We start from the raw sequence: 51,466 nt of genomic DNA on the forward strand, positions 1-51,466 counted from the left end.
TGGAAGATGGTCGCCCACTCACGCTGCCATTCGCGCGGCAGCGGCGGCGTGCCGTCCATCGCGCCATCCAGTGCATCCAGCTTGTGCACCATCTCGTGCACCGCCACGCAGTAGCCCTCGTGCGGCGCCGCCCAGTTCGCTGGAACGGCCGACGGCCAGTTCGCCGCGGTAATCCTTGATCAGGTCCTGCACGATCGACAGGCCGATGCCGTGGCCCTGCACGCGCTCGTCGCCACGCACGCCACGCTGTAGCACCTTGCCGATGTCGTCCGGGGCAATGCCCGGGCCATCGTCGTCCACCGCCAGCAGCAGGCCAGCGCGGCGCGCGTTCGGTGCCGGCAGCGGCTGCGCGGTCAGCAACACGCGGCGGTTGGCCCACTTGAAGGCATTTTCCAGCAGGTTGCCGAGCAGTTCCTGCAGGTCGCCCGGTTCGCCGTGGAAGCGCGCGGCCGGGTCGATGTCGAATTCGCACAGCACGCCCTTGGAGGCATAGACCTTTTCCAGGCCGCGCACGATCTCCTCGGCGTTGGATTCAATCGGCAGCGGCGCGGAGAACAGCTTGTGGCCCGACGATGCAGCACGTGCCAGCTGGTAGGAGACCAGGTTGTTCATGCGCTGCAGCTGCACGTCCAGCTCCTCGCGCAGGGCGCCATCGCCGGCACCGCTGTCCATCTGCGTGCGCAGCACGGCGATGGGCGTCTTCAGGCTGTGCGCCAGGTCGGCGAGGGTATTGCGCTGGCGCTCGAGGTTCTCGCGCTCGCTTTCAATGAAGGCGTTGATGCTGTCGGTCAGCGGCTCCAGCTCGCGCGGGTGGCGCTCGCTCATGCGCTCGGTCTCGCCGCGCTGCACCTTGGTCAGCTCGGTGATCACGCGACGCAGCGGCCGCAGGCTCCACTGCAGGATGACGGTCTGCAGCAGCAGCAGGATCAGGCCGATGCCGCCCAGGTAGAACCAGACCCGGCCACGGAACACGCGCAGCTGCGCGCCCAGCGCGCGCGAGTCTTCCATCACGTAGATGGTGTAGGGGAATTCGGTCGCCGGGTCGGCGTCGGCGTCCCACACCAGGCCCAGGCCATAGCGGTACACCGAGCCCTGGCTGCCGTCGATCTGGATCATCGGCAGCGGGCCTTCGAACACTTCCTGGCGCGGTGCCAGCAGGCCGCCGCCGACGGTGGGCAGCATCGGGCCTTCGGCGGACATCGAATTGCCCTTGCCGTGCGGCATCACCACCTGCAGGTACAGGCCACTGCCCGGCACGTCGAAGCGCGAATCCGGCGGCTGCTCGCGGATGTACAGCGAGCGGTCGCGGGTGAAATCGATGCCGGCCGCGTAGGCGGTGGCGTAGTTCTTCAGGCGCTCGCGCAGGTTCGCCTTCGCCGTATCGGCGAAGGCGGCGTCGAGTGCGTAACCGGCCAGGGCCAGAAACGCGACCAGGCCCACGGACGCGGCAAGCATCTGGCGCGCCTGCAGCGAGCGCGGCCGCCAGCGTCGGAAGAACCACAGACGGCCGGACATCATGGTGTCGCCAGGCGGAGCCGGCTCAGCCCTCGTTGCGCGGGATCGCGAAACGGTAGCCGCGACCGCGCACGGTCTCGATCGGCTTCAGTTCGCCATCCGGGTCCAGCTTCTTGCGCAGGCGACCGATGAACACTTCCAGCACGTTCGAGTCGCGGTCGAAGTCCTGCTGGTAGATGTGCTCGGTGAGGTCGGCCTTGGAGACCAGTTCACCGGCATGCATCATCAGGTACTCCAGCACCTTGTACTCGTAGCTGGTGAGGTCGACATTGCTGCCGGCCACGCTGACCGTCTGCGCTGCCAGGTCCAGGGCGACCGGGCCGCATTCCAGGGTTGGCTTGCTCCAGCCGGCGGCGCGGCGCAGCAGCGCGTTGACGCGGGCCAGCAGCTCTTCAACGTGGAACGGCTTGACCAGGTAGTCGTCGGCGCCCTGCTTCAGGCCTTCGACCTTGTCCTGCCAGCTCGAACGCGCGGTCAGGATCAGCACCGGGAACTTCTTGCCTTCGTCACGCAGGGCCTTGATCAGCTCCATGCCCGACATCTTGGGCAGGCCGAGGTCGATGATGCCGACATCGAACGGAACTTCACGCCCCATGTAGAGGCCTTCCTCGCCGTCCTGCGCAGCATCGACGGCAAAGCCTTCGCGCTTGAGCCGGGCTGCCAGGGTCTCACGCAGCGGGGCTTCGTCTTCGACCAGAAGGATACGCATGAACTCTCCCTAGTGTCCTGGGTGTGGCCCGGAGGCCTGTGGGGTACGGGTTGATAGCGACAACTATCCCTGTTCAGGGGTTATCGCCGCGTAGTGATGACATATCCGACCGCGGCGTGCGCGGCTGTGAACGCGACGGTGCGGGGTCGTCCATGTAGCGGACCCGGCCCCGGTCGTCCATGTACTTCACCCGGTTGATGTCACGCCCATCGAACGGCACGCGCTCGGCGCCGAGGATGTGGCCGCCGGTGGTGCGCTGCACGCGGCGCACGGCATCGGACAGCGAGCGCTCGTCGCCACGGCCACCGCGCTCGCCCCGCTCCATCATCTCCGCGCGCCCCTGGTCGCCGCGCGGCGGCTGCTGCGCAAGCGCCGACGACAGCGGCACAGCCGACAGCGCCACGCAGGTGGCCAGGGCAATGCGGCGATGGAAGGGAGCGGAAGACATCGATGCGATCCTAGCCGAGCACGGCGATTCGTTCAAAAGTCGTAAATCCGGAAGCCGGGTGCGGGACCCGGCCTTTACAATTCCTTTGCAAATTCTTGGTTTAGGGCAGTGAATCCGATCTGAACTTTTCCGGGCGATGCCGCGAGTTGTTCATCTAGGTGAACATTCGGGACGAATCGCCGCCCCTTGTCAAGTCAGGACTGTGACCGACGTCACGCTGCGGCGCGATCAGCTTCGCGTTCGGTGACCGCCAAGGCCTGTTCGACCAGGCTCCAGTCGGCGCCCGGGCGGTGTGCGCCCTCGCTCAGCACCTGACGGAATGCGCGGCCGCCGGGCTGGCCGTGGAACAGGCCGAGCAGGTGGCGGGTGATGTGCTTCAGCGCCAGGCCTTCGCCCAGACGCGTCTCGATGTAGGGGCGCAGCGCACGCAACAGGTCACCACGGGCCTGCAGCGGGGCGCCGGTGTGCAGCGCCTCCAGCTGATGCAGCAGGTAGGGGTCGTGGTAGGCCGCGCGGCCCAGCATCACGCCATCGACGTGCGCGGCCTGCGCCTGCACCGCCTCGATGCTGGCCAGGCCGCCGTTGATCACCACCGGCAGTGCCGGGCGCTCCTGCTTGAGGCGGTAGGCCCAGTCGTACTTCAGCGGCGGAACCTCGCGGTTCTCCTTCGGCGACAGGCCCTTCAGCCACGCGTTGCGCGCATGCACCACCACCATTGCGGCACCGGCGGCGACCTGGCGGTCGACGAAGGCGGCGAACACGTCGTAATCGTTGTCCTCGTCCACGCCCAGGCGGCATTTCACCGTCACCGGGATGTCGACCGCATCGACCATCGCCGCCACGCACTCGGCCACCAGCACCGGCTCGCGCATCAGGCAGGCGCCGAAACGCCCGGCCTGCACGCGGTCGGACGGGCAGCCGCAGTTGAGGTTGACCTCGTCGTATCCCCACTCGGCGGCAATGCGCGCAGCCTGCGCCAGCAGGGCCGGATCGCTGCCACCCAGCTGCAGCGCCAGCGGCTGTTCGCTGCGGTCGAAGCCGAGCAGGCGCTCGCGGTCGCCGTGGATGACCGCGTTGGCGTGCACCATCTCCGTGTACAGGCGTGCACCCGGCGCCAGCACGCGATGGAACACGCGGCAGTGGCGGTCGGTCCAGTCCATCATCGGCGCAACGGACAGGCGCAGGGAATCAGCGTAACGGGCGGTGGCGGACGTCATCGGGGTGTTGATCATGGAGACTGGCATTGCCAGTGAGATCAATAGTTTACACCGCCCGGCTGAATGCGCCCGGTCAGTCGCGCGGCAAGCGCCGGTTGGGCCCGCTTCCGGCTGGCGGCCGGGGTGGGCTGGGCGGTGGCAGCGGACGCTTCCTGCCCTCGGGGAGCTTGGGGTTTGCGTTCTCCATGGATACGACCAGCTGGTCCAGTGGTGGGTTGGAACCCTTCCTCAACTTAGCCATTGTCTGTCTCCTGGAGAATCTCGACCCATTGCACATCCACCGCGTGAATCAGTATGCCATCGAGCTGCGGAAGCTCCACCACGGCGGGGTTTGCCAGCGGATCCGCACCTTCATCTGGCGGATCCGCATCCACGAGCCAGGCCGGCATCTGCATGTAGAACTGTCCCGCAGCCGGGCTGATCGGCCACTCCTTGGGGTAGCCAGTCAGTCGACGGCCATCCTTCAGTTGCAGCACCACGAAAGCAGGACGCGTACCGAGCACGCAGTACCACTCGCTGGGGTGGGACGTCCGCGTGGTGAAGCCTGCGCGGCGGAGACCCGCGTGGAGAAAGTCCTTGTTCGCAGCAAGGGCCAATCCTGTCCCCAGCAGTCCGGCGAGGACAAACCCCCAGAGCAGGCTGCTGGTCTCGGTCCAGATCCCCAGCACAAAGCAGCGACCAGCCAGCAGGAGCATCAGTTCGATGAACTTGACCAGCGCCTGGACTACGAAGGTAAATACCAGCGCTTCCACGGTCCTTTCGAACTGCGGTGGCTTGGGGTGTGAAGTCAGCCCGTAGAACACCCAGGCTGCCAGGAAGCCCGGCAGCAGATAGGTCAGCAGCGTGGTGGCGTTGTTGAACAGCGTATCCATTCCGGAAGAAGTACTCCGTCGTGAGGATCACAACGGAGCACGATCGCGGCGATTCTTCCACCCTGGGCAGGGTTCACAGGCCACAGATGCAGCAACCGCAACAGCAGCCATGAAGTCGCAGTGATGCAGTCGCAGCCTATAGCGTCAATGTGCGCTATCGAACGGCACCGTCCAATGCCCTGCACTACATCGCTCGGGGAAGCTCGACCAAGCTGGTGGTCTGCCATGTGAGGTACAGTCCAACGCGTTGCAGGTTGCAGACGCTTTCCTTGGATTCGCAATGAGCAGGCTGAAGACGATTCCCTTCGATCCCGCAGACTATCTGGATGATGACGTCGCAATCGCCATCTATCTGAGCGCCGCCTTGGCGGCTGGTAATGCAAGCCATTTTCAGGAGGCGCTTGGAACAGTGGTGCGAGCGCGCGGCACAGGCAGCAATGCCGAAGAATCGGGTCTTGGCCGCGAGAACATCTAGGTAGGCGCGTACCGGGCTCGCTGGGCATCGCCCGGCGCTACCCATGCAACGCAGCAGGTCGTGCAGGATCGGGGCCCACCGAGCTGGGCACAGCGATCACACAGCTATCGTCAAATGCGACATGTTCTGACGCCAGCCCCCATTGCACCTTCCTTTTCAGCCGATAGGCTTCAGTACAGCGCACCGGCATACCCGTTATGGCATGCCCCACCTGCAGTCGTCTTCCCGCCCATGTTCGCCTCGTGAGGCCCAATGAAAAGGCAAGCTTTGGACACCGCCTTCGCCTCAATGAAGGACGCAGGATTTGTGCGCAACGGGCCGACCTTCATGAGAGTGCGCGAGCATTTCGTAGATGTTCTTTCACTGCAGACCAGAAGCGACGGCAAAGCACTCGCATTCAATGTCGGTGTGCTCGCCCGCTTCATCCCGGGGCGTTGCAAGGATCAGACCACGAACCTCAACAACACCGACTGCGACGTGAGCTGCAGGGCCGCTCCCGCAGGGAAAAGCGACCATTGGATAAGCGTTGAACAGGACGCTGAACTGCTCAAGACCGAGGTGGATGCTCTTTTGACGGAGAATGCCCTTCCCTTCTTTTCGCAGTTCCAGGACATCGATTCCATCTGTGGAGCGTTGACGATCGCGGCCATTCAGGCCGACTCGACGCCGGCACACTTCAATTCGGTCACGCGCGTCCGCAGGGCCCTGCTATCTGCCCTTTCATGGCAGGCCAAGGATGACACCGAGTCTGCCAAGGCGCTGGCCACATATGGACTCTCCATCTGCAATGGCGCTACCGCACTGAAAAGCCGATTCAGGAAAATTCTGGAGGCTTAGCCGCCCCCAGAACCGACCCGGGCATTGAAGCACTACCACTTCAGTGCGCGCTGCGCGCGCCACCGACCTGCTCGATCAGCGTCTGGCTGGCCGCATTGAGCCCCACCACCGTCACCTCCGCACCGTGCGCGGCCAGCTTTTCCTGCGCCCGCTCCAGCGCGGCCACAGCAGTCAGATCCCACAGGTGGGCATCGCGCAGGTCAATCTGCACCTTCGGCGCCACGTGCTGGTAATCGAACGCCGCACCCAGCTGCCCCGCCGAGGCAAAGAACACCTGCCCACGCACGCGGTAGACCTGCGTGCCACCGGCATCGTCGCGCTGCACATCCAGCATGTGGCCCACCTTGCGCGCGAAGAGCAGGGCCGACAGCAGCACACCGCTGAGCACACCCTTGGCCAGATCGTGGGTAGCCACGGTGACCACCACGGTCAGCAGCATCACCGCAGACGAGCTGCGCGGATGCGTGCGCAGGTCGCGCAGCGAGCGCCAGCTGAAGGTGCCGATGCTGACCATGATCATCACCGCCACCAGCGCAGCCATCGGGATCTGCCGCACCAGGTCGCTGCCGTACACCACCATTACCAGCAGGAACACGCCGGCCACCAGGCAGGACAGGCGGCCGCGGCCACCAGAGGTCACGTTGATCACCGACTGGCCGATCATCGCGCAGCCAGCCATGCCGCCGAGGAAGCCGGTGACCGTGTTCGCCACGCCTTGGCCGACGCATTCGCGGTTGCGTTCGCTGGGCGTCTCGGTGATGTCCTCGACAATCTGCAGGGTCATCATCGATTCGAGCAGGCCGACCACGGCCAGCGTGGCCGACACCGGCAACAGGATGCGCAGCGTTTCCCATGTGAGCGGCACATCGGGAATGAGGAAGTGTGGAAGGCTGTCTGGCAGCTGGCCCATGTCGCCGACGCTGCGCACGTCGATGCCGAAGCCGATCACCACGGCGGTGAGCACCACGATCGCGACCAGCGGCGAGGGTACGGCGCGGGTGATACGCGGCAGCAGGTAGATGATCGCCAGCGCGGCGGCGCACAGCACGTAGACCGTAGGGCCGCGGCCAATCAGTTCCGGCATCTGCGCGAGGAAGATCAGGATCGCCAGCGCGTTGACGAAGCCGGTGATGACCGAGCGCGAGACGAAGCGCATCAGCGAGCCGAGCTTGAACACGCCCGCGAGCACCTGCAGCAGGCCGGCCAGGATGCTGGCGGCGAACAGGTACTGCAGGCCGTGGTCCTTGACCAGGTCGACCATCACCAGCGCCATCGCACCGGTGGCGGCGGAGATCATTCCGGGGCGGCCGCCGGCGATGGCGGTGATGACGGCAATGGAGAACGCCGCGTACAGCCCGACCTTGGGGTCGACGCCGGCGATGAGCGAGAAAGCGATGGCCTCGGGAATCAGGGCCAGGGCGACGACGATGCCGGACAGCAGGTCGCCACGGAGGTTGCCGAGCCATTGCTGGCGCAGGGGGTAGGACGTTTGCATGGAAAAACTCCGCGCGCACGCGGGCGTGGCCGCGCGGCGCTGCAGTGGAAAGACACGGGTTCCTGAGCCGGGCGGGCCGGCTGCCGATGTGCGGCAAGGGTCAGGGTGGCGTGATCACTGCAGGCGGGTGTCGGTACGTGGGAGGGGCGCAGTCTACGGGAAGCGGCCGCACGAAGGTAGCGCGACCGGCCGCGAAAGGCCGCGGGGCATGGCGCCGCTCTACAATCGGGGCATGGCTACTGATCGCCCGCAGTTCTTCGACCCCGCCACCGAACAAGGCGTGTTGCGCCTGTCGATCGCCGCCTCGCTGCTACTGGCCGCCGCCGCAGTGGTGTTCGGCCTGCTGGCCAATTCCTCGCTGATCATCTTCGACGGCATCTACGGCCTGATCGACGTGGTGATGACCTGGCTGTCACTGCTGGTGGCGCGGCTGATCGCGCTGTCCACCCAGACCGATGCGTTGCAGTCGAGGCTCAACCAGCGCTTCACCATGGGTTTCTGGCACCTGGAGCCGATCGTGCTGGGGGTGAGCGGCACGCTGATGATCGGCGCGGCGCTGTATGCGCTGGTCAATGCGGTAGATGCACTGATGTCCGGGGGCCGCCACATTGCGCTGGGCCCCGCCATCGCCTTCGCCGGGCTGTCCATCGTCGGCGAAGGCGCGCTGGCATGGTTCATCCTGCGCGCCAACCGCCGCATCGGCTCGGAGTTCATCGCACTGGATGCGAAGAACTGGGTGATCGCGGCCAGCATGTCGGCCTGCTACCTGCTGGCCTTCCTCGGCGGCGTGCTGGTGCAGGGCACGTCCTGGGCCTGGGTCGGGCCGTACATCGACCCGGCCATCCTTGCCTTCGTCTGCGTGCTGGTGATGATCGCCCCGCTCGGCACCGTGCGCCGGGCGCTGGCCGGCATCCTGCTGGTCACCCCGCCGGAGCTGCAGGCGCACGTGGATGCCGTGGCACGCGCGATCGTGGCCAAGCATGGCTTCGTCGAGCACCGCAGCTACGTGGCGCAGGTGGGGCGAGGCGAGCAGATCGAGCTGTTCTTCGTGGTGCCGGAAAACGACCCACCACGGCCGCTGGTGGAATGGGACCAGCTGCGCGACGAGATCGGCGACGCGCTGGGCGAGGCCTCGCCGGACCGCTGGCTGACCATCATGTTCACCACCGACCGCGAGTGGACGATCTAGGCCGACAGGACGATCGATCAAGTTTTTCGTACGCCCTGCAACCCAACGTACGCGGAAAGCGGGCAAAGTAGGCTCCAACGCAACACCCACCCACCGACCAGGAGCATCCCGATGTCCATCGAAAAGGTTCTGTACACCGCCCAGGCCACCTCCACCGGCGGCCGTGAAGGCCGTTCCGTCTCCTCCGACAACGTGCTGGACATCCAGCTGTCGACCCCGCGCGAGCTGGGCGGCGCCGGTGGCCCGGGCACCAACCCCGAACAGCTGTTCGCGGCTGGCTACTCGGCCTGCTTCCTGGGCGCGCTGAAGTTCGTGGCCGGCCAGGCCAAGGTCGCGCTGCCGGCCGACACCACCGTGACCGGCAAGGTCGGTATCGGCCAGATCCCGACCGGCTTCGGCATCGAAGCCGAGCTGACCATCAACGTGCCGGGCGTGCCGCGCGAGCAGGTGGAAGAGCTGGTGCAGAAGGCGCACATCGTGTGCCCGTACTCGAATGCCACCCGCGGCAACATCGACGTGACGCTGGTCGTGGCCTGATGCGGTGATGCCGGCCAGCGGCCGGCACTACCCGCGCGAGGGCAAAAAAAATGGGCGGACGCCGGTCGAAACCGAACATCCGCCCATCCCACCTCGGGTGGGCCCCGGCGCGCAGCCGGGGACGCATTCGCTTCTGTAGAGCCGAGCCCCTGCTCGGCTGATCCGTCCGGCGCGGGAACATCCGGCGGAAAAGCAGCCGAGCACGGGCTCGGCTCTACATATCCAAGCCTTACTTCTCGCTGGTGATCAGCTGCACGACGCTGGAGAAATCCAGCTTGCCGCGGCCGGCCTGGTGGTTCATCGAGTACAGGTTGCGGGCCACTTCGCCCAGCGGGATCGAGGCACCGACACTCATCGCCGCTTCCACTGCCAGGCCCATGTCCTTCAGCATCAGATCGCTGCCGAAGCCGCCGCTGTAACCGCGTGAGGCCGGTGCATTTTCCAGCACGCCCGGCCACGGATTGCACACTTCGGTAGCCCAGCTGCGGCCGGTGCTGACCGCCATCATCTGCGACAGCACCTTCGGGTCCAGCCCGTGTGCCACGCCCAGCGCAATGGCTTCACCGGTCACCGCCATGATCACGCCCAGCGCCATGTTGTTGCACAGCTTGGCGACCTGGCCGGCGCCGCTGGCGCCCACGTGGAAGATGTTTTTGCCCATCGCCTGCAGCACCGGACGGGCACGCTCCAGCGCGTCCTCTTCGCCACCGACGATGAAGGTCAGCGTGCCGGCCTGGGCGCCTGCGGTACCACCGGAGACCGGTGCATCGATCATCTGCAGGCCACGTGCGGCGGCGGCCTCTGACACCTTGCGCGCGCTGGCCGGTGCGATCGTGCTGCAGTCGATGACCAGTGCGCCCTCCGGGATCGCGGCCAGGATGCCGTCGTCGCCCAGGTACACGCCTTCGACGTGACGGCTGGCTGGCAGCATCGAGATCACCACTTCGGCGTCGGCCAGGGTGTCGCGTGCCGACGACGCAGCACTGGCACCGGCGTCAACGGCGGCCTGGACCGCGGCCGGAACCAGATCGAACACGCGCACGCTGTGGCCGTTCTTGACCAGATTGGCGGCCATCGGGCCACCCATGTTGCCCAACCCGATGAATGCAATGCGGCTCATGCAAGGCTCCTTTCAACAAGGGGAGTGCCCAGGTCGGCCAGCGGATGCGCGGCATCGGCCCAGGGGGAAGCAAAGAAGGTGTCGGCCCACGCGCCGGTGGCCCCGGCCAGGGTGGCCGGGTTCCACTGCGGATTGCGATCCTTGTCGATCAGCAGCGCGCGGATGCCTTCGGCGAAATCGCCGTGGGCGGCGCAATGCAGGGCGACGATGTACTCCAGGCGGTAGATCGCGGCCAGATCCTGGCCGGCGCTGCGACGCTGAAGCTCGAAGGCCAGCCGCGCCGAACCCGGCGCACCGGCAGCAAGGGTCTTCTGAGCCGCCTGCAACCAGGCGTCGTCGGTCTGCAGGCCGGTAATGCTCGCCACGATGGCCTGCAGGTCATCGCCTTCGCACAGCGCCTGGACCTGTGCCGCATTGGCCAGCAGTGGACCGGTCGCAGCATCACTGGCATGCGACTGCAGCAGGTGGGTCAGGCGTTCGTGGTTGTGTGCGGGGTCGCTGGACCAGGCCACCTGCAGCAGCGCATCGAACACTGCACTGCGGCGCTCTTCGGCCACGTGCACATCGGCCAGGCCGGCATAGATGGCATCGCCCGGGTTGAGCAGTGCACCGGTCAGGGCCAGGAACAGGCCGCCCTTGGCCGGCACCCGCGGCAGCAGCCAGCTGCCACCGACATCGGGGAACAGGCCGACGGTGATTTCCGGGAAGGCCAGCTTGGAACGTTCGCTGACCACGCGGTGGCTGGCACCGGACATCAGGCCGATGCCGCCGCCCATCACAATGCCATGGCCCCAGCACAGGATCGGCTTGGCGTAGGTGTGGATGAGGTAATCGACGCGGTATTCGACGTCGAAGAACTCGGCAGCATAGGCGTTCTGGCGGATGTCGCTGTGGCCGGCCTCGCGGAAGGCGACCATGCTCTTGTACAGGCTGTGCAGGTCGCCGCCGGCGCAGAACGCCTTTTCACCGGCGCCCTGCAGCACCACCATGGCGATGCCGTCGTCGTCGGCCCAGGCATTCAACTGCTTCAGCAGCAGGTGCGCCATCGGCAGCGAGAATCCGTTGAGCGTGCGCGGCGCGTTGAGCGTGGCGATGCCGATGCGCGTGCCATTGCCGGCCACGCGCTCTTCGAACAGCACCGGTGCGTCGTCGGCAGCGGTGTCGATGCTCATGCGTTCTTCCACTGCGCGGTGCGCTTTTCCAGGAAGGCGGTTACGCCCTCGACCTGGTCGGCGGTGTCGAACAGGTCGACGAAGGCTTCGCGCTCGGCCACCAGCGCCGAGGCGTGGGTGCCGGCGCGGGTGGCCTGTACCAGCGTCTTGCAGGCGGCTATGCTGGTCGGGCTCTGCTTGCCGGCCTTCTTCGCCCATTCCAGTGCCAGTGCCTTGGCTTCGCCCTTGCCGACCTTTTCTTCGGCCAGGCCAATGCGCAGTGCGGTCTCGGCATTGATGCGCTCGCCCAGCAGGATCATGCGCTTGGCCCAGCCCTCGCCCACCAGGCGCGGCAGGTTCTGGGTGCCACCGGCACACGGCAGCAGGCCGACGGTGGCCTCCGGCAGCGCCACTTGGGCGTGGTCTTCGATGATGCGCAGGTCGCAGGCCAGTGCGCATTCCAGGCCACCGCCCATGGCGTAGCCGTTGATGGCGGCGATCGACACGCCACGGAACCCGGACAGCGCTTCGAAGGCTTCACCGAAGCGACGCGCGGCCTCGCGCGCAGCGGCCTTGTCGCCGGAGGCGAACTGGTTGAGGTCGGCACCGGCGGAGAAGAACTTCTCGCCGTCACCGGTAATCACCAACGCGTAGATGTCGCGGTCTGCGTTGAGCGCGCCCACCAGGTCGCGCAGCGCCGACAGGCTGTGCACGGTCCAGGTGTGCGCCGGCGGGTTGTTCAGGGTGACCACGGCGGTGTGGCCATCGACCTCCACCTTCAGGCCCACGTGCTCCTGGGTACGCCAATCCTTCATCGCAGTTCCTCTTCGGTGTTGAGCAGGTGACGGGCAACGATCACCCGCATGATCTCGTTGGTGCCTTCCAGGATCTGGTGCACGCGGCAGTCACGCAGCAGGCGTTCGATCGGGTATTCACGGATGTAGCCGTAGCCACCGTGGATCTGCAGCGCTTCGTTGCAGACGTTGAAACCGGCATCGGTAGCGAAACGCTTGGCCATCGCGCACCACACGTTGGCGTCGCTGGCACCGGCATCGAGCTTGCGTGCGGCGGTGTGCACCATCTGCCGCGCGGCCACCAGCTGGGTGACCATGTCGGCCAGCTTGAACTGCAGCGCCTGGAATTCGGCCAGCGCCTTGCCGAACTGGCGGCGCTCGCCCATGTAGCGGCGTGCGGCATCCAGCGCACCTTGCGCGGCACCCAGCGAACAGGCGGCGATGTTGATGCGGCCGCCGTCGAGCCCCTTCATCGCCAGTTTGAAGCCGCCGCCTTCCTCTCCCAGAAGGTGGCTGACCGGCACGCGGACGTTTTCGAAGGTGATGCCGCGGGTGGGCTGGCTGTTCCAGCCCATCTTCTCTTCCTTGCGGCCGAAGCTGATGCCCTGCAGGTCCGACGGCACGGCAATGGCGCTGACACCACCGGCACCGGCACCGCCGGTGCGCGCCATCACCACCAGCAGCTCGGTGGCCCCGGCGCCGGAGATGAAGGCCTTCGAGCCGTTCAGCACATAGAAGTCGCCATCGCGCACGGCGGTGGTCTTCAGCGAGGCCGCATCGGAACCGGCGCCCGGCTCGGTCAGGCAGTACGAGGCCAGCTTGCTGCCTGAGGACAGGTCGCTGCCCCAGGCATCGCGCAGTGCCGGCTGGCCCCACGTGGACACCATCCACGAGGCCATGTTGTGGATGCTGATGTACGCCGCCGTCGACGGATCGACGTTGGCGAGCTCCTCGATGACGACGGCGGCGTCCAGCCGGCTCAAGCCGCTGCCGCCCACTTCCGGGTCCATGTACAGACCGCAGAAGCCCAACTCACCGGCCTTGGCGATCGCCTCGCGCGGAAAGATGCCCTCCGCATCCCATCGCGCGGCGTGTGGCGCCAGTTCGGCCTGTGCGAAGTCGCGCGCTGCCTCGCGGTACGCCTGCTGCGCTTCTTCCAGTTCCGTCGTCATCGAGTGGCTCATGGCTGCTCCTGCCGTTACTTCAGGCTGATCGTGGTGTTGACGCCGTGGCTCAGCGTTTCGTCATCGAACCAGCGCGCGGTGACCGTCTTGGTCTGGGTGTAGAACAGCACCACCTGCTTGCCGTACGGGCCCAGGTCGCCCAGCTTGGAGGCGCGCGAACCGGTGAACGAGAACAGCGGCACCGGCACCGGGATCGGCACGTTGATGCCGACCTGGCCGACGTCGATGTCTTCCTGGAACTTGCGCGCGGCAGCGCCAGACTGGGTGAACAGTGCGGTGCCGTTGCCGTTCGGGTTGCTGTTGACCATCGCGATGGCGTCTTCCAGCGTCTCTGCTTCGAGGATGACCAGCACCGGCCCGAAGATTTCTTCCTGGTAGATGCGCATGTCGGTGGTGACACCGGCAAAGATGGTCGGGCCGACGAAGTTGCCCTTCTCGAAGCCATCGACCTGCGGCTTGCGGCCATCCAGCACCAGCTTGGCACCCTGCTCCACGCCCGAGGCGATCAGGCCTTCCACGCGCTCGCGGGCGCTGCAGGAGATGACCGGGCCGACGTCGGTGCCGGCCACGGTGCCGGCACTGACCTTCAGGGTCTTGGCCTTTTCAACCAGATCCTGCACCCAGTTGCGCGCTTCACCGACCAGCACCAGGGTGGAGGCGGCCATGCAGCGCTGGCCGGCCGCACCGAAGGCGGCGCCGACCATCGCGTTGAGGGTCTGTTCCTTGTTGGCGTCCGGCAGCACCACGGCGTGGTTCTTGGCGCCCATCATGCACTGCACGCGCTTGCCGGCCAGCGAGGCACGGTTGTACACGTGGGTGCCGACGCGGGTGGAACCGACGAACGACACGGCCTTGATGTCCGGGTGGTCGCAGATCGCGTTGACCACTTCCTCGCCGCCGTGGACGACGTTCAGCACGCCCTTCGGAATGCCGGCTTCCAGGGCAAGCTCGACCAGGCGCATGGTGACCATCGGGTCCTGCTCGGACGGCTTGAGGATGAAGGTGTTGCCGGTGGCGATCGCCATCGGGAACATCCACAGCGGAATCATCGCCGGGAAGTTGAACGGGGTGATGCCAGCGCACACGCCCAGCGGCTGCATGATCGTGTAGGTATCCACGCCATTGGCCACGTTGTTGGCCAACTCACCCAGCTGCAGGTTGCCGATGGCGGCCGCATGCTCGACCACTTCCAGGCCGCGGAACACATCGCCTTCGGCGTCGGGCAGGGTCTTGCCCTGTTCGGCGGTGAGGATGTGGGCCAGCTCGCTCATGTTGTCGCGGATCAGCTGCTGGTACTTCAGGAAGATGCGCGCGCGGGTGCCGATCGGGGTCTTGCGCCAGGTCTTGAAGGCTTCCTTGGCGGCGGCGACGGCGGCGTCCACCTCCGCGGTGGTGGCGAACGGCACCTTGGCCAGCACGTCCTGGGTGGCCGGATTGATCACGTCCTGCCAGTGGGAGGTGGCCGATTCGATGAACTGGCCATCGATCAGCATGCGGATACGGGGCGCTTCAACAGTCATGACGACAATCCCACGGGCTCGAAAGATGCTTGGCATTATTCACAGCAGCCACCTCGATTTCCGGCCTGAATCCGCTTAATCTGGCCAACACGCCAGACGATTCATGTTAATTCTGTGAATTATTCATCCAGCCAGCGGCAGCTTGGCCTTCGCTTGCTGCGGCTGCGCGAGCAGCGCGGCTACAGCCAGGTGGACCTGGCCCGCGCCTTGGGCCTGTCGGCCAGTTACCTGAACCAGATCGAGCGCAACAAGCGCCCACTCACCCCGGCCGTGCAGAAGAAGCTGGGCGAAGTATTGGGCGACGTTTCCTCACTATTCGACGAAGATGAGCCTGCCGCGCTGCAGGAAGCGCTGGGCGAAACCCTGCGCGACCTGGGCCTGGCGGAGGTCAGCGCGACCGAGCTGCGCGCCTTGGCCGGCAACCTGCCGCAGGTCAGCCGCGCCCTGCTGGATCTGCACCGCCGCCACCTGGCGCTGCGTGAGCATGCCGCCGCCCTGGAGTTCCAGCTGGGCGAGCCCGGCGCCGGGAGCATCCTGCCCGCAGGCGACCAGGTGCGTGAGTTCTTCAACCGCATGCACAACCACATTCCCGAACTGGACGAGCTGGCCGAGCGTCTGTTCGCCGAGTGGGGGCTGTCGCCCGGGCACGTGGCACCACGCCTGCGCCAGCTGTTGGCCGACCGCCACGGCGTGCTGGTGGAAGTGGCCGCGCTGCAGGCCGGGCGCGAGAAGCGCCAGTACGATGCCGAAGCACGGCGGCTGTGGTTGCCGGACTACCTGGAGCCAGGCCAGCAGGCATTCCAGATGGCCGCCGAGCTGGCCCTGCACGGCTACCTGCCGCAGATCGATGCGGTGGTGGCACGTGCCGGCTTCACCGATGAGGCACGCATCGCTCAGGCCCGCATCGGTCTGTCGAACTATTTCGCTGGCGCCCTGGTGATGCCGTACATGCGCTTCCTGCGTGCGGCCGAGGCCAGCAGCTACGACATCGAACTGCTGGCACACCAGTTCGGCGTCGGCTTCGAAGCGGTCTGCCATCGGCTGAGCACGCTGGCACGGCGCAGCGCGCCCGGGCTGCCGTTCTTCTTCATCCGCGTGGACCGCGCGGGCAATGTGTCCAAGCGCCATTCGGCCACCGACTTCCACTTCTCGCAGGTGGGTGGTTCGTGCCCGCTGTGGATCGTCTACGAGGCGTTCAACCAGCCCGGGCGCATCCTTACGCAGACCGCGCGCATGCCCGATGGGCGACGGCATTTCTGGCTGGCACGGCAGGTCAGCAGTGGTCCGGTCGGCCATGGCCAGCCGCGCAAGACGTTTGCGGTAGCGCTGGGCTGCGACCTGCAGCATGCCGAGCGGTTGGTGTATTCACTGGGGCTGGATGTGCAGAGCCCGGGCAATTCGGTGTCAATCGGCCCGGGGTGCCGGGTGTGCCCGCGGGAGGACTGCATGCAGCGTGCGTTCGCGCAGTTGCCGGGGAGATAGGTTCTTCTGCAGGGCTGCGCCCTGCACCCTGTAGAGTCGAGCCATGCTCGACTGAAGCAACGGGTAGGTGCCCACCTTGGTGGGCACGCTCTGGCCGTGCGCGAAATGCATCCACGCGTGGCGTGGATCTACTAATCCCAATACACGGTCAGCACGCGGTGGCCTTGCGAGGGTACGGGGGCGTCGATGTGCTGGCCGTAGGGCCAGCCTTCACCCACACCGTCGCATTCCAGACCCTGCAGCCAGCCTTCCACGGTCTCGACGTCGGCGCGGGTGAGCACGTGCACGTTCTCTGCGGCAGGCCATTCGCTGTCGTCTTCCAATGCGCTGCTCCAGTCCTGGTGCAGGCCTACATACACGCCTTCCACCTCGGGCTTTTCGGCAATCGCGGCCAGGCGCGCGTACAGCTCGGCAATCGGCGGGCGGCCGAAACCCCATTGGTTGGGCGCGATGCATTCTTCGAAATCATTGCCTTCGAAGTACGCGGCCAGTGGCACCACCGGCAGGTGCTCCGGGTCGCGGGCATCAAGGCGTTCAAGCAGATCCAACAGTTCCTGGCGGGCAGACATCCACAGCTCCTTGCAGCATGAAGCACGATTGTATCGATCGCGCTCAGTAGATAGGCGTCACCTTCATCTGCGGCAGCGGACGCGGTGCGCCGTCGGTCAGGTCAGGGCCCAGGTCCTCCCAGGTTCGGCCCTGCTCGACCATCTGCGCCCACAGCTGCTGCGAGCCGCGACGCTTGTCTTCCGAGCCCAGCTTGTACGACGGCGGTGTCGGTTCGCCGCGAGCGACCATCGAGTACGCCGCGCGATAGGCCAGTACCTGCTGCGCCGGGTCGTCGGTACGGGCCACTTCCAGCGTGTACCGTTGGTAGGCCGAGGCCAGGTTGCGCCAGCGGATCCAGTAGTGGTTCTCGAACGAGAACGAACAGAACCGCGCACCGGCCAGGCTGCCCTTGTCGGCGATGCGGGTCAGCACCTCCTGCGGCATGTCCAGGTTCATGCCACCTTCGTCGCCCTGCAGGCTCACATGCACGATGCGGTCGCGATAACCCGGCGCGCGCGCCTGCAGCAGGTCGCGCCAGTTCTGCATGGTCGCCACCACCGCGAACAGGAAACGCCCCAGCTCGGCTGCGGCCAGCGGCGTGGCAATGGACTGGTAATGCCGTTGCCAGCCGTGGCGGTTCTCGGTGGGCAGGAACACGGCATGCTCCAGTGCCTGCCGGCTACCGCTGCCCTGGCTCACGTCTTCGGCGTGCTGCGGGTAGACCAGGTTGATGGCGAAGGTCGGCCAGCGCGGCAATGCGGCGTCAAACAGATGGATCGGGAAGTTGCTGCTGATGCCACCATCGGAGAACCAGCAGATGCGGAAGGCGGTGATCACCGGACCGCAAGCCTGCCCGGCGCTGGTCAGCCCTTCCATGCTGTCGGCCACGTTGTGCTCGGGGTCGGCCGCCGGCGCGGTGGGTTCGCAGCGGCGCTCGCGGCGCGAGGGTTCGTGCAGTGGCACCGCGCTGATCAGCAACGGGAAGCTAAGGCTCATGCGTGTGGCCACCAGCACCGGCAGCTTCGGGCCCTGCGGCAGGTGGTAGTACTGCCGCCCCTCCACGTCCAGCGGCGGGCCAGCCTGATCCACCAGCCACTGCACCACGCTGGCCGGGAACAACTGCTCGAACTCTTCGCGCAGGAACCAGAACTGCGCGCCGCCCAGTGGCAGCGTACGCGGCTCGTTGTGCGAGACGCAGGTGGTGATCATCTGCAGGCTGATCGCGTGCGGGCTGTCCGGCTCGCCGGCATAGCGCGGTGCGTCGTGCAGGTCGGCGAAGGTCAGCGGTGCATCAAGTGGCTTGCCTGACAACTGCTGCAGGCACTCATGCAGCCACTCGGTCAACGCCGGTTTGCGTGCATCGCGGCCGAGGCCACTGCACAGGCCCAGCAGGTTGCGCCGTGCCACGCGGGCCACGCGCAGCGCGGCACCGGCCACACCGGCACCGTAGGCGCACAGCAGCGACGGCAGCAGCGTGGCGGCCACACCGCTCCAGCCGCCGCCCCACCCGCCCAGGCCCAGCAGCAGCGCCAGCGACACCAGCACTTCCAGCGGCGCGATCTCGAATACCGCCACCGCCAGGCACAGCAGCTTGTGTGGCAGGCCCGCATTGCCGGTCAGCACCACCAGCAGCCGATAGGCCGCACGCGCGCCCCGCGCCGGTTGGAACAGGCTGTAGATGAACCCGCGCCGCGACAGCTGCGCCGACACCGCCGACAGCCCCCCATAACCGGCATCACTGGGCAGGTGCTCGCCGGCCTGCTGGCGACGATCGCCGCATGCCGCCGCAGCCGCCACCGCCGCAGCAATGGCGCCGGCCGAGGTGCCGCCGATGCTCTTGAAGCGATACTCGCGCGCCAGCGCCAGTACCGCATTGGGGTACACGATGCCGCTAGTGATGCCGCCTTTCATGACCAGATCGCAGTACTTCGCCGCCACGAGCCACCTCCCGTCTGTCGATGCCCAGTATGGCAAGCGGCGCTCTCACGGCCTGAGAAACGGACCACAGCCCCGAGCTTTCATTGACCCTTGACCATTGCCCTCGACGCGTCCACCGTGGGCACGCCGAAGGTATCCCCGCCGCAGCGTTGATGGCGACAGGGATTTGAACGGGAATCCGGTGAAGGCGCCTGGCGCGCCCATTCCGGAGCTGCCCCGCAGCGGTGAATGGAAACGAATCCTGCCAACAGCACTGGGCTCGCGCCTGGGAAGCGGCAGGTAGTAGGTGGGCTGCGGCCCGTGTCCATCAGCCCGAATACCGGCCCCGGCCGGGGGACACGACCGTCCCCTGACTCGACCTGGACTCTCCGCGGGGAGGGTGCCGGGGCCGTCGCTGACCTGCGCGTGCGGGCAGTGCGGCCGCGTGCGTCCTTTTCACGGTATCCGGCCAGCCCTGTCCACCCACGCACAGATGCATGGGCCACCGCCGTTGCCGGCGGTCCATGCGGTACCTGACGATGACCGAGTTCCAACGCCCCACCCTGACCCTGCCTGCCAACGGCAAGCGCCTGCTGCTGCATTCATGCTGCGCGCCCTGCTCCGGCGAGGTAATGGAGGCGATCACCGCCTCCGGGATCGACTACGCGATCTTCTTCTACAACCCCAACATCCATCCGGTGAAGGAATACGAACTGCGCAAGCAGGAAAACATCCGCTTCGCCGAGCAGCATGGCATTCCCTTCATCGACTGCGACTACGACACCGACAACTGGTTCAGCCGTGCGCGTGGCATGGAGAACGAGCCCGAACGCGGCATCCGCTGCACGATGTGCTTCGACATGCGTTTCGAACGCACTGCGCTGTACGCGCACGAGCACGGCTACGACACCATCAGTTCGTCGCTGGGCATCTCGCGCTGGAAGAACATGGCGCAGATCAACGATTGCGGCATCCGCGCCGCCTCGCGCTACGAAGGCCTGCAGTACTGGGACTACAACTGGCGCAAGGGCGGCGGTGCCAGCCGCATGATCGAGATCAGCAAGCGCGAGCAGTTCTACCAGCAGGAGTACTGCGGCTGCGTGTATTCGCTGCGCGATGCCAACCGCCACCGTCGCGAGAACGGCCGCGAGCGGATCAAAATCGGCGTGCTGTACTACGGGCAGGACGCTGGGACGCCGCAGGGCGATTGACGTGTGAGCGAGGGGCGGCCACGCTGGTCGCCCCTTCTCTTGTAGTGGATCTGCCATGACCGCCCTGCCCGCCGACGTCGCCCTGCTGGTGATCGACCTGCAGCCGGACTTCATGCCGGGCGGCGCGCTGGCCTGCGACCAGGGTGATGCGCTGGTGGCACCGATTGCCGGACTGCTGGCGCAGCGCCGCTACCGCACGGTGGTGGCCACCCAGGACTGGCACCCGGCCGATCACGCCTCGTTCGCCAGCCAGCACCCCGGCCAACGCCCGTTCGAGACCATCCTGCTGCACGCGCAGCCACAGACCCTGTGGCCCGACCATTGCGTGCAGGGCAGCGATGGCGCCGCTCTGCACCCGGGCGTGGACTGGGCCATGGCCGACCTGATCCTGCGCAAGGGCACGCGCCAACAGGTGGATTCGTACAGCGCCTTCCGCGAGAACCACGGTCCCGATGGCGAGCGCCCGCCCACCGGCCTTGCCGGCTGGCTGCATGAGCGCCGCATCCGCGAAGTGCACGTGTGCGGCCTGGCCCGCGATTACTGCGTGCTGTGGAGCGCGCAGGACGCGGTGAAGTCCGGCTTCCGGGTGAAGTTCCTGTGGGAGCTGACCAAGCCGGTGACCGAAGCCAACGACGTGATGGTGCGCGAGGCGCTGGGCAAGGCGGGGATTGCGCTCGCCTGACGCGCGACCGCCGGGCATGGCCCGGCGCTACCGGGCACGTCGCTTATGCCGCTTGCGCGCTCCTGCCCACAACAACACAATCGATTCATCCAGCCCCCTAACTACGCCCCCCTACAGATCGCGGGACGGCCGAACCGGGGGCTTTTCATTGGATGAAATCAGGATTCGGTAGTGCCGGGCCATGCCCGGCGGACGCGGGATGGGCGATTACCGGAACACCACCGTGCGATGCCCATTGAGCAGGATGCGGTGTTCCACATGGCGGCGCACCGCACGCGCCAGCACCAGCGATTCGGTATCACTGCCCAGCCGCACCAGTTCGCGCGGCGCCATCGCATGGTCAACGCGGGCCACGTCCTGTTCGATGATCGGGCCTTCGTCCAGGTCCTCGGTGACGTAGTGCGCGGTGGCGCCGATGATCTTGACCCCGCGCGCGTGCGCCTGGTGGTACGGCTGCGCGCCCTTGAAGCTGGGCAGGAAGCTGTGGTGGATGTTGATCGCACGGCCGGCCAGCGCGCGGCACAGCGTGGGTGACAGGATCTGCATGTAGCGCGCCAGCACCACCAGGTCGATGCGCTCACGCTCGACCAGGTCGATGATCTGCTGCTCCTGCACCGCGCGCGTATCGGCGGTCACCGGCAGGTGGTGGAACGGCACCTGGTAGGAGGCGGCCAATGGCGCGAAGTCGGCGTGGTTGGACGCCACCGCCGCAATGTCGACCTTCAGCTGGCCGCTGTGGGCGCGGAACAGCAGGTCGTTGAGGCAATGCCCCTGTTTGCTGACCAGCACCAGCAGGCGTGCGCGGCGGCGGCCATCGTGCAGCTGCCAGTCCATGCCGAAGTCCTGGGCGAGCGTGGCCATCGCGGCGTGCACGGTCTCCAGCGGCAGGCCGGCATCGCGATCGAAATGCACGCGCAGGAAGAAGCGGCCGCTTTCCTCGTCGCCGAACTGCTGGGCGTCGAGGATGTTGCAGCCGTGGTCGAACAGCAGGCCGGACACGCGATAGACGATGCCGGTACGGTCGGGGCAGGACAGGGTAAGAATGGAATCGGGGCGCATCGCCACAGTGTAGGGCAGCGCCCTGCCCAGCGGCCGGATGATCACGGGTGCAACCGACCTGCTTGGTTCAGTACCAAGCGATACTTGGATCTTCCCGTGGCAAGCTGGTCGGTCATGAACCTGTTGCAACTGATCCGCAGCTTCACCCGCACCGCAGAGACCGGCAGCATTGCCGCCGCGGCCCGCATCCTTGGCATCAGCGCCACCGCGGTCGGGCAGAACATCAACCGGCTGGAGGCGCATCTGGGCGTACGGCTGCTGAACCGCAGCACGCGCCAACTGGCGCTCAGCGAAGCCGGGGCGCTGTACCTGGCGCAGGTGCGCCACATCGAGGCCGACCTGGCGCGCGCGCAGGCGATGGTCACCTCCGGCGACATCGAACCGGCCGGGCCGCTGCGCATCGCCAGCAGCAGTGCGTTCGGCCGCCATGTGCTGGCGCCGTTGCTGCCTTCGCTGCAGCAGCGCTACCCGCAACTGCAGCTGGAGCTGCGCCTGACCGACCGCGCCGTGCAGCATGGCCCGGAAGCGGTGGATGCCAGCATCCGCATCGGGGCGCAGCTGGAGGACGGGGTGGTGGCGCGGCAGCTGGCGCGTGTTCCGTTCGTGTTCTGCGCCTCGCCGGCCTACCTGAAGGCACGCGGCACCCCGCAACAGCCATCCGAGCTGGGCGGTCATCGCGGGCTGCTGCACCGCTTCCCCACCGATGGCCGGCCATTGCGCTGGGGCCTGCTGAAGGACGGCCAGCGCGTGGACGCCGCGCTGCCACCGAGCATGGTCTGCGATGACATCGATGCGCTGGCGACGCTGGCGGCGGCCGGTGCCGGCATCACCCGGCTGGCCGCCTTCGTGGCCGAGCCGTACCTGCGCGATGGCCGCCTGCAGTCGGTGTTCGGCGCCGACACCGCGTGGCGCCCGGAACCGATGGAGGTCTACTTCTGCGTCAGCGACCGCCGCGATTTCACCGCCAAGATCCGCGCGCTGTTCGATCACCTTCAGGCCGGCATCGCGCCGGCTTGGCGGGTGTGAGCCTCAGCGCGTCTTGAACACGCCACGCGCCTCGCGCGGCTCGCAGCGCAGGTACTGCGGCGCCGGCTCCACGCTGTCGCGCAATGCGGCAGCAGCGTGCCACGGCCAGCGCGGGTCGTAGAGGATGCCGCGTGCCAGCGCTACCGCATCGGCGTGGCGATGGCGCAGGATCGATTCGGCCTGCTCCGGTTCGGTGATCATGCCCACCGCGATCACCGGCATGCGCACCTTGGCCTTGATCGCTGCTGCGAACGGCACCTGGTAGCCCGGGCCGACGGTGATCTTCTGGCGCTCGTCCAGGCCACCGCTGGAAACGTGCAGGAAGTTGCAGCCGCGCGCGTCCAGCACCTGGGCCAGCGCTTCGCTCTGCACCAGATCCCAGCCGCCATCGACCCAGTCGCTGGCGGAGATGCGCACGCCCACGGCGACCTTGTCCGATACCGCCGCACGCACGGCGTCGAATACTTCCACGAGCAGGCGCAGGCGGTTCGGCAATGAGCCACCGTAGCCATCGGTGCGGCGGTTGCTCAGCGGCGACAGGAACTGGTGCAGCAGGTAGCCGTGCGCGGCATGCAGCTCGATCAGCTCGAAGCCCAGGCGCTCGGCGCGCACCGCACTGGCGGCGAAGGCGGCGATGACCTCGGCGATGCCGGCCTCGTCCAGTTCCTGCGGTGCCGGATCGCCGGCATGGAACGGCAGCGGCGACGGCGCCACGGTGGCCCAGCCACGCGCATCGTCGGCCGGCAGCTGGCCACCGCCGTCCCAAGGGCGGTTCACCGAGGCCTTGCGACCGGCATGGCCGAGCTGGATGCCCAGCGGCATCGGCGACCAGCGGCGGACGCTGGCCAATACCTGTGCCAACGCGGCCTCGGTGCCGTCATCCCACAGGCCCAGGTCGGCCCAGCTGATGCGGCCACGCGGCTCGACTGCGGTGGCTTCCAGGATCAGCAGGCCGGCGCCGGACTGCGCCAGGTTGCCCAGGTGCATGGCATGCCAGTCGCTGGCGCGGCCGTCTTCGGCGGAGTACTGGCACATCGGCGCGACGACGATGCGGTTGGACAGGGTCAGGGGGCCGAACGAGATCGGCGAAAACAGCTGGCTCAAGACAGTGATGGACGACGTAGGGGATGCGTATTGCACCGCCGCACGGCTCCGGGATCAACCATCTGGATGGATCGCTGTTTCGCGGCGGCGGGTGGCCTGTAGAGTCGACTGACAGTCGACTCTACCCAGCCGATGGTTCGATAACCGACGCCAGCGCCTCAGCACAATCGCGTTCATCCTTGAACTGCAGCAGGTCGTCGGCACGGGTGCGGCCGCGGTTCAGCGCCGCCACCGGCAGTCCTGCCCTGGCCGCGGCCTGCACGAAACGGAAGCCGGAATAGACCATCAGCGACGAGCCCACCACCAGCACGGCGTCGGCCTGCTGCAGGTGCTCGTGCACCGCCTCCACCCGCTCGCGCGGCACGTTCTCGCCGAAAAACACCACGTCCGGCTTCAACACCCCGCCGCAGTGCGGGCACCCGGGTACCACGAAGCTGGAGAAATCGGTCTCCAGGTCGGCGTCGCCGTCCGGGGCGATGCCGGCCTCCAGCGTGTCCCAGCCGGGGTTGGCGTCCAGCAGGCGCTGCTGGAACTCCCCGCGATCGCTGCGCCGCTCGCAGCACATGCAGCGCACCAGGTCCAGGCGGCCATGCAGGTCGATCACGTTACGGCTGCCGGCGCGCTGGTGCAGGCCGTCCACGTTCTGGGTCAGCAGCACCTGCAGCTTGCCACGGCTCTCCAGTGCGGCCAGGGCCTGGTGGGTACCGTTGGGCCGGGCCAGGCCGAAGCGCGGCCAGCCCAGCAGGCTGCGCGCCCAGTAGCGCTGGCGGGTAGCGGCCTCGCCCATGAAGGCCTGGTAGGTCACCGGCGGGGTGCGCTTCCACTGGCCGTCGGCATCCCGGTAATCGGGGATGCCCGATGCGGTGCTGCAACCGGCGCCGGTCAGCACGAACAGGCGCTGGGCGCGGTCGATGAAGTCGGTCAGCGGCGAGGTCATGGCTGCCAGATGGGGGCGCCGCAGCGCCCGTGCAAGCGCCGGCTCAGGCGGCCGGCAGCGGCGGCACCGCGATCGGGTGGCCTTCCTCGTCCAGCGCGATCATCACGAAGTGGCCGCGGGTACACAGCTTGCGCTCGCCGCTGTGCAGGTCCTCGGCGACCAGTTCCACCTCCACCTTCATCGAGCTGCGGCCGACTTCGACAATGCGGCCGATGGTTTCCACCATCTGGCCGATGCGGATCGGCAGTTTGAAGTCGACCTGGTCGCTGCGCGCGGTCACCACGGTGCGGCGCGAGTAGCGGGCAGCAGCCAGGAAGGCGGCCTTGTCCATCCACGCCAATGCCTGGCCGCCGAACAGGGTGCCCAGGTGGTTGGTGTGGTTGGGAAAGACGATTTCGGCCATGCGCACTTCGATGGGCGGCACGGTCTCGGGGATCGGGGTCATGGGGGTGCTTCGGTGTGGGGTGCTGCGGATTCTAAGCGACCGGCGTGATGGCCATCGGAATGCACGTGCAACGGTCACCCGGCAGCGGTGCCTGCGCAGGCCGCGCCTGCAGCAGGCGTTACACTGCGCCACGCCCGCTGCCAGGACTGCCCATGCCCGCCACTTCCGACCTGCTGGCCTTTGCGCTGGTTTCGCTGGCCATGGTGCTCACGCCCGGGCCGAACATGATCTACGTCATCTCGCGCTCGATCTGCCAAGGGCCGATGGCGGGCCTGATCTCGCTGGGCGGGGTGGCGCTGGGCTTCGTGTTCTACATGCTGTGCGCGGCATTGGGCGTCACCGCCCTGCTGATGACCGTGCCGTTCGCCTATGACGCGCTGCGCATCGGCGGCGCGCTGTACCTGCTGTACCTGGCCTGGCAGGCGCTCAAGCCGGGTGGCCGTTCGCCGTTCGCGGTGCGCGACCTGCCGCAGGACAGCCCGCGCAAGCTGTTCACGATGGGCTTCCTGACCAACCTGCTGAACCCGAAAATCGCGGTGATGTACCTGTCGCTGCTGCCGCAGTTCCTGCATCCGGACAGCGAAGGCAGCGTGCTGATGCAGTCGATCGTGCTGGGCTCCACCCAGATCCTGGTCAGCGTCAGCGTGAACGGCCTGATCGCGCTGACCGCCGGCAGCATCGCCGGCTTTCTGGCCGCGCGCCCCACCTGGCAGAGGGTGCAGCGCTGGCTGATGGGCACGGTGCTGGCCGGGTTGGCGGTGCGCATGGCGATGGAAGGGCGGCGCTGATTGTAGAGTCGAGCCATGCTCGACTTTCTTGCGAACAGCAGTCGAGCATGGCTCGACTCTACAAAAGCAGGCGCGCAACAAAAAACCCCGGCATTGGCCGGGGTTTTTCGTTGCGACAGGCCGGGCCGGTTCGATCAGAAGTTCATGTCGAAGGCGACTTCGCCCTGCACGCCGACCTGGTAGGCCGAGACGCGGCGTTCGAAGAAGTTGGTCAGTTCCTGCACGTCCTGCAGTTCCATGAACGGCAGCGGGTTGCGCACGTTGTACTTCTTTTCCATGCCCAGTTTGGCGAAGTGCTGGTCGGCACAGTGCTGCAGGTACTGGCGCATGTCACGGGTGGAGATGCCGGCCACGCCGCCGGACAGCACGTCCTCGGCGAACTGCACTTCGCATTCAATGGCTTCGGCCAGCATGTCGTAGACTTGCTGCTTCATCTCTTCGTCGAACAGGTCCGGCTCTTCCTCGCGCACCACGCGCACCGACTCGAACGCGAACTCCATGTGCGCGCTTTCGTCGCGGAACACCCAGTTGGTGCCCGAGGCCAGACCCGGCAGTAGGCCGCGCGACCGGAAGTAGTACACGTAGGCGAACGCAGCGAAGAAGAACAAGCCTTCGATGCAGGCGGCAAAGCAGATCTGGTTGAGCAGGAACTGGCGGCGCTGCTCGCGGGTCTCGATGCGGGTCAGGTCCTGGATCGAGTCGATCCACTTGAAGCAGAAATCGGCTTTCTTCTTGATCGAGTCGATGTTCTCCACCGCCGAGAACGCCTTGGCGCGCTCTTCCGGGTCCGGCAGGTAGTTGTCCAGCAGGGTCAGGTAGAACTGCACGTGCAGCGCTTCTTCATACAACTGGCGCGACAGGTACATGCGCGCTTCCGGCGCATTGAGGTGCTGGTACAGGTTCAGCACCAGGTTGTTGGACACGATCGAGTCGCCGGTGGCGAAGAACGCGACCAGGCGGTGGATCAGGTGGCGCTCACCCGGCGACATCTTGCTGTGCAGGTCGGTGATGTCGATCTGGAAATTGATCTCTTCCACCGTCCAGGTGTTCTTGATCGCGTTCCGGTACATGTCATAGAACTGCGGGTAGCGCATCGGGCGCAGGGTCAGTTCAAAACCGGGATCGAGCAGCATCTGCTTGGGCTTGTCGGCCATGGGTGTTTCCTTGTCTTCTCGGGTCAAAACGCCGGGCGTGGCCCGGCGCTACCTGGGTGTTTCCGTGCTGCGGCCGAGCGTGGCTCGGCTCTACAGGTGCGAGGTGCTCGAGTGCCGACCAACGGTCGGCACCCACCGCGCGGTGTGTTACTGGCAGGCCTCGCAGGCTTCCGGGTTTTCCAGCGAGCAGGCGATGGCTTCGTCCGGGCTGAACACCTTGGCCGGGGCCGCGCTGCTCACCGTGGTCTTGGCGATCTTGGTGGCCGGGCGCGAACGCAGGTAGTAGGTGGTCTTGATGCCCTGCTTCCAGGCGTACATGTACATGGAGGACATCGCGCCGATGTTCGGGCTTTCCATGAACAGGTTGAGCGAGGCCGACTGGTCGATGAAGGCGCCACGTTCGGCGGCCATGTCGATCAGCGAACGCATCGGCAGTTCCCACGCGGTGCGATAGACCTCGCGCAGCGTTTCCGGGATCTGTGGCAGACCCGCGATGGAGCCTTCGGCCAGCTTGATGGCATCGCGCATTTCCGGCGTCCACAGGCCCAGCTTCTTCAGCTCGTTGACCAGGTAGCGGTTGACCTGCAGGAAGTCACCGGACAGGGTCTCGCGCTTGAACAGGTTGGACACCTGCGGCTCGACGCACTCGTAGCAGCCGGCGATCGAGGCGATGGTCGCGGTCGGCGCGATCGCGATCATCAGCGAATTGCGCAGGCCGTGTTCCTTGATGCGCTCACGCAGGGCATCCCAGCGCGCAGTGTCTTCCGGCACCACGTTCCAGGCATCGAACTGCAGTTCGCCACTGGCGGCACGGGTGTCGTTGAACGACGGGTGCTTGCCGCGTTCCTGGGCCAGCTCGCAGGAGGTTTCCAGCGCGTGGAAGTAGATCGCTTCGGCAATCTTCTTCGACAGGGCGCGGGCCTCGGCGCTGTCGAACGGCAGGCGCTTGCGGAAGAACACATCCTGCAGGCCCATGCAGCCCAGGCCGACCGGACGCCAGCGCAGGTTGGCGCGGCGGGCGGTTTCGATCGGGTAGAAGTTCAGGTCAATGACGCGGTCGAGCTGGCGCACGGCCAGGCGCACGGTCTCGGCCAGCTTCTCGAAGTCGAACTCGTTGTGCTCGTCGAAGTGGTTGCCCAGGTTGATCGAACCCAGGTTGCACACTGCGGTTTCATCGTTGGAGGTGACTTCCAGGATTTCCGTGCACAGGTTGGACAGGTGGATCACGTTGCCCGGACGCAGGGTCTGGTTGCTTGCGCGGTTGCACTTGTCCTTGAAGGTCATCCAGCCGTTGCCGGTCTCGGCCAGCGTACGCATCATGCGGGCGTACAGCTTGCGCGCTGGGATGGTGCGGTTGGCCTTGCCCTGGGCTTCGGCCTGCAGGTAGGCGGCCTCGAAGGCTTCGCCGAACAGGTCGGTGAACTCCGGCACCACGCGCGGATCGAACAGCGACCATTCCTGGTCGGCCTCGACGCGCTTCATGAACAGGTCCGGTACCCAGTTGGCCAGGTTCAGGTTGTGCGCACGGCGGGCTTCGTCACCGGTGTTGTCACGCAGTTCGAGGAAGTCCTCGATATCGGCGTGCCAGGTTTCCAGGTACACGCAGGCTGCGCCCTTGCGCTTGCCGCCCTGGTTCACCGCGGCCACGGACGAATCCATGGTCTTCAGCCACGGCACGATGCCGTTGGAGTGGCCGTTGGTCGACTTGATGAGCGAACCACGCGAACGCACGCGGGTGTAGCTGACGCCGATGCCGCCGGAGAACTTCGACAGCTGGGCGATGTCGCCGTACTTGGCGTAGATCGACTCCAGCGAGTCCTGCGGCGAATCCAGCAGGAAGCACGAGGACAGCTGTTCGTGGGTGGTGCCGGAATTGAACAGGGTCGGGCTGGACGGCAGGTAGTCCAGGTTGCCCATGCGCTTGTACAGCGCCAGGGTCTCGGACACGTCCTCGCTGAGCGCACTGGCGATGCGCAGGAAGAACTGCTGCGGGGTCTCGATCACCTTGCGGGTGTGCGGGTGGCGCAGCAGGTAACGGTCATACAGGGTACGCAGGCCGAAGTAATCGAAGTTCAGGTCCAGCGAGATGTCGATGGCGTCGTTGAGCTTGCGTGCATTGGTCTGCACGAAGTTCAGCAGGCGGTCGTTGATCAGGCCGACTTCATGGCCACGGCTGACCGACTGCGAGAAGGCGTAGATTTCCTGGCCCGAGACTTCCTTGGCAATGTATTTGGCCAGCAGGCGCGCAGCGAGGCGGCCGTACTCGGGCTCTTCACCGATCAGCAGGGCGGCGGTTCGGATGGACAGCTCGTCCAGCTCGCGGGTGGTGGCGCCGTTGTACAGGCCGGAAATGGTGCGGGTGGCCACGCGCATCGGATCGACGGCGTGCAGGCCTTCGGAGGAACGCTGCACCGCGCGCACGATCTTGTTCAGGTCCACCAGCTCGGTGGTCCCGTTGCGCTTGGTCACACTCATCGCGTTGGCCGTCGGCGGCGACGTCAACAGGAATTCGCTTTCCTTCTCGATGGTGGCGCTGGATTCGGTGCTCACGGCGTATGTCCTCTTGGCGTGATTTGGGGGTGCTCGATGCATCGGGGTGACGCAGCCCGGGACATGACGGCCCAGGATGGCGGGACGGCGTCGCAGAGGATGAGACCCTGCGCCTGCCACTGCCGTTGACGATCGCGGATGGGTGCTGCTGCCACCCCCAGACCTGGGGTTGCTGCGACCGACGGCCACAAGATAGTGGGGGTAATGGGGTCCGTCAACGCCAAATGTAGTGAAATTCGGCAATCCCTTGCGCCGCAAGGATCGTGCCATCGGCGCCCTGATCAGACGCTTCAGACCCGCCGGAACGGGCTGCGCAGTCAAGCCCGAAAGGCGTCACTGCGGTGGCACAACGCACCGCAGAAACGGAACAATGACAGCTTCACATGACAGTGATGAAGCTGGCTAGGGACAACCCTGTGGATAGGTGGTGGGCAGCCGGTGGGAATGCGGTGGACGTCGGGGATCACCCGCCGGGCAGCGACTCGAGGCCGCATGTGTCGGCCGGGCCGGAGGAGCGGCCGCAGGTAACGCCGTTTCGCCCTCCCCCCCCCCGAATCATTGCCGGCCAGCGGCCGGCACTACCGGAATTCCGGGGTGGTCGTGCCGGCCGCCGGCCGGCAATGCACGCCCGCAGCGTCGCTCACGCCCGGTGCGGGGTACCCAGGTACTCGGCGCTCTGCATTTCGATCAGGCGCGAGGCGGTGCGTTCGAACGCGCCCTGCAGGCGCTGGCCGGTGTACAGCTCGATCGGCGAGGTGCTGGCGGTGCAGACCAGGTTGACGTGGCGGTCGTACAGCTCGTCGATCAGGTTGACGAAGCGGCGCGCGGCATCCTCATTCAGGCGGTCGAAGGCGGGAATGCCGCCCAGCAGCACCGTGTTGAACTCGTGCGCGATCTCGATGTAGTCCGAGGGCCCGCGCGGGCCTTCGCACAGCGCGGCGAAATCGAACCAGGCGATGCTCTTGCCACGGCCGCGCACCGGAATCTTGCGGCCCTCGATCTCGATGTTGCCGGGCTTGGCCGGCTGGCCGCCGCTCAGCTCGTTCCAGCGCGTGGCCAACCATTGATCGCTGTCGGCCGCCAGCGGTGCGCGGTATACCGGCGAGCGGGTCAGCGCGCGCATGCGGTAATCCTCGGTACCTTCGGCGTACAGCTCGACGCAGAAGCGCTGCAGCAGGGCAATGGCCGGCAGGAAACTCTCGCGCTGCAGGCCGTTGAGGTACAGGTTCTCCACTGCGGTGTTGGAGGTGGTGACCAGGGTCACGCCCTCGGCGAACAGGCGCTCCAGCAGCCGCGCCAGCAGCATCGCATCGCCGATGTCGGTGACGAAGAACTCGTCCAGCACCAGCACGCGCAGGTTGCTGCGCCATTCCTGGGCGATCTTCGCCAGCGGGTCGCTCTGGCCCTGGTGCTCGCGCAGGCGCTCGTGGACGCTGCGCATGAAGCGGTGGAAGTGGGTGCGGTACTTCTGCTTGATCGGCAGCCCGTCGTAGAACAGGTCGACCAGGAAGGTCTTGCCGCGGCCGACACCGCCCCAGAAGTACAGGCCCTTGACCGGCTCGGGCTTCTTCCAGAACGAGGACAGGCGGTCCAGCCAGCCATCCTCGGCACTATCCAGCAGGCCCAGGTGGATGCGGTCCAGCTCGGCCAGCGCCGCATGCTGGGCCGGGTCGTTCTGCCAGTCGCCACGGGCAACCCCTTCCGCATACCGCTGCGACGGGGTCAGCTCGGTTGCACTCATGCCGCCGCGCCCAACCAATGCTTCACGCCGTGGGTCAGCGCGCCACGCAGGTCGATCAGCTTGCGGTGGAAGAAGTGGCTGGTCTCGGGCATGCGCACCAGCTCATGCGGGAAGTCCAGCGTGTCCAGCCACTGGTAGACGGCCTGCGGGTCGACGATCTCGTCCTGCTCGCCCTGGATCACCAGCCAGCGGGCCGGCGGTGCGATACCGTCGAAATCCCAGCGACCGGCCGGTGGCGCGATCGAGATCAGCGCCTCCGGCTGCAGCGCGGCAGCCGCCTTCAGCGACACGAACGAACCGAAGCTGAAACCGGCCAGCCACAGCCGGTCGTGCGGGCGCTGGCTGCGCACCCAGGCGGCGACCGCCTTCAGGTCATCCTGCTCGCCCACGCCGCCGTCGAAGGTACCAGCCGAAGCGCCGACGCTGCGGAAGTTGAAGCGCACCGTGGCGATGCCCAGCTCGCGCAGGGTGGTGGCGGTCATGGTGACCACCTTGTTGTGCAGGGTGCCACCCTCGGTGGACAGCGGATGGCAGACGATGGCCACGATCGGCTGCACCGGTACATCGGCCTTGGGCAGGTCGACGACCACTTCCAGCGGGCCGGCCGGGCCGTCCAGTTCGAGGCAGGCGGTTTCGCCGGGGGCGACGGGGAACGAAGGCTTGTGCATGGCACCATGATACCGTCCCCCGCCCCTGACCTGTGCCCGCCCCATGCTCTACCTGTCCTTGGCCGTGATCTGCAGCGTGCTGGTTTCGGTGTTGTTGAAGGTGGCCGGACGCCGCCAGCTGGATGTTTCGCAGATGGTCACCTGGAACTATCTGGTGGCGGCAACGCTCACCGCCGTGGTACTGCAGCCGCCGCTGGATGCGCTGCGCGCGCCGCATGCGCCGTGGCTGTCATTGCTGGCGCTGGCGGTGGTGCTGCCGTCGATCTTCCTGGTGCTGGGCCGCGCGGTGGCGGTGGCCGGCATCGTCCGCAGCGACGTGGCGCAGCGGCTGTCGCTGCTGCTGTCATTGGCGGCGGCCTTCCTGTTCTTCGGCCAGACCGCCACGCCGTGGAAGCTGGCTGGGCTCGCCCTGGGCCTGCTGGCGATGGTGGCCATCAGCCTGCGTCCGCGCGGCCCGACCGTAGCGTCCTCGCCCGGTGCCTGGGGCTGGCTGCTGGGCGTCTGGGCCGGGTTCGCGGTGGTGGACGTGCTGCTCAAGCAGGTGGCGCTGTCGGGCACACCGTCGATGGCGGCGGTGCTGGCCAGCTTCAGCGTGGCCTTCGTGCTGATGCTTGCGTTGCAGCTGTGGCGGCATTTCAGTGGCTGCAGCCGGCTGGCCTGGCGCAACCTCGGCGCGGGTGCACTGCTGGGCCTGCTCAATGGCGGCAACATCCTTTTCTATGTGCAGGCGCACCAGGCGATGCCGGACAGCCCGGCTACCGTGTTCGCCGGCATGAACATCGGGGTGGTGGTCTTGGGCGCGCTGGTGGGTGTGTTCGCCTTCGGCGAGGCCACCACGAAGTGGAACCGCGCCGGCCTGGCACTGGCGGTGCTGGCGATCGGACTGATCGCCTGGGGGTGAGCGTTGGTTGCGGCGGGCCATTTCCGCGCCCGCGGTGGGATGTCACTTTTCTTTTCGCGCGAAAAGAAAAGTAACCAAAAGAAACGCGCCGCCAGCCGCGAGCCGGTGCTGTGCACCGGTTCCCTGCGCTTCTCGGTGAACCAGGGGACGGCGCCGAACTCGCTGCGCTCAGACATCGGCGCCTCTTCGCCCCTGATCCACTTGCGATGCTCGGCTCGCTGGAAGGCGGACTGGTAGATCAAAAGCAAAGGCGGCATCCGTGCCGATCAAGGTCCCTACCAGAGCAGATCCCCGGCGAACCCTATCTGTCGAAACCCAGCAGCAGCGGGTCGTGGTCGGAGCTGCGCCACGGGCCCTGCACGTTGCGGCCCTGGTAGCCGCTGGCGTCCTGCTCGTCGGCATTGCTGTGCCATTCGGCGGCACCGCGCAGGCGCTTGGCCATGCCCGGGCTCAGCAGTGCATGGTCGAGGCGGCCGGTATAGCCGTTGTAGACGTAGCTGTAGGGATGCTCGACCTTGGCGACCTTGAATGCGTCCTGCCAGCCCAGGTCACGCAGGGTGCGGATCGGGTCTTCCATCGCGTAGGCATTGAAATCGCCCAGCAGCACCGCGTCCCTGGCACCGGTACCGGTCGGGTCAGTCTGCAGCCAGGCATGCAGCTGCTGCGCCGAGGTCACGCGGGTCGCGTTCCAGCAGCCCTGGTTGTCGTTGCGGTCGGCGTCGGCACCGGCGGCGTCGCGGCAGCCCTTCGACTTGAAGTGGTTGGCAACCACCACGAACGGCGCGCCCTGCTTGCCCTGGAAGGCCTGCGCCAGCGGCACGCGGCTGTGTTCGACGAACGGGCCGCCGGTCAGCGTGGCCGGCTTGCCCAGCGGCTGCAGGCGGCTGCTGCGGTAGATGATGCCAACCCGGATCGGATTGTCGCCGGGGCCGTTGCCGGCATCGACGAAGCGCCAGTCGCCCTGCGCGCCACGGTCGCGGTTGAGCGCATCGACCAGTTCGGCGATGGCCGACTGCGGGCCGTAGCCGTCGTTCTCCAGTTCCATCAGCGCAGCGACATCGGCGCCCAAGGCGTTGACCGTGGTGACCAGCTTGGCGAGCTGCGCCTTGTGCTCGTCCAGGGTGCGCGCGCCGCGCAGGGTCGGGAAGCCACCGCCCTGGCCGTCACCATTGAAGAAGTTCTCCAGGTTGAAGGCCGCCACGTGCAGGCTGCCCGGCACGGTCGGCACCGCCGGGCGCTTCAGCTCCGGCAGCTTCAGCGCTCCCTCGACCTGCAGGCGCGGATGGCCCTGCGCATCCACGCGCACGATGCCCTCCACGTTGCGCAGCTGCATGCCGGTGCGCAGCACCGGGTTGCCCGGCAGGTAGGGCACGCTTGCGGGGTCGCGGGCGTCACTGCCATTTTCCAGTACCAGCCGGCGACGCTGGTTGTCGGCCATCACCTGCTCGTAGCCGGCGGTGCCAGGCGCAGCCACTTCGGTCGGCTGCCAGAGGCGGCCGTCGAAGGCCACGGTGAGCTGGCCGAAGCGCTCCAGGCCATCGGTACCGGCCAGGGTGAGCGGTGCGGCGATGCGCACGCGCTGGCCATCCAGCGCGCGCCAGTCGGCCGGTGCGGCGGTCAGCACCACGGTGGCGCTGCTGCGCGCGACAGCGGGCGTCGTAGCTGATGCGGCCTGCGGCTGGGCCTGGGCAAAGGCGCTGGCCGGCAGCAGCAGGGACAGGGCAAGAGCAAGGGAACGGCGGCGCATCGACGGGCGATTCCAGTGAAGAGGGCGCACAGACTAACCCTGAAATGCGGAGATCCGCCTGCGCGGCGGGGGCACAGGGGCAATCAGGCCTCGGTGGGCAAAGCTTAGTAGGTGGTAGAGCCGAGCCCACGCTCGGCTGCGCCTGGCCACACCGTGCGCAGAGCAGCCGAGCGTGGGCTCGGCTCTACAGGAAGCGGCGCGTTGCGGCGGCTATTTCAGGTTGCCCAGCATCCAGTCCACGGTGGCGTGGATCTGTTCTTCGGTCAGGGCCGGGTTGCCACCCTTGGGCGGCATGATGCCGCCATCCGGGCCGGTATAGCCCTCGATGGCGTGCTTGTAGAGCGTGTCCTTGCCCTGCGCGATGCGCTTGTCCCAATGCGAGTGGTCCAGCGTCGGTGCCATGCCCACGCCGGTGGTATGGCAGGCGGTGCACAGGTTGTCGAAGATCACCTTGCCATCCTTGGTGCCGCCGTAAGCCACCTGCGAAGCAGCCTTGGCCAGCGCGGCGGCCTTGGCCGCAGCCTGCGCGGCGGCGCCGGTGCTGCCGGCATAGACCGCGCCGGTGGGCGAAATGCGCTGTTCGGTGCGCTTGGCCGCGGTCGGCGATACTTCGGGTGGAATCCGGGTGTGGATGTAGGCGGCAAGGAGGATGAGGCCGAGGGTGATGGTCGCCAGCAGCGCGATCACCATGGAGAAGCGTTTCAGGAACTCCAGATCGTAATTCCGCACTCTTCGTTACCCCTGGCTGATAGTCGTTGGACCACGGCTGAGCGACTGCGTGATGGGCCGAGTATAGAACGCGCTATGCGTGCGACAACAGGCGTCATGCTGGTGCGGCGCAGCATGCGGCCGTGGCCGCATGCGGGTAGCGCCGGGCCGTGCCCGGCGAGCGCGAAGCGCGGCAACAACGGTCGAGGATGGCAACAGCCGCCGGGCATGGCCCGGCGCTACCGAATTGCCGGGGCACCGATCGCGCGCAGGCAGAAGCTGCAGATTGCGTTCACCAGTGCATCTTCGTCGCGGTGTGCTTCGCGGCTTGGCGCGGTCGGGCCGACCATCGCCTCGGTGAAGGCGCCGACCAGGCACGCAGCGGCCACATGCGCGTCCTGCGCAGGCAGCTCACCGGCCGCCACGCCCTCCTCCACCAGCCGCAGGAACACGTCGCCGAAGGCGCGACGACCGCGCATGCGCTCGGCTTCCACGTCCGGGTCGACCGGTTCGACGATGAAGGCGTGCGCCAGCCCCGGCCCAGCCAGGGCACGGCGTACGAAGGCGGTGATCGCCAGCCGCAGGCGCTCGCTGGCCGCCTCCGGGCCACTGGCGATGCGCTCCATGATCGCCACCTCGTGGGCCACCGCGGCGTTGAGCACCTCCACGAACAACTCGGCCTTGGACGGGAAGTGCCGGTAGATCAGGCCGGTGGACACCCCCGCCAGGGTCGCCACGGCGGTCACCGGGGCATTGCGCCAGCCGCCAGTGGCGACCAGTTCACGGGTGGCCAGCAGGATCCGTTCACGGGCCCCGGCCAGGCGTTCTTCCATCAGTGCAGAGCGTTTGTAGGCCATGTTTTGATTCTGGTTTCAATTTTTGAATTTGTATTCACTTCTTATCCGAACCCCGCTACGCTGGGGTCCAATCGCCCGTGCGGGCAGCGGTCCTGCAGACCGCCGCCCGCTCCCCCGCCGGGTGCGTCCATTTCCTGCCATCCCGTCGTGGAGCCACCACAATGCACGTGCCATCCCTGAACTTCGACCTTGGCGAAGACATCGACCTGCTGCGCCAGAGCGTGGCCCATTTTGCCGCCGCCGAGGTCGCGCCGCTGGCCGCCGAGGCCGATGCCAGCAACCAGTTCCCGCTGGCTCTGTGGCCGAAGCTGGGCGAACAGGGCCTGCTCGGCCTCACCGTGGAAGAAGCATACGGTGGTACCGGCATGGGCTACCTGGCCCACGTGGTGGCGATGGAAGAAATCTCGCGCGCTTCCGGTGGCATCGGCCTGTCCTATGGCGCGCACTCCAACCTGTGCGTGAACCAGCTGCGCAAGAACGGCAACGAAGAACAGAAGCAGCGCTTCCTGCCCGGCCTCTGCAATGGCAGCCTGGTCGGTGCGCTGGCGATGAGCGAGCCGGGGGCCGGTTCGGACGTGGTGTCGATGAAGCTGCGCGCCGACAAGCGCGGCGACCGCTACGTGCTCAACGGCAACAAGATGTGGATCACCAACGGCCCGGATGCTGACGTGCTGGTGGTCTATGCCAAGACCGACATGGAGGCCGGCGCCAAGGGCATCACCGCGTTCCTGGTCGAGAAGGGCATGAAGGGCTTTTCCACCGCGCAGAAGCTGGACAAGCTGGGCATGCGTTCTTCGCCCACCTGCGAGCTGGTGTTCCAGGACTGCGAGATTCCCGAAGAGAACGTGCTGGGCCAGGTTGGCGGTGGCGTGCGCGTGCTGATGTCCGGCCTGGACTACGAGCGTGTGGTGCTGTCCGGTGGCCCGCTGGGCCTGATGGCCGCGGCCATGGACGTGGTGATGCCGTACGTGCACGAGCGCCACCAGTTCGGCGAGCCGATCGGCAGCTTCCAGCTGATCCAGGCCAAGATCGCCGACATGTACGTGGGCCTGGGTGCCTGCCGCGCGTATGTCTATGCCGTGGCACGCGCCTGCGACCAGGGCCGCACCACCCGCCAGGACGCCGCCGGTGCCATCCTGTACGCCGCCGAGAAGGCCACCTGGCTGACCGGCCAGGCGATCCAGATCCTCGGCGGCAACGGCTACATCAACGAATACCCGACCGGCCGCTTGTGGCGCGACGCCAAGCTGTATGAAATCGGCGCCGGCACTTCGGAGATCCGCCGCATGCTGATCGGCCGCGAACTGTTCCAGCGCACCCTGTAAGGCCAACGCGATGACCGTCCTGAACAGCCAGCTGCAACCGGGCAGCGAAACGTTTGAAAGCAACCGCGCGGCGATGCAGGCCGTGGTCGACGACCTGCATGCCACCCTCGCGCGCACCGCGCTGGGTGGCAGCGAAGCCGCACGCGCCAAGCACACCGCGCGCGGCAAGCTGCTGGTGCGTGACCGCATCGACGCCCTGCTCGACCCGGGCAGCGCCTTCCTGGAAATCGCGCCGCTGGCCGCGCACGGCATGTATGACGATGCCGTGCCCGCCGCCGGCGTGGTGGCCGGCATCGGCCGCGTGAGCGGCGTGGAATGCGTGATCGTGGCCAACGATGCCACGGTCAAGGGCGGCACCTACTACCCGATGACGGTGAAGAAGCACCTGCGCGCGCAGGAGATCGCCGAACAGAACCACCTGCCGTGCATCTACCTGGTCGATTCCGGTGGCGCGTTCCTGCCGCTGCAGGACGAAGTCTTCCCGGACCGCGATCATTTCGGCCGGATCTTCTACAACCAGGCCAACCTGTCGGCGCAGGGCATTCCGCAGATCGCCTGCGTGATGGGCAGCTGCACCGCCGGTGGTGCGTATGTGCCGGCGATGAGCGACGAGACGGTGATCGTGCGCGAGCAGGGCACGATCTTCCTCGGCGGCCCGCCGCTGGTGAAGGCGGCCACCGGTGAAGTGGTGACGGCCGAGGAACTGGGCGGTGCCGACGTGCACACGCGCATCTCCGGCGTGGCCGACCACATGGCCGACAACGATCTGCAGGCGCTGGCACGGGTGCGCGCAATCATCGCCCAGCTGAACTGGCGCAAGCCGGAACCGGCGATGGCGGTACAGCCTTCCGAGGAACCACTGCTGCCGGCGCATGAACTGTATGGGGTGATTCCCGCCGATACGCGCAAGCCCTACGACGTGCGCGAAGTGATCGCACGCCTGGTCGATGGCTCGCGCTTTGACGAGTTCAAGCCGCGCTATGGCGCAACACTGGTTACCGGCTTCGCGCATCTGAACGGCTACCCGATCGGCATCATCGCCAACAACGGCATCCTGTTCTCCGAGTCGGCACTGAAGGGCGCGCACTTCATCGAGCTGTGCACCCAGCGCAACATCCCGCTGGTGTTCCTGCAGAACATCACTGGCTTCATGGTCGGCCGCAAGTACGAACAGGGCGGCATCGCCAAGGACGGCGCCAAGCTGGTATTGGCGGTGGCCTGCGCCAAGGTTCCCAAGTTCACCGTGGTCATCGGCGGCTCGTTCGGTGCCGGCAACTACGGCATGTGCGGCCGTGCGTACTCGCCCAACTTCCTGTGGATGTGGCCGAACGCGCGCATCGGCGTGATGGGCGGCGAGCAGGCCGCCAGCGTGCTGGCCACGGTCAAGCGCGATGGCATCGAGGCCAAGGGCGGCCAGTGGCCGGCGGCGGAGGAAGACGCGTTCAAGGCACCGATCCGCGAGCAGTTCGAGCAGCAGGGCCACCCGTACTACGCCAGCGCGCGCCTGTGGGACGACGGCGTGATCGATCCGGCCGACACCCGCCGGGTACTGGCCCTGGCGCTGTCGGCCAGCCTCAACGCCGCCCCGCAGCAGACGCGCTTCGGCGTGTTCCGCATGTAACCCGTGCCATGACCGAGCACGCTCCCATGAAGCCCGTTGCCATGTTCACCAAAGTCCTGATCGCCAATCGCGGCGAAATCGCCTGCCGCGTCATCGCCACCTGCCGCCGCCTCGGCATCGCCACCGTGGCGGTATATTCCGATGCCGACCGCAACGCGCGCCACGTGCGCCTGGCCGACGAAGCCATCCACATCGGTCCGGCCGCTGCACGTGAAAGTTACCTGCGCGGCGATGCCCTGCTCGACGCCGCACGCCTGACCGGCGCGCAGGCGATCCACCCCGGTTACGGCTTCCTGTCCGAGAATGCCGACTTCGCCGATGCCTGCGCCGCCGCCGGCATCACCTTCATCGGGCCGCCGGCCAGCGCCATCCGCGCGATGGGCGACAAGAGCGCGGCCAAGGCATTGATGGCGAAAGCCGGCGTGCCGCTGACTCCGGGCTACCACGGCGACCAGCAGGAACCGTCCTTCCTGCGCGAACAGGCCGACGCCATCGGTTACCCGGTGCTGATCAAGGCCAGCGCCGGTGGCGGTGGCAAGGGCATGCGCAAGGTCGAGCGCAGCGAGGACTTCGTCGATGCGCTGGCCAGCTGCCAACGCGAGGCGGCCTCGGCGTTCGGCAATGACCACGTGCTGGTCGAGAAGTACGTCGAGCGCCCGCGCCATATCGAGATCCAGGTGTTCGGCGACAGCCACGGTGACGCGGTGTACCTGTTCGAGCGCGACTGCTCGGTGCAGCGCCGCCACCAGAAGGTGCTGGAAGAAGCGCCGGCCCCGGGCATGAGCGCGGAACGTCGTGCTGCGATGGGCAAGGCGGCGGTCGATGCCGCGCGCGCGGTGGGCTATGAAGGTGCGGGCACGGTGGAGTTCATCGCCGGCCCGGACGGCGATTTCTACTTCATGGAAATGAACACCCGCCTGCAGGTCGAGCACCCGGTCACCGAGTACATCACCGGCACCGACCTGGTGGAGTGGCAGCTGCGCGTGGCCTCGGGCTTGCCGCTGCCGCTGCGCCAGGAGCAGCTGGCCATCCACGGCCACGCGATCGAAGCGCGGCTGTATGCCGAGGATGCCGATCGAGGCTTCCTGCCGTCCACCGGCACCCTGCGCCGCCTGCGCCTGCCGGCGCCGTCGGCCCATGTGCGCGTGGATACCGGCGTCGAGGAAGGCGACAGCATCACCCCGTACTACGATCCGATGATCGCCAAGCTGATCGTCTGGGACGTGGACCGCGACGCTGCACTGCGCCGCATGAGCCAGGCACTGGCCGACTGCCAGGTGGTGGGCGTGACCACCAATGCCGGTTTCCTGCGCCGCCTGGTGAACACCGATTCGTTTACCCACGCCAAGCTGGATACCGCGCTGATCGAGCGCGAGCAGGCGGCATTGAGTGCCGTCGTCGACGCGGGTGCGGACCTGTGGCTGCTAGCCGCCGTGGCCGCAGTGGCAAGCACGGCACCCGCCAGCACCGACGCGCGCGATCCGCATTCGCCGTGGCAGTCACAGGACGGCTGGCGCCTTGGCGCGCCCGCGCCGCGCGTGCTGCCGCTGCAGCAGGGCGAACGCCGGCACACGCTGAAGGTGTGGGCGCAGGCCGATGGCTGGCGTGTGCAGTGCGATGACGCGGCACCCGTGCAGGTGGTCGGCACAGCCGATATGCGCGGGCTGGTGGTGCAGCTGGGCGGGCGCCGCTGGGCACTGCAGCTGCTGCGTGACGGAGACCAGCTGTACCTGTTCGGTGCTGACGGCCAGCATCGTTTCACCCTGCATGATCCGGTGGGCGAATCGGACCACGCCGTGGCCGATGCCGGCAGCCTGCTGGCACCGATGCCGGGCAGGATCGTCGCCACGCTGGTCGCCGCCGGTACCGAGGTCAAGCGCGGCACACCGCTGGTGGTGCTGGAAGCGATGAAGATGGAGCACACCCTGCAGGCGCCGGCCGACGGGACGGTGAAGGGCTACCGCGCCAAGGCCGGCGACCAGGTCGGCGACGGCGCGGTACTGGTGGACTTCGAGGCGGCGTGAACGCTGGGGTGGCGACCGCTCAGCGGTCGTCGCCCGCTACCACCCGCCCGGCGGGATCGAATTCGGCCGTGTCCAGCGTGGCACTGCGCCAGCCCAGGCCGCAGATGGCCATCGCGCTCTGCCCGATGCCGTCGAAACCGAAGGCACGATCGACATCGGCATCGTTGATGGCCGCCGTCACGAACGCCGCCAGCCCGCGCTCGGTCGCACACAGGTACAGCAGCTGCGAGATGTGACCGACATCCAGCGTCACCGCACGATGCGCCTTGGCGTGGTTGCGGTACTTCCAGAAGCAGCGGTCATAGCGCGGCGCCAGCACCAGCAGCGCCGGCGCATCGGCGAACCACGCCTGCCCGGACAGCATCCGCCGCGCCAGCGCCGGCAGTGCCTGCGGCGGTGGCGAGGGCAGCGGCAGCACGGCGTGCTGCACCGGGTGGTAGTGGTACAGGCCCGGTGCCAGTCCTTCCACGTTCTGCACCAGCAGGAAGCCTTCGGTGGGATGCAGGCCGCCACCGGAAGGCACGTTCTTCTTCAGGAACTCGGTATCGCGCTCGACCTTCTGCACCGCGTGGGCCATCAGCGTGCGCTGCAGCACCTGGGCCAGCAACGGCAGCGGCAGCGCGCGCTGGGTATCGAAATTGCGGCAGGTGCTGCGGCGCGCCAGCAGTGTGTCGAACGGCGCCTCTTCGCTGCGCGGCAGCGGCTGGTAATCGCCCTGCATCGGCTGCACCACCGGCGGTGGCGGCCCGAGGCGCTGGCGCAGGCCGGCAGCGGTGTCCAACCCTTGCCGACGCATGTCCTCCACGCTGTCCACGGCCTGCCAGCGCGCATGACGATGGGCCAGCGCCGCCAGCGGCCACCACTGGCTGCGCCGCAAAGCCTCGTCGCGCAGCTGGTGCCCCACCTCGCTCGGTGGGTCGGTCAACAGCAGGCCCTGCTCGACCAAGCGGGCCAGCATGGCCGGGCAGGCATCGGCGGGCGGTTCGCACCAGCGGTGCGCACTGAGCTCGCCGAGCAGCTGGCGCTCCTCGGCGTCCACCGGCAGTGGCTGGTCCAGATGCGCGGCCAGGGCCACCCAGCTGATCTGGCTGTCCATCTCGGCGTGGCCGGCCAGCATCGCGCGCAGGTCGAGGGTGATCGCCTCGCGGGGCTCGAACATCAGGCTGGCGCAGCGGCGCAGGCGCATGGGATTCCTTCCTTCTGCCGCACAACCGGCATAGCAGCAACGACCGCAGCGCGGCCAACTTTAGCGACGTACGCAGCGCGGCCCTCAATGGCAGGCTGTCGCGGCCGATACGAGAACTTCAGCCTACGGACGATCCCCATGAGCACCCATCCCCGCCTTTCCGCCGCAGACGCCAGCACCCTGCTGGACCACCTGATCGGCAACGATGACTTCCGCAGCCACTTCACCACCTCGCCGGCCAAGGCTCTGGCCTCGATCGGGCTGGACGGTGCGGTCGGCGAAAGCGACTGCATGAAGATCGGCACCCTGGCTTCGGTCGAGGAGCTGAGCCAGGTGCGTGACAGCCTGCAGGCCCACCTGTCCGTGTCGGTGGCGGCGATGACCGTGGTGTTCTGCTTCGAAGCGGGCAAGGTCGGCGAGCGCATCGACGGCTGACCCGTCATCAGGGCGCGCCGGCCGCGGCCGGCGATGCCCACGTGGACACGTCGTGCACATTCAGTGGTTGCCAGACCTGCATGGCGGTGACCTCGGCAATGGCCTGGCCGCGATGCTGGGACAGCCAGGCCTGCTCGCGGCGTACGGCAGCTTCATTGCCCTGTGCGCGCAGCGCGAGCAGCAGCACGACGTGTGCCTGCACCGGCTCGCTGCCATCGAGCATTGGCTCGATCAGGGCGCGGGCAGCTTCGGGTCGCTGCATCTGCAGTTCATCCACGGCGCTGACAATGCGCAGCCAGCGATCGGCGACCGGACTGCGCAGGCTGCGCAGCAGCGGCCGCTGCTCGTCCAGCCAGCGCCTGGCCAGCTCGAACTGGCCCTGTCGCTGGGCCAGATGGACCAGAGCCAGCCATTGCAGGCCGCGGGCATGCAGCATGGGATCATCGCGCTGCTCCAGCAACGGATGCAGCAACGCAGCGATGGCCTGCAACTCGGCGCGGTCCGCGCTCGGGCACAGAGCTGCCACGCTGGCGTGCTGCAGCCGCTGCTGCACCTGGAAGTCGACCAGCGCCGGCGCCGACGCGTCGTCGCGTACCGCCTGCTGCATGGCCGCGCAATCGCGCTGCGTGGCCGCCAGCAGCAGCTGCGCACGCAGCTTCATGCGCTGCTGCAGGGCATCGTTGGCACGGATCTGCGGCAGCAGTTGGGCGGCCTTGGCGTACTTGCCCTGCGCGACCAGCACGTCCACGCCGGTCTCATCGGCATCATCACGACCGCGCAGGACCTGTGCCTGGGCCAGTGTCTCGGCCGCAAGCTGCGGTTGGTTGGCGGCGATCTGTATCCGCACCAGGTGGATCAGCGGATACAGGCGCAGCGGATCCTGCGGCACCGCAGCCGCACGCGCGTAGGGTTCGGCCTCGCTGAACTGGTTGGCCTGCAGCAGGTACCAGGACGTGTTGGACAGCCCGGCGAACGAATCCGGGTAGACCTTGGCCAGCGTGCGCCAGTGCTCCAGCGCCCAGCCACCAGGCTCCAGTTCGGCCATCCAGGCCTTCAGGTACAGGCGCTCGCGTGGCGGCAACCGATCCTGCAGGTCCAGCGCGTGCTGCATGGCTTCGCGTGCGCGCCGCCCTTCATCGACGCGCGCATGCAGTTTGGCCACGCCCATGTAGGCCAGGGCGAAACCGGGATCAATATCGATTGCAGCCTGATAGAGGTTGCGAGCCTCCTCGAAGCGACGCTGGCCCAGTGCATTCTCGGCCAGCGCGAACGCTCGCAGTGCGCGAAGGTCCTGGGTCGATGCCCGCGGCAGCGGCAACGACTGTTCCAGGCTCGCCACCGATTCGCCCAGTCCGCGACGCAGGCGCCCGACCACGTCGTCCACCGCGAATACCATCTGGTCGGATCGATCCGTGGTGGCGGTGAACGTCTGGATCACCTGGCCGGTGCCGGGTGCGGCGACATCAATGGCCAGCTCGTAGCCACCGATCTTCTGCCGCACCGTCGGCAGCAGCACGGCGCGCGCGCCCTCCCGCACCGCCACGTTGGCCGCGGTATCGCGGCTGAGCCGGGTATCGCCCGAGAGCCGCGCCATTTCCAGGCTTTCGCGGATCTTGCCCTCCGACAGCACGTTCACGTAGCGCGACTGCTCCAGCGCGATCCGGATCGCGTGCCGCATCGAGTCGTCGAAAATCGGGTCGCCGGTGAGGTTGTCGACATCGCCAAGCACCACCCAGTCCCGCTCGGCGAACGCGATCGCCGGTTCCGACCGCAGCAGCAACCAGCCGCCCAGCACGGCCACCGTCAGCACCAGGCCCTCGGCGGCCAGCACCAGCGGCTGCCGCCACAGCGGCAGGTCACGGCGTGCCTTGGCAGTGGCGCGTGGCATGCGCAACGGCGCTGAACCGATCTCACCCACTTCGATCACTTCCTGCACCACCGGCATTCCCTTGAAGCGCCAACGGCCGTGCGACTTCCACAGCAGGCGCGCACCCCGTTCCCCCAGCGCGCCGGTGGCGCGACGGGTCAGCGATTCGGCCACCGCCGACAACAGGATCTGGCCAGGGCGGGCCAGCGTCATCAGGCGCGCTGCCATCGGCTTGGCCAGGCCTTCCACTTCCATCGACTTGGCGCCGGCCCGGACCGCCTCGGCACTGTTCTCCCAGGTCAGCACGTCACCCACATGCAGGCCTGCACGCGCGCGCAGTTCGATCGCCCGCTGCTGGCCCAGCGCGTGCAGTTCGCGCTGGTAGTCCAGGGCGAAGCCCAAAGCATCGATGGCCCGCTCGAACAGCATGAACAGGCCGTCGGAGCGATCGATCAGCTGGCCGTTCCAGCGCTGCTGCAGGACCAGCACCAGGCGGTCGTGTTCCTGGAACAGGCTGGCGGCCGCCACATCGCCGATCCGCTCGACCAGTTGCAGCGAATCACACAGATCGGTGAACAGCAGGGCGCGTAGCTGTGGGCTATGCGGGGCTGACGTTCCGTTGTCGCCGTCCATCGCCTGCCTCTCCCTATTGGCCGTCCGGATCATTCGCCCAGCGCAGGCAGTTGCCGCCATCGCGCTTGGCCTGGTACAGCGCGCGATCCGCGCGCGCGTACCACTCGCTCCAGCCTGCCTCCGGCGCCAGCAGGCACGCACCGATGCTGACCAGGCTGACATGCGGCGTACCGGGGCTGCGTTCGAGCAGGCCATGCACCGCGCTGAGGATGAACTCGGCCGCGTGCTGCACGATCTCGTGGTTGCCGCGGCGCAGGATGAGGCAGAACTCATCACCGCCAAGGCGGCAGGCCAGGTCATGCTCGCCGGCCATCGAGCGCAGGATGTTGCCCATGCTCTGCAGCACGCGGTCGCCGGCCTGGTGGCCGTGGCGGTCGTTGATCTGCTTGAAGCGGTCACAATCGATCAGCAGCAACGCCTGCGGCAGCCCCTCGGCACGCTCGCGGCACTCCTGCAGGTACAACGTGAGGCCACGGCGGTTGTGCAGCCCGGTCAGTTCATCGGTGCGCACCAGCTCGCGGGTATGGGTCAGCTGATGAGTGGTGATGTACAGGTTGTCCAGCGCGGTTTCCAGATCGTGGTTGCGGCGCCGCAGCTGGCTGATCAGGGCCTGTTCGTTGGTCAGCACGCGCATGATCGTGCGACGCAGGAAGTACGCCACCAGCCCGGGATCGGATTCGACCAAGCGGTGGAAATCGGCCGGCCCCAGCTCCAGGACATCGCAATCGACCAGCGCGCGCGCGCTGGCGCTGCGCAGGTGGTCGCCAACCAGCAGGCCCAGTTCGCCGAAGAACTCATACTGCCCGAGTGTCTTGATCACCAGGTCCTCGCCGAAGTCCAGTTCGATCTGGCCGTCGAGGATCACATACATGCGCTCGCCGCGGTGGCCCCGCTGGAACAGCCACTGTCCGGCATGAAGCTTGCATGGGCGGGCGAATCTGGCAAACAATGCCACCTCGGCATCCGACAACAGCGCATGCACGATCTCGGCCATCGCCACCCGGGCGATACCTGTCGTCATATCACTGTTCTCGGCCGCACCCCTGCCGGTCATTCCCTGCACCCGCCGCCAGCGTCCCCTGGTGAGCCGCGGAGCATAGCACCGCTTTAAAGTGTGCGCCCTATCTCATTTTGAGCCTCAGGGCGCTCTTGTGTGATGTGAAGATCGGTGGTGGCCCGTTCTGGTCACCCATGTCCGGGCAAAACCCCTGCTGGATCAATCCGATGCCGGGTTTCACAGGATTTCGGCCAAGTTGCGGCCAAGGGGGTGCGCCTGATTGACGCTGCCTGCCGGCCGCCGCGCCTTTGCACCGATACAACAACGCCGGCAGGTCCCCCGACCGGCCGGCGTTGTCTGGCCCTTCCCTGGCCACCCTGATCAGATTTCGAGGCTTCGGTAGAGCCGGCCGCTGGCCGGCTTCCCTGTGGTGCCCGAAGGATCACGTGGTTGCCGGCCAGCGGCCGGCACTACCGCATCACGCCGCGCGTTCGCTGCGCCCGCCATGGAACTGCTCTTCCTCGGTGGAGCCGGTCAGCGCGGTGGTCGACGACTGCCCCTGCTGGATCGCCTGGGTCACCGCATCAAAGTAGCCGGTACCGACTTCACGCTGGTGCTTGACCGCCGTGAAACCGCGCTCGGCCGCTTCGAACTCGGCTTCCTGCAGCTCCACGAAGGCGCTCATCTGGCGGCGTGCATAGCCGTGGGCCAGGTTGAACATGCCGTAGTTCAGCGCGTGGAAACCTGCCAGGGTGATGAACTGGAACTTGTAGCCGTAGCTACCCAGTTCGCGCTGGAACTTGGCAATGGTGGCGTCGTCCAGGTTCTTCTTCCAGTTGAAGCTGGGCGAGCAGTTGTAGGCCAGCAGCTTGCCCGGGAACTTCGCGTGGATCGCCTCGGCGAACTTGCGGGCGAACTCCAGGTCCGGCTTGCCGGTCTCGCACCACACCAGATCGGCATAGGGCGCGTAGGCCAGGCCGCGGCTGATCGCCTGGTCCAGGCCATTGCGGGTCTTGTAGAAGCCTTCCACGGTGCGCTCGCCGGTGGTGAACGGCTTGTCGTTGCCGTCGATGTCGCTGGTCAACAGATCAGCCGCTTCGGCATCGGTGCGCGCCACCAGCAGGGTCGGCACGCCCAGCACGTCGGCAGCCAGGCGCGCGGCGTTGAGCTTCTCGATGGCCTCGCGGGTCGGCACCAGCACCTTGCCGCCCATGTGCCCGCACTTCTTCACCGAGGCCAGCTGGTCTTCGAAGTGCACGCCGGCCGCACCGGCCTCGATCATCGCCTTCATCAGTTCGAAGGCGTTGAGCACGCCGCCAAAACCGGCCTCGGCATCGGCCACGATCGGCTGCAGGAAGTCGATGTCGTCCTTGCCTTCGGCATGATGCAGCTGATCGGCACGCAGCAGGGTGTTGTTGATGCGCTTGACCACCGCCGGCACCGAATCGGCCGGGTACAGCGACTGGTCCGGATACATCTGCCCAGCCAGGTTGGCGTCGGCCGCCACCTGCCAACCGGACAGGTAGATCGCCTTCAGGCCCGCCTTGATCTGCTGCATGGCCTGGTTGCCGGTCAATGCACCCAGCGCGTTGACGAACTCGCGCTCATGCAGCGACGCCCACAGCTTCTCCGCACCCAGGCGGGCCAGCGAGTGCTCGATGTGGACGGTGCCGCGCAGGCGCACCACGTCGGCGGCGCTGTAGTTGCGCTGGATGCCTTCCCAGCGCGGGTTGGTGTCCCAGTCGTGCTGGATCTGTTCGGCAGTGGGCAGCTTGCTCATGTCTTTCTCCAGTTCGGTTCGTGCGTGCAGCGGGGAGGGAAACGGCAGGAGGGCCGGCAGTCGGTCAATCGATGCGCGCGTAGGCCGGCAGGGTCAGGAAATCGGTCAGTTCGTCACTGCGGCTCAGTTCGCCGAGCAGGGCGATGGCCTCGCCGATGCGCGCACCACCGGGCAGTACGGCGGTATCGCCCAGCCGTGCCGGCAGCTGCGAGAGGGTGGAATCCAGCAGCGCCAGATCGATCGCAGTGCCATCGTCCAGCTGCTGGCCCGGCGTATGCAGCCACTGCCACAGCTGGCTGCGGCTGATCTCGGCGGTGGCCGCGTCCTCCATCAGGTGATGGATCGGCACGCAGCCGTTGCCATCCAGCCACGCCGCCAGATAGCGCACGCAGACTTCCACGTTGCCCTCGAAGCCGGCGCGGGTGACGGTGCCCGGCGGCCGTGCGATCAGTTCGTCGCGGCCGACGCGCACATCCTGGCGCAGCACGCTGTGCTGGTTCGCACCGGGCATGTGTTCGTCGAAGATCGCCATCGCCACCGGAATCAGCGCCGGGTGCGCAACCCAGGTGCCGTCATGGCCGGCGGTGACTTCGCGCAGCTTGTCGGCGCGCACCCGGGCCATCGCCTGTTCGTTGGCGGCGGCATCGTTGTTGATCGGGATCTGCGCGGCCATGCCACCCATCGCATGCGCACCGCGGCGGTGGCAGGTCTGGATCAGCAGTTCCGAATAGGCCTTCAGGAACGGCTGGGTCATGGTCACCTGGCCGCGCTCGGGCAGCACGCGGTCGGCGTGGCGGCGGAAGGTCTTCAGGTACGAGAAGATGTAGTCCCAGCGCCCGCAGTTCAGGCCGACGATGCGATCACGCAGCGCGTGCAGGATCTCGTCCATCTCGAACACCGCCGGCAGCGTTTCGATCAGCACGGTCACCTTGATCTGGCCGTGCGGCAGGCCGAGCATGCCCTCGATATGCGAGAGCGCGGTCTCCCACAGCGCCGCCTCTTCCATGCTCTGCAGCTTGGGCAGGTAAAAGTACGGGCCACGATCCTTCGCCTGCAGGGTGCGGGCGTTGTGGAAGGCGAACACCGCTGCGTCGAACAGGCCACCGGCAAGGAACTGGCCGTCGATGCGCACGTGCTTTTCATCCAGGTGCCAGCCACGCGGGCGCACGATCAGCACCGCCTGCTCGTCGTAAGGGCGCAGCGTGTAGCGCTTGCCATTGGGGGCGGTGTATTCCAGATCGCCGCGCACCGCCGCCGCCAGCGACTGCTGGCCGGCCAGCAGGTTGCGCCAGGTCGGCGAGGTCGAATCCTCGAAGTCGGCCATGAACACCTTGGCGCCGGAGTTCAGCGCGTTGATGACCATCTTCGGGTCGGTCGGGCCGGTAATCTCGACGCGGCGGTCCTGCAACGCGGCCGGCAGCGGGGCCACGCGCCAGTCGCCGCTGCGGATGGCGGCGGTGTCCTCGCGGAAGTCCGGCAGGCCGCCCTGGTCGAAGAATGCCTGGCGTTCACGGCGGGCCTGCAGCCTCGCCTGCCGGCCCGGTTCCACCGCACGGTGCAGCGACACCAGCAGGGCCAGCAGCGGCGCCGGCAGCAGGGTGTCCTGGCCGGCCACGCGGGTCGCCAGGGCGATGCCGGGGGTAGCCTTCGCGGCGGGGGTGGGAACAGCGGAAGCGACGGCGGACATGGGGCGACTCCAGCGGTGGGGGAACGGCTCCACGGTGCCGCCGGGCCTGAGTATTTGGCAAAACAGTTTTTGCAATGTTCTACATAAGTTGTGCTAATACTCGTGACACGATGAGCACACGCACCCCGCCAAGTCCGCGTTTTTCCTACAAATCCGACCGGCTGAAGCCGTTGCGTGCGTTCTGCCAGACGGTGCGCCTGGGTTCGGTCTCACGGGCGGCTGAGGCACTTTTCGTCAGCCAGCCGGCGATCAGCCTGCAGTTGCAGGCCCTGGAACGGGAGCTGGGGGTGCCATTGTTCGAACGCAGCGGGCGGCGCCTGGTGCCCAGCCGCGAGGGCCAACTGCTGTACGAGATGGCGCAGCCGCTGGTGGAGAGCCTGGACGGGCTGGAGGCGCGCTTCCGCGACAAGGTACGCGGCCTGGACGCGGGCGAGCTGAACATCGCCGCCAACAGCTCGACCATCCTGTACCTGCTGCCGAAGATCGTCGAACGCTTCCGCCTGCACCATCCGGATGTGCGCCTGACCCTGCACAACGCGATCAGCGCCGACGGCACCGACCTGCTGCGCGAGGATGCCGCCGACCTGGCCATCGGTTCGATGACCGATGTACCGGCCGACCTGACCTACGCCCCGGCCTACCGCTTCGAACAGGTGCTGATCGCGCCGCACGACCATCCGCTGGCCAGCGGCGGCGAGCTGGAGCTGGCCGACATCGCGCGCTATCCGCTGGTACTGCCGCCGAAGCGGCAGATCACCTACCGCCTGGTCGACCAGGTATTCCAGCGCCACCGCATTGCCTACACCGTGGCGCTGGAAGTGGGTGGATGGGAAGTGATCAAGCAGTACGTGGCGATGGGCATGGGCATTTCCATCGTGCCGGCGCTGTGCCTGCACGAAGCCGACCGCGAGCGGCTGGCGGCGCGGTCGATGAAGCGCTGGTTCCCCGAGCGCAGTTACGGGGTGATCGTGCGCCGCGGCAAGGCACTGTCGGCGCAGGCGCGGGCGTTCATCGAGCTGATCCAGCCGGAGTTGTTCAGTCCGCGCGATTACGACCAGAGCGGGCATTCGGAGCGGTGAGGGGTGTTCGGCAGGGCTCCGCCCTGCACCCGCCGAAGCCGAAGCAACAGCAAAAGCCGGCTATCCGTGGGATGGCGGGGTGAGTCCGGTTGCGGGGGACGCCGTAAACCCGTCCATGAAGTGACCCCCGGGAGTTGGACGCCAGATCCAACCCCGAGGGATACATGAACAGATATGACGCTCGTTTCAAACTGCAGGTTGCCAAAGAGGCCTGCAAGACCTCCACATCAGTCAAAGCCGTTG

Annotated in this window: 43 protein-coding genes, 2 pseudogenes and 1 riboswitch; of the genes and pseudogenes, 15 read left to right on the top strand and 30 right to left on the bottom strand. The window is 67.1% G+C overall.

Translation table 11 applies throughout. The features are described from left to right. The 6 genes and pseudogenes from VG543_RS19830 to VG543_RS19855 all read right to left on the bottom strand — a co-directional run. A pseudogene (locus VG543_RS19830) lies at positions 1-146 on the bottom strand (zinc-dependent peptidase); the annotation flags it as partial. Beyond that, positions 124-1,515 (bottom strand): annotated as a pseudogene (locus VG543_RS19835) (sensor histidine kinase); the annotation flags it as partial. The pseudogenes VG543_RS19830 and VG543_RS19835, both read right to left, overlap by 23 nt. Positions 1,516-1,540: 25 nt before the next feature. Beyond that, the gene (locus VG543_RS19840; protein ID WP_004136763.1) at positions 1,541-2,224 is read right to left on the bottom strand and encodes a response regulator transcription factor; all 684 of its coding nucleotides are present in this window, start codon (positions 2,222-2,224) and stop codon (positions 1,541-1,543) included. Between the two features lie 73 nt (positions 2,225-2,297). After that, a complete protein-coding gene (locus VG543_RS19845) occupies positions 2,298-2,672 on the bottom strand; it encodes a hypothetical protein (protein WP_058979781.1) in 375 nt (124 codons plus the stop codon). Positions 2,673-2,884: 212 nt separating this feature from the next. Continuing rightward, positions 2,885-3,916 (bottom strand): tRNA dihydrouridine(20/20a) synthase DusA, encoded by a 1,032-nt coding sequence (gene dusA / locus VG543_RS19850; RefSeq protein ID WP_423179091.1) that lies wholly within the window; start codon positions 3,914-3,916, stop codon positions 2,885-2,887. Positions 3,917-4,122: 206 nt separating this feature from the next. Next, positions 4,123-4,761: a DUF6338 family protein gene (locus tag VG543_RS19855; protein ID WP_058979776.1), complete on the bottom strand. Its 639-nt coding sequence runs from the start codon at positions 4,759-4,761 to the stop codon at positions 4,123-4,125. 280 nt (positions 4,762-5,041) lie between these two features. Here VG543_RS19855 and VG543_RS19860 point away from each other — a divergent pair, with 280 nt between their 5' ends. Further along, a complete protein-coding gene (locus VG543_RS19860; RefSeq protein ID WP_227844238.1) occupies positions 5,042-5,236 on the top strand; it encodes an addiction module antidote protein in 195 nt (64 codons plus the stop codon). 267 nt (positions 5,237-5,503) lie between these two features. Further along, positions 5,504-6,073 carry a DUF4304 domain-containing protein gene (locus VG543_RS19865; RefSeq protein WP_167693004.1) on the top strand — a complete coding sequence of 190 codons (570 nt, stop codon included), beginning with the start codon at positions 5,504-5,506 and terminating at the stop codon, positions 6,071-6,073. Between the two features lie 40 nt (positions 6,074-6,113). Here VG543_RS19865 and VG543_RS19870 read toward each other — a convergent pair whose 3' ends face one another. Then, positions 6,114-7,568: a SulP family inorganic anion transporter gene (locus VG543_RS19870; RefSeq protein ID WP_058979773.1), complete on the bottom strand. Its 1,455-nt coding sequence runs from the start codon at positions 7,566-7,568 to the stop codon at positions 6,114-6,116. 208 nt (positions 7,569-7,776) lie between these two features. On the opposite strand from VG543_RS19870, the gene VG543_RS19875 reads away from it, so the two are divergent. Beyond that, positions 7,777-8,757, top strand: coding sequence for a cation diffusion facilitator family transporter (locus tag VG543_RS19875; RefSeq protein WP_021203767.1), 981 nt, complete (start codon positions 7,777-7,779; stop codon positions 8,755-8,757). A gap of 111 nt (positions 8,758-8,868) precedes the next feature. Then, the gene (locus VG543_RS19880; RefSeq protein WP_005411948.1) at positions 8,869-9,294 is read left to right on the top strand and encodes an organic hydroperoxide resistance protein; all 426 of its coding nucleotides are present in this window, start codon (positions 8,869-8,871) and stop codon (positions 9,292-9,294) included. 229 nt (positions 9,295-9,523) lie between these two features. Here the strand turns inward: VG543_RS19880 and mmsB are convergent, their stop codons facing one another. Genes mmsB through VG543_RS19905 form a run of 5 tightly spaced genes read right to left on the bottom strand, consistent with a single transcriptional unit; the run spans position 9,524 to position 15,063 of the window. Next, positions 9,524-10,414, bottom strand: a complete 891-nt coding sequence (mmsB, locus tag VG543_RS19885; protein WP_019661847.1) for a 3-hydroxyisobutyrate dehydrogenase — start codon at positions 10,412-10,414, stop codon at positions 9,524-9,526. Continuing rightward, the gene (locus tag VG543_RS19890) at positions 10,411-11,586 is read right to left on the bottom strand and encodes an enoyl-CoA hydratase/isomerase family protein (RefSeq protein WP_423179090.1); all 1,176 of its coding nucleotides are present in this window, start codon (positions 11,584-11,586) and stop codon (positions 10,411-10,413) included. Before VG543_RS19890 ends, mmsB begins: the two co-directional genes overlap by 4 nt. Further along, complete coding sequence (locus VG543_RS19895) at positions 11,583-12,380, bottom strand: enoyl-CoA hydratase (protein WP_019661849.1); 798 nt, start codon at positions 12,378-12,380, stop codon at positions 11,583-11,585. Before VG543_RS19895 ends, VG543_RS19890 begins: the two co-directional genes overlap by 4 nt. Next, positions 12,377-13,543, bottom strand: a complete 1,167-nt coding sequence (locus tag VG543_RS19900) for an acyl-CoA dehydrogenase family protein (protein ID WP_019661850.1) — start codon at positions 13,541-13,543, stop codon at positions 12,377-12,379. Before VG543_RS19900 ends, VG543_RS19895 begins: the two co-directional genes overlap by 4 nt. A 14-nt stretch (positions 13,544-13,557) precedes the next feature. Next, positions 13,558-15,063 (bottom strand): CoA-acylating methylmalonate-semialdehyde dehydrogenase, encoded by a 1,506-nt coding sequence (locus VG543_RS19905; protein WP_423179089.1) that lies wholly within the window; start codon positions 15,061-15,063, stop codon positions 13,558-13,560. A 114-nt stretch (positions 15,064-15,177) separates the two neighbouring features. Here VG543_RS19905 and VG543_RS19910 point away from each other — a divergent pair, with 114 nt between their 5' ends. Continuing rightward, positions 15,178-16,545: a helix-turn-helix domain-containing protein gene (locus VG543_RS19910; protein ID WP_019661852.1), complete on the top strand. Its 1,368-nt coding sequence runs from the start codon at positions 15,178-15,180 to the stop codon at positions 16,543-16,545. Between the two features lie 131 nt (positions 16,546-16,676). Here the strand turns inward: VG543_RS19910 and VG543_RS19915 are convergent, their stop codons facing one another. Next, entirely contained in the window at positions 16,677-17,114 is a 438-nt protein-coding gene (locus tag VG543_RS19915) for a hypothetical protein (RefSeq protein ID WP_111097697.1), read from the bottom strand. A gap of 43 nt (positions 17,115-17,157) precedes the next feature. Next, positions 17,158-19,005 carry a patatin-like phospholipase family protein gene (locus VG543_RS19920; protein ID WP_050584652.1) on the bottom strand — a complete coding sequence of 616 codons (1,848 nt, stop codon included), beginning with the start codon at positions 19,003-19,005 and terminating at the stop codon, positions 17,158-17,160. A 154-nt stretch (positions 19,006-19,159) separates the two neighbouring features. Next, positions 19,160-19,374: riboswitch (cobalamin riboswitch) on the top strand. Positions 19,375-19,535: 161 nt separating this feature from the next. Between VG543_RS19920 and VG543_RS19925 the strand changes: the two genes are divergently transcribed. Both VG543_RS19925 and pncA read left to right on the top strand, forming a co-directional pair. Further along, positions 19,536-20,222, top strand: a complete 687-nt coding sequence (locus tag VG543_RS19925) for an epoxyqueuosine reductase QueH (RefSeq protein WP_423179088.1) — start codon at positions 19,536-19,538, stop codon at positions 20,220-20,222. Between the two features lie 55 nt (positions 20,223-20,277). Continuing rightward, a complete protein-coding gene (gene pncA, locus VG543_RS19930) occupies positions 20,278-20,904 on the top strand; it encodes a bifunctional nicotinamidase/pyrazinamidase (protein ID WP_423179087.1) in 627 nt (208 codons plus the stop codon). A 207-nt stretch (positions 20,905-21,111) separates the two neighbouring features. Here the strand turns inward: pncA and purU are convergent, their stop codons facing one another. Continuing rightward, positions 21,112-21,963 carry a formyltetrahydrofolate deformylase gene (gene purU / locus VG543_RS19935; RefSeq protein ID WP_026347242.1) on the bottom strand — a complete coding sequence of 284 codons (852 nt, stop codon included), beginning with the start codon at positions 21,961-21,963 and terminating at the stop codon, positions 21,112-21,114. A 114-nt stretch (positions 21,964-22,077) separates the two neighbouring features. Between purU and VG543_RS19940 the strand changes: the two genes are divergently transcribed. After that, complete coding sequence (locus tag VG543_RS19940; protein WP_423179086.1) at positions 22,078-22,989, top strand: LysR family transcriptional regulator; 912 nt, start codon at positions 22,078-22,080, stop codon at positions 22,987-22,989. A 3-nt stretch (positions 22,990-22,992) separates the two neighbouring features. Here the strand turns inward: VG543_RS19940 and VG543_RS19945 are convergent, their stop codons facing one another. The 3 genes from VG543_RS19945 to VG543_RS19955 all read right to left on the bottom strand — a co-directional run bounded on the left by VG543_RS19945 (position 22,993) and on the right by VG543_RS19955 (position 25,475). Continuing rightward, positions 22,993-24,093 carry an NADH:flavin oxidoreductase/NADH oxidase gene (locus VG543_RS19945; protein ID WP_329848612.1) on the bottom strand — a complete coding sequence of 367 codons (1,101 nt, stop codon included), beginning with the start codon at positions 24,091-24,093 and terminating at the stop codon, positions 22,993-22,995. A 121-nt stretch (positions 24,094-24,214) separates the two neighbouring features. Continuing rightward, positions 24,215-25,030, bottom strand: a complete 816-nt coding sequence (locus VG543_RS19950) for an NAD-dependent protein deacetylase (protein WP_423179085.1) — start codon at positions 25,028-25,030, stop codon at positions 24,215-24,217. 43 nt (positions 25,031-25,073) lie between these two features. Beyond that, complete coding sequence (locus VG543_RS19955; RefSeq protein ID WP_005407672.1) at positions 25,074-25,475, bottom strand: acyl-CoA thioesterase; 402 nt, start codon at positions 25,473-25,475, stop codon at positions 25,074-25,076. A gap of 152 nt (positions 25,476-25,627) precedes the next feature. Here VG543_RS19955 and VG543_RS19960 point away from each other — a divergent pair, with 152 nt between their 5' ends. After that, a complete protein-coding gene (locus VG543_RS19960) occupies positions 25,628-26,263 on the top strand; it encodes a LysE family translocator (protein WP_423179084.1) in 636 nt (211 codons plus the stop codon). A 134-nt stretch (positions 26,264-26,397) separates the two neighbouring features. Here the strand turns inward: VG543_RS19960 and VG543_RS19965 are convergent, their stop codons facing one another. The 4 genes from VG543_RS19965 to VG543_RS19980 form a co-directional block, all read right to left on the bottom strand. Further along, positions 26,398-27,417 (bottom strand): ribonucleotide-diphosphate reductase subunit beta, encoded by a 1,020-nt coding sequence (locus VG543_RS19965; RefSeq protein WP_019661865.1) that lies wholly within the window; start codon positions 27,415-27,417, stop codon positions 26,398-26,400. A 147-nt stretch (positions 27,418-27,564) separates the two neighbouring features. Continuing rightward, positions 27,565-29,967: a ribonucleoside-diphosphate reductase subunit alpha gene (locus VG543_RS19970; protein WP_423179083.1), complete on the bottom strand. Its 2,403-nt coding sequence runs from the start codon at positions 29,965-29,967 to the stop codon at positions 27,565-27,567. Between the two features lie 640 nt (positions 29,968-30,607). After that, the gene (zapE, locus tag VG543_RS19975; RefSeq protein WP_019661867.1) at positions 30,608-31,708 is read right to left on the bottom strand and encodes a cell division protein ZapE; all 1,101 of its coding nucleotides are present in this window, start codon (positions 31,706-31,708) and stop codon (positions 30,608-30,610) included. Beyond that, entirely contained in the window at positions 31,705-32,376 is a 672-nt protein-coding gene (locus VG543_RS19980; RefSeq protein ID WP_019661868.1) for an alpha/beta hydrolase, read from the bottom strand. The genes zapE and VG543_RS19980 overlap by 4 nt, the downstream gene beginning before the upstream one ends. A 43-nt stretch (positions 32,377-32,419) precedes the next feature. Here VG543_RS19980 and VG543_RS19985 point away from each other — a divergent pair, with 43 nt between their 5' ends. Beyond that, positions 32,420-33,277, top strand: a complete 858-nt coding sequence (locus VG543_RS19985) for an EamA/RhaT family transporter (protein ID WP_155028805.1) — start codon at positions 32,420-32,422, stop codon at positions 33,275-33,277. A gap of 301 nt (positions 33,278-33,578) precedes the next feature. On the opposite strand, the gene VG543_RS19990 is transcribed toward VG543_RS19985, so the two are convergent. The 3 genes from VG543_RS19990 to VG543_RS20000 all read right to left on the bottom strand — a co-directional run bounded on the left by VG543_RS19990 (position 33,579) and on the right by VG543_RS20000 (position 36,589). Continuing rightward, a complete protein-coding gene (locus VG543_RS19990) occupies positions 33,579-35,024 on the bottom strand; it encodes an ExeM/NucH family extracellular endonuclease (protein WP_346469559.1) in 1,446 nt (481 codons plus the stop codon). 210 nt (positions 35,025-35,234) lie between these two features. After that, positions 35,235-35,753, bottom strand: a complete 519-nt coding sequence (locus VG543_RS19995; protein ID WP_005407662.1) for a c-type cytochrome — start codon at positions 35,751-35,753, stop codon at positions 35,235-35,237. A gap of 218 nt (positions 35,754-35,971) precedes the next feature. Further along, positions 35,972-36,589, bottom strand: a complete 618-nt coding sequence (locus tag VG543_RS20000) for a TetR/AcrR family transcriptional regulator (RefSeq protein ID WP_021203751.1) — start codon at positions 36,587-36,589, stop codon at positions 35,972-35,974. A 161-nt stretch (positions 36,590-36,750) separates the two neighbouring features. Here VG543_RS20000 and VG543_RS20005 point away from each other — a divergent pair, with 161 nt between their 5' ends. The 3 genes from VG543_RS20005 to VG543_RS20015 are packed head-to-tail and all read left to right on the top strand — an operon-like array spanning position 36,751 to position 41,559. Further along, complete coding sequence (locus VG543_RS20005; RefSeq protein WP_014035590.1) at positions 36,751-37,914, top strand: isovaleryl-CoA dehydrogenase; 1,164 nt, start codon at positions 36,751-36,753, stop codon at positions 37,912-37,914. Between the two features lie 10 nt (positions 37,915-37,924). Beyond that, positions 37,925-39,535, top strand: coding sequence for a carboxyl transferase domain-containing protein (locus VG543_RS20010; RefSeq protein ID WP_423179081.1), 1,611 nt, complete (start codon positions 37,925-37,927; stop codon positions 39,533-39,535). 8 nt (positions 39,536-39,543) lie between these two features. Continuing rightward, entirely contained in the window at positions 39,544-41,559 is a 2,016-nt protein-coding gene (locus VG543_RS20015; protein ID WP_423179080.1) for an acetyl/propionyl/methylcrotonyl-CoA carboxylase subunit alpha, read from the top strand. Positions 41,560-41,578: 19 nt separating this feature from the next. On the opposite strand, the gene VG543_RS20020 is transcribed toward VG543_RS20015, so the two are convergent. Next, positions 41,579-42,745 (bottom strand): putative peptide maturation dehydrogenase, encoded by a 1,167-nt coding sequence (locus VG543_RS20020; RefSeq protein ID WP_058979737.1) that lies wholly within the window; start codon positions 42,743-42,745, stop codon positions 41,579-41,581. Between the two features lie 138 nt (positions 42,746-42,883). Here VG543_RS20020 and VG543_RS20025 point away from each other — a divergent pair, with 138 nt between their 5' ends. Continuing rightward, entirely contained in the window at positions 42,884-43,180 is a 297-nt protein-coding gene (locus VG543_RS20025) for an NHLP-related RiPP peptide (protein ID WP_423179079.1), read from the top strand. 7 nt (positions 43,181-43,187) lie between these two features. Here the strand turns inward: VG543_RS20025 and VG543_RS20030 are convergent, their stop codons facing one another. The 4 genes from VG543_RS20030 to aceB all read right to left on the bottom strand — a co-directional run bounded on the left by VG543_RS20030 (position 43,188) and on the right by aceB (position 50,144). After that, positions 43,188-45,680, bottom strand: coding sequence for a putative peptide modification system cyclase (locus VG543_RS20030; protein WP_134735266.1), 2,493 nt, complete (start codon positions 45,678-45,680; stop codon positions 43,188-43,190). Between the two features lie 13 nt (positions 45,681-45,693). After that, complete coding sequence (locus VG543_RS20035) at positions 45,694-46,734, bottom strand: GGDEF domain-containing protein (RefSeq protein WP_019661878.1); 1,041 nt, start codon at positions 46,732-46,734, stop codon at positions 45,694-45,696. A 421-nt stretch (positions 46,735-47,155) separates the two neighbouring features. Next, positions 47,156-48,457: an isocitrate lyase gene (gene aceA / locus VG543_RS20040; protein ID WP_423179078.1), complete on the bottom strand. Its 1,302-nt coding sequence runs from the start codon at positions 48,455-48,457 to the stop codon at positions 47,156-47,158. 64 nt (positions 48,458-48,521) lie between these two features. Beyond that, positions 48,522-50,144, bottom strand: coding sequence for a malate synthase A (gene aceB / locus VG543_RS20045; RefSeq protein ID WP_423179077.1), 1,623 nt, complete (start codon positions 50,142-50,144; stop codon positions 48,522-48,524). A gap of 110 nt (positions 50,145-50,254) precedes the next feature. Here aceB and VG543_RS20050 point away from each other — a divergent pair, with 110 nt between their 5' ends. Further along, positions 50,255-51,223, top strand: coding sequence for a LysR family transcriptional regulator (locus tag VG543_RS20050; RefSeq protein WP_019661881.1), 969 nt, complete (start codon positions 50,255-50,257; stop codon positions 51,221-51,223). The last annotated feature ends 243 nt before the right edge of the window (positions 51,224-51,466 follow it).

It is taken from the genome of Stenotrophomonas sp. CASM101 (assembly GCF_049384845.1).
Classification (GTDB): Bacteria; Pseudomonadota; Gammaproteobacteria; order Xanthomonadales; family Xanthomonadaceae; genus Stenotrophomonas; species Stenotrophomonas hibiscicola.

Excerpts from the sequence above, each read along its gene's own strand:
- VG543_RS19840 (WP_004136763.1), bottom strand. The coding sequence starts at position 2,224 with ATGCGTATCCTTCTGGTCGAAGACGAAGCCCCGCTGCGTGAGACCCTG.
- VG543_RS19845 (WP_058979781.1), bottom strand. The coding sequence starts at position 2,672 with ATGTCTTCCGCTCCCTTCCATCGCCGCATTGCCCTGGCCACCTGCGTG.
- dusA (WP_423179091.1), bottom strand. The coding sequence starts at position 3,916 with ATGCCAGTCTCCATGATCAACACCCCGATGACGTCCGCCACCGCCCGT.
- VG543_RS19855 (WP_058979776.1), bottom strand. The coding sequence starts at position 4,761 with ATGGATACGCTGTTCAACAACGCCACCACGCTGCTGACCTATCTGCTG.
- VG543_RS19860 (WP_227844238.1), top strand. The coding sequence starts at position 5,042 with ATGAGCAGGCTGAAGACGATTCCCTTCGATCCCGCAGACTATCTGGAT.
- VG543_RS19870 (WP_058979773.1), bottom strand. The coding sequence starts at position 7,568 with ATGCAAACGTCCTACCCCCTGCGCCAGCAATGGCTCGGCAACCTCCGT.
- VG543_RS19875 (WP_021203767.1), top strand. The coding sequence starts at position 7,777 with ATGGCGCCGCTCTACAATCGGGGCATGGCTACTGATCGCCCGCAGTTC.
- VG543_RS19880 (WP_005411948.1), top strand. The coding sequence starts at position 8,869 with ATGTCCATCGAAAAGGTTCTGTACACCGCCCAGGCCACCTCCACCGGC.
- mmsB (WP_019661847.1), bottom strand. The coding sequence starts at position 10,414 with ATGAGCCGCATTGCATTCATCGGGTTGGGCAACATGGGTGGCCCGATG.
- VG543_RS19890 (WP_423179090.1), bottom strand. The coding sequence starts at position 11,586 with ATGAGCATCGACACCGCTGCCGACGACGCACCGGTGCTGTTCGAAGAG.
- VG543_RS19895 (WP_019661849.1), bottom strand. The coding sequence starts at position 12,380 with ATGAAGGATTGGCGTACCCAGGAGCACGTGGGCCTGAAGGTGGAGGTC.
- VG543_RS19900 (WP_019661850.1), bottom strand. The coding sequence starts at position 13,543 with ATGAGCCACTCGATGACGACGGAACTGGAAGAAGCGCAGCAGGCGTAC.
- VG543_RS19905 (WP_423179089.1), bottom strand. The coding sequence starts at position 15,063 with ATGACTGTTGAAGCGCCCCGTATCCGCATGCTGATCGATGGCCAGTTC.
- VG543_RS19915 (WP_111097697.1), bottom strand. The coding sequence starts at position 17,114 with ATGTCTGCCCGCCAGGAACTGTTGGATCTGCTTGAACGCCTTGATGCC.
- VG543_RS19920 (WP_050584652.1), bottom strand. The coding sequence starts at position 19,005 with ATGAAAGGCGGCATCACTAGCGGCATCGTGTACCCCAATGCGGTACTG.
- VG543_RS19925 (WP_423179088.1), top strand. The coding sequence starts at position 19,536 with ATGCGGTACCTGACGATGACCGAGTTCCAACGCCCCACCCTGACCCTG.
- pncA (WP_423179087.1), top strand. The coding sequence starts at position 20,278 with ATGACCGCCCTGCCCGCCGACGTCGCCCTGCTGGTGATCGACCTGCAG.
- purU (WP_026347242.1), bottom strand. The coding sequence starts at position 21,963 with ATGCGCCCCGATTCCATTCTTACCCTGTCCTGCCCCGACCGTACCGGC.
- VG543_RS19940 (WP_423179086.1), top strand. The coding sequence starts at position 22,078 with ATGAACCTGTTGCAACTGATCCGCAGCTTCACCCGCACCGCAGAGACC.
- VG543_RS19950 (WP_423179085.1), bottom strand. The coding sequence starts at position 25,030 with ATGACCTCGCCGCTGACCGACTTCATCGACCGCGCCCAGCGCCTGTTC.
- VG543_RS19955 (WP_005407672.1), bottom strand. The coding sequence starts at position 25,475 with ATGACCCCGATCCCCGAGACCGTGCCGCCCATCGAAGTGCGCATGGCC.
- VG543_RS19960 (WP_423179084.1), top strand. The coding sequence starts at position 25,628 with ATGCCCGCCACTTCCGACCTGCTGGCCTTTGCGCTGGTTTCGCTGGCC.
- VG543_RS19965 (WP_019661865.1), bottom strand. The coding sequence starts at position 27,417 with ATGGCCGACAAGCCCAAGCAGATGCTGCTCGATCCCGGTTTTGAACTG.
- zapE (WP_019661867.1), bottom strand. The coding sequence starts at position 31,708 with ATGAGTGCAACCGAGCTGACCCCGTCGCAGCGGTATGCGGAAGGGGTT.
- VG543_RS19980 (WP_019661868.1), bottom strand. The coding sequence starts at position 32,376 with ATGCACAAGCCTTCGTTCCCCGTCGCCCCCGGCGAAACCGCCTGCCTC.
- VG543_RS19985 (WP_155028805.1), top strand. The coding sequence starts at position 32,420 with ATGCTCTACCTGTCCTTGGCCGTGATCTGCAGCGTGCTGGTTTCGGTG.
- VG543_RS19990 (WP_346469559.1), bottom strand. The coding sequence starts at position 35,024 with ATGCGCCGCCGTTCCCTTGCTCTTGCCCTGTCCCTGCTGCTGCCGGCC.
- VG543_RS20000 (WP_021203751.1), bottom strand. The coding sequence starts at position 36,589 with ATGGCCTACAAACGCTCTGCACTGATGGAAGAACGCCTGGCCGGGGCC.
- VG543_RS20005 (WP_014035590.1), top strand. The coding sequence starts at position 36,751 with ATGCACGTGCCATCCCTGAACTTCGACCTTGGCGAAGACATCGACCTG.
- VG543_RS20010 (WP_423179081.1), top strand. The coding sequence starts at position 37,925 with ATGACCGTCCTGAACAGCCAGCTGCAACCGGGCAGCGAAACGTTTGAA.
- VG543_RS20015 (WP_423179080.1), top strand. The coding sequence starts at position 39,544 with ATGACCGAGCACGCTCCCATGAAGCCCGTTGCCATGTTCACCAAAGTC.
- VG543_RS20020 (WP_058979737.1), bottom strand. The coding sequence starts at position 42,745 with ATGCGCCTGCGCCGCTGCGCCAGCCTGATGTTCGAGCCCCGCGAGGCG.
- VG543_RS20025 (WP_423179079.1), top strand. The coding sequence starts at position 42,884 with ATGAGCACCCATCCCCGCCTTTCCGCCGCAGACGCCAGCACCCTGCTG.
- VG543_RS20030 (WP_134735266.1), bottom strand. The coding sequence starts at position 45,680 with ATGGACGGCGACAACGGAACGTCAGCCCCGCATAGCCCACAGCTACGC.
- VG543_RS20035 (WP_019661878.1), bottom strand. The coding sequence starts at position 46,734 with ATGACCGGCAGGGGTGCGGCCGAGAACAGTGATATGACGACAGGTATC.
- aceA (WP_423179078.1), bottom strand. The coding sequence starts at position 48,457 with ATGAGCAAGCTGCCCACTGCCGAACAGATCCAGCACGACTGGGACACC.
- aceB (WP_423179077.1), bottom strand. The coding sequence starts at position 50,144 with ATGTCCGCCGTCGCTTCCGCTGTTCCCACCCCCGCCGCGAAGGCTACC.
- VG543_RS20050 (WP_019661881.1), top strand. The coding sequence starts at position 50,255 with ATGAGCACACGCACCCCGCCAAGTCCGCGTTTTTCCTACAAATCCGAC.